The sequence below is a fragment of the Mesorhizobium sp. ES1-6 genome (genome assembly GCF_020164775.1).
Classification (GTDB): Bacteria; Pseudomonadota; Alphaproteobacteria; order Rhizobiales; family Rhizobiaceae; genus Mesorhizobium.
Map to the genome: position 1 here is coordinate 162,886 of NZ_JAIUGU010000011.1, position 43,884 is coordinate 206,769.

Below are 43,884 nucleotides of genomic sequence, written 5' to 3' on the forward strand. Positions count from 1 at the left end.
CCGTCGACAAGGTCCACCTCACGGCCCGCACCGAGCTTGCAGCCACTACAGAGACGATCGCCGCCGAGGCCCGCAAGGGCTACGGCCTGCTGCTGGTCGGGCTGGACAACGCGCTGACCGACAAGGGCACTTTCAGCGCCACGTTGAACGACATCACCGGCGGCTTCGACGGCCCGCTCTGCCTGGTGCTGAATGGCCCCAAGGCTGATGGCAAGATGCCGATGCTGCGCGCCGGCGCGACCATCCTGGTTCCCGTCAACGGCACCGAGGTGGCGCGGCGCGCGGCCGATTTCGCGCTCGCCCTGGCGCGGCCGCACCGGGCGCGCGTCAAAGTCCTTTATGTCTCGCAGGCGCGCAAGGGCGGCCGGCCAGGCTCGGTCTCGCACCGCCGCGAGGAGGCCGTGCTCAAGGATGTCGCCGATCTCGCCGACCGCTACGGCGTCGCCGTGGAAACGGCGATCAGGACACGCGCCACGCCCGACAAGGCGATCGCCAGGGAAGCGGCCAAGGGCGCCGCCATGGTGGTGATGGGCGTCACCCAGCGACCCGGCGAAGAGCTGTTCTTCGGCGACACGGCGACCGCCGTACTGGCCGCCATCGCCTGCCCGGTCGTGCTATTGGCCAGCGAGCGCGTCCGCCGAACCGAAGCCGCCGCCGAGGAAGCGGCAGCCGAGGTCGGCGCCTGACGCGTTTTCGATCTAAAGCCCGAAGAACTGCCGCCCGATCATGTAGCCCAGCGCCGCCGCGACGAGCGGGAACAGCGCCGGCGCGACCTTGCCGAAGAGGGAAATGCTTGCGTCCTTGGGCGGCACATAGCGTGCGTTGCCGAGATTCTTGGTCATTGCGTACCCCACGCGCGCCGATAATTAGCGAATGCTTATTGACGCATGGCCGCATTAACGGTTGGCAAAGAAATTCGATCGAATAGCCGACTATTGCGTGGCGAGCCGGTAGCCGCGCAACGAAAATTCTCTTATATCGGGAACCGATCGGCCCTCTCCCGGGTTTGCCCCGAGGGGACAGGCATGTGATCACGATCTCATCGACTGCGAGACAGCCCGGCAATGCGCCCGTGGCGCGAAGCCTCGGCTCCTTGGCGGCCCATCCTTGGCAATGTCGGGCGGCCGCCGACACGTTGGCGACCACCGGCCTCGCATGACGCCGATCGATCCACGAGACACCATGCCAGCCAGCACGGGCGCAATAACCGAGCTTCGTCATCCCTTTCTTTCCGGCGGCGGGCGGCTTGGCTGCCTGATCGCGGACTTCGACTGGGCCTCGACCTCGATCGGCCCGATAGAGGGCTGGCCGCAGAGCCTGAAGACGGCGGTGTCGCTCATCCTGCGTTCAAAGGTGCCGATCGTCATGCTGTGGGGCGAAGACGGCATCATGATCTACAATGACGGCTATTCGGAATTCGCCGGCGGGCGTCATCCCCAATTGCTCGGCTCCAAGGTGCGCGAAGGCTGGCCCGAAGTGGCCGACTTCAACGACAACATCATGAAGGTCTGCCTGGGCGGCGGCACGCTCGCCTATCGCGAGCAGGTTCTGACGCTCAACCGCACCGGCAAGCCCGAGCAGGTGTGGCTCGACCTCGACTATTCGCCGGTGCTCGACGAGAGCGGCGAGCCCGCCGGCGTCATCGCCATAGTGATCGAGACGACCGCGAAGGTGGCGGCGGAACGCTGGCAGGCGGGCGAGCGCGACCGGCAGCGCCAGATGTTCGAGCAGGCGCCTGGTTTCATGGCCATGCTGTCGGGTCCGCGGCACATCGTCGAACTGACCAACGCCGCCTATATGCAGCTTGTCGGCCATCGCGACATCATCGGCCTGCCGATCCGTCAAGCGCTGCCCGAGATAGAGGGCCAGGGCTTCTTCGAACTGCTCGACCGGGTGTACTCCTCCGGCGAAGCGTTCATCGGCTACGCCTTGAAGACCGAGTTGCAGCGCACACCCGGTGCCGCGATCGAGGACCGCTTCATCGACCTCGTCTACCAGCCGGTGCGCAACCCCGCGGGCGAGGTGTTCGGCATCTTCGTCCAGGGCGTCGACGTCACCGACCGCCTGCTCGCCGAACAGGCGCTGCGCCAGAGCGAGACCCAGTTCCGCACCTTCGCCGAAGCCATGCCGAACCACGTCTGGACGGCGACGCCACAAGGGCTGCTCGACTGGTTCAACCCGCGCGTCCACGATTATTCGGGCGCCGCCGCCGGTGCGCTGGATAGCCATGGCTGGGCCGCGATCGTCCACCCCGACGACATCGGGATGGCCGAGGGGAAATGGCGGCAGGCATTGGCCGCCGGCACATTCTACGAGACCGAATTCCGCCTGCGCCGGCATGACGGCCTCTATCGCTGGTTCATAGCCCGCGCCGTTCCCATCCGCGACACGGATGGCGCCATCGTGCGCTGGATCGGCACCAACACCGACATCGACGACCAGAAGCAGGTGGCGCAGGCCCTGCTGCAAAGCGAACGCCGCTTGCAACTGTCGCAAAATGCCGCCGGCATCGCGGCGCTCGAACTCGACATAGCCACGGGGACCGTGGTCGGCTCCGAAGGCTTCTGGGGGCTCTGGGGGCTGCCGCCGCGTGACAGCGTGCACATCTCGGTGCTGGAAAACATCGTCATTCCGGAGGACAAGGACGTCCGCTCCAACCCCCGGACGCGGGAACAAGGCACGGCGGCACCCGCCGTGGAGTACCGCATCCGGCGGCCCGACACCGGCGAGCTTCGCTGGCTGTCGCGCCATATCGACTTCGTCCATGACGAGACCGGCAAGCCGCTCAAGATGTTCGGCGTCATGCAGGATGTCACCGACCGGCGCGAGGCGCAGGCGAGACAGGAATTGCTGACCCACGAACTCGAGCACCGCATCAAGAACATCCTGGCGATGGTGGCGGCGATCGCCTCGCAGACCCTGCGCAACACCGATATCGCCACCGCGAGCGCCACCTTCAACGAACGCCTGCGCGCGCTGGCCAACGCGCACGACATCCTGAACAAGACCCGCTGGACCAGCGCCTCCATCCGCGAAGTGGTCGACAACACCATCGCCGCCTTCCCGGTGGCCCAGATCACCGTGTCCGGTCCGGCGCTGCCGATCAATCCGAAGATGGCGCTGACGCTGGCTCTGGCCGTCAACGAGCTTGCCACCAACGCGCTGAAATATGGCGCCCTGTCGACAGCCGAAGGCAAAGTGGCGATCGAATGGTCGCTGCGGCCGTCGCATGACCGGCCAGGCGACATCAGGCTGATCTGGCACTGGCGCGAAAGCGGCGGACCACCGGTGACGCCGCCCAGCCGGCGCGGCTTCGGACGGTTCCTCATCGAGCGTGTGCTGGGCACCGATTTCGGTGGCGCGGTCCGGATCGACTACCATCCCGACGGCGTCGAATGCGTGCTGGACGCGCCGGCACCCCAGTTGCCGACGGCCCCTTACTGACTAGATAGGCATGCCATGACCAGTCAGCCCCCCGTCACAGTCCTTGTCGTCGAAGACGAAGCCTTTTTGCTGTTCGCCATTGCCGATGAACTGCGCGAGGTGGGGTTCGACGTGCTGGAGGCGAGCAACGCCGACCAGGCGATCCGCATGCTGGAGAGCCGGCCCGACATCGCCATCCTGTTCACCGACATCGACATGCCGGGTTCGATGGACGGCCTGCGCCTGTCGGCTGCCGTGCGCGACCGCTGGCCGCCGGTCAAGATCATCATCACCTCGGGCAAGCAGCAGCCGTCCCGGGACGCGATGCCGAGCGGTGGCGTGTTCCTTCCCAAGCCCTACGCACCGGCAGCCGTGGCCGCCACCATTCACGGCCTGCTCGCCTAGGTTTTACAACTCACTTGTCGCTGTTCTCAAACGCGCCGATCCCTTGCGCGATCAGGTTGGTGGCCATCACCAGCGAGATGATGGCGGCGGAGTTGAACACTACCACCCACCATTTGCCGCCGGTGAGAAAACCGTAGCCGTCGGCGATCGCCAGCCCCCAGTCGGCCGATGGCGGCTGGATGCCGAGGCCGAGGAAGGAGAGCGTCGCGATCGAGAAGAAGGCATAGCCGAGCCGGGTGATCAGCTCGATCAGGATGGTTTCCCGGACATTGGGCAGGATTTCCAGGAACATAATCGCCAGCCTCCCTTCGCCGGCCAGCCGTGCGGCGCTGATATAGTCGCGCTCGCGCTGTTCGCGCGCGGCGGTGCGCACGGTGCGCGCCACCAGCGGCGCATAAGCAAGGCCGATCACCGCGATGACGGTGAAGTTGGACGGGCCGATCGCCACCAGCGCCATCGTCACCAGCACGATGAAGGGCAGCGACATGACTGCATCGAGCAGCCGCGCGCCGACAGCATCGACCAGCCCGCCGAAGGTGCCGAGCACCAGACCGATGACACTGCCTGAAGCAACGCCCGCCAGCGTCGCCAGCGGCGCCACCATGAGGATGTCGCGCGAGCCGACGATGATGCGCGAGAACACATCGCGGCCGAGCTGGTCGGTGCCGAACCAGTGCACCGCGTCGGGCGCCGTCATCATCGACAGGAAATCCTCGGCATAGGGATCGAACGGGACGAACAGCGCGCCGAACAGCGCGCAGGCGACCCAAAACAGAAGCACCGTCGAGCCAATCAAGGTCGAGGGCGCCACGCCAAGCAAAAAGCCGCGCATCCGGCCGACCCAGGAGAACCTGATGCCGCCGCGCATCGGTGATTGCGCCAGATCGGTCATGGCGTGGCCCGGCGGCGCTGGCGCGGATCGAGCAGCGCCTGCAGGAGATCGCCGATCGCGGCCGTCGACACGAAGATCGCCGCCATCACCAGCACGCCGGCCTCCAGCATTGGGAAGTCGCGCGCCTTGGCGGCGCTCAGCACCAGATTGCCGAGCCCCTGTATGCCGAACAGCGCCTCGATCACCACCAGCCCGCCGAGCAGGAAGCCGCTCTGCGTGGCGATGACCGCCACCGTCGGCACCAACGCATTGCGCAGCACATGCTTGAACAGCACTTGCGAGGGGCTCAGCCCCTTGAGGATCGCGGTGCGGGTGTAGTCGGCCGCACGCGCCTCGATCACCCCTGCCCTGGTCATGCGCGCGACATAGCCGATAAGGTTCAAGACCAGCGGCAGCGCCGGCAAGATGAGATAGTAGCTGGTCGTCCAGAAGCCGGCCCCATCCGGCGCCGCACCGGTGATCGGAAACCAGGCCAGCCACAGGCCGAAGACCATCAGCAACAAAAGGCCGGAGACGAAGTCCGGCACGATCGAGAGCGAGACGCCGGTCAGCACGATCGCCCTGTCGAGAAGGCTCCCCGAGCGCAGGCCGGCGGCGACACCGGCGCCGATGCCGATCGGCACCAGGAACAAAAGCACGATTCCGGCGAGTGCCGCGGAGTTGCGGATGCCTTGCAGGACGAACGGCGCCACCGGCGCGCGCATCGACAGCGAGTCGCCGAAATCCCCCGTGATCGCCTTGCTGAACCAGTGCCAGTATTGTTCGAGGATCGGCTGGTCGGTGCCGAGCTTGCGGTTCAACTCGGCGACCGCCTGCGCGTCCGCGAACGGACCAAGCATGACGCGGCCGACATCGCCGGGCAGCACCTGCCCGGCGAGGAAGACCAGCGCGCTGACCAACCACAGCGTGAGCAGCAGCGAGCCTGCCCGCGTCGCCACGGGCTGGACGATCGCGATCGAGGCGATGCCGCTCAAACGAACGACACTTTGTCGAGCAGCAGGTGCGAGATGGCGGTGAAGCGCACGCCTTCGACCCTGGCGCTGACGATGCGGCTGTATTGCGAGAAATAGCTGATGATCAGCGGGGTCTCGTCAAGCAGCAGGGTCTGGATCTTGCCGGCGGCGAGCCGTTGCGCCTGCAGGTCGCGCGCCTTGCCATAGTCGATGAGCAGCGCGTCATAGTCCGCATTGTTGAAATGCGCCGCGTTCCAGGCGCCCGAACTCTTCAGCGTCGCGTTGAGGAAGATGTCGGGCGTGCCGCGATGGCCGAAATCGGTGATGCCGAGATTGGAGTCCAGCCAGGGCGAGGAGCCGAACGTCGCCGAGCCGTAATAGGCATCCTGCGGCAGCACGTTGAGCTTGATGTCGATGCCGGCCTTCTTCGCGAAATTCTGGATGATCACCGCGTAGTCGGGAATGTCGTAGGCGCGCTCGGTGGTCAGCGTCACCTCGAACCCGTTGGGCACGCCGGCCTCGCCAAGCAGGCGCTTGGCCTCGCCGATGTCCTGCTTGCGCTGCGGCACCGACGGATCGGCGGAGGGGAAGATCGGCGCGAACGGCGTGTCGTTGCCGATGACGGCGCGGCCCTTGAGCAGGCCCTTGACCACGGCTTCGCGATCGATGGTGAGCGCCAGCGCGCGACGGATGCGCTTGTCGGTGAACGGCGCCTGGTCGGTTCTCAGATGCGCCGGATCATGCGAGCTTGCCTGCACGCTGAGCAGCTTGAAATTGGGATTGCCCTCGATCGCCAGCTCCAGCCGTGTGGTGCTCGGGATGACGTCGAGCTGGCCGGCCTGCAGCGCCAGCACCTGCGCCTGTTCGTCGTCGAAGAACTTGATCTCGACGCGGTCGGGGAGCGCCTTGTCGCCCCAATAGTCGGGATTGCGCACGAAGCTGGCGCCTTGCTTGGGGCGGAAGCTTTCCAGCTTGAACGGGCCGGTGCCGTTGAAAGTCTTCTCGAAATCGCCGGCATAATCGGCCGGCACGATGACGGCATTGTAGACATCGGAGGAGACGTAGAACGGGAAGTTGCTGTTCGACTGGTCGAGATCGAAGGCGACCGTCTCGTCGTCGACGACCTTGGCGCCGCCCTTGGACAAGATGCCCTTATAGGCCGACAAGGCCGAGGAGCCGCTGGCCGGATCGACAAGCCGTTCGAAGCTTGCCACCACATCCTTGGCGGTCACGGTGCGGCCGTCGTGGAATTTCACGCCTGGCCGCAGCTTGAAGGTCCAGCGCTTGGCGGTCTCGTCGGCTTCCCAGGACAGGGCAAGCTTCGGCTGCAGCCCGTCCTTGGGATCGTCGAGGATAAGATACTCGCCGACCTGGCTGATCACGCCGATGCTGGCCGGATCGGTGATGGTGACCGGATCGATCGCCTTGGTCGGCTGTCCAAGGCCGACGCGCACCGTGCCGCCGGCGGTCGCCGCGCGTGCGCTAGATGTGAACAGCCCCTGCGAGGCGGCAAAGCCGGTGAGGCCGAGCAGTGCTGCGTATTTCAAGAGGTCGCGGCGCTTGAGGAAGCCTTGCGCGTATTCGTCGACCGCGACATTCCAGATGTCACTGGACGCAGTGCGGCGGGATTGATTGCGCAAAAGATCGATGTCGGAACGTTTCGTCATTGTTTTCTCTCGTGAATGGGAAGCTGGAAAGAAGCCGCCGTCAGGCCGGCTGGCCGTCGAGATGGATGCGGTCGGCCGCTTGCGGATAGAAGGCGATCAGGCCCTTGATCTTGGAAACCTCGTCGATCGGCTCGCGATAACTCCAGGCGATGTCGGGGCGAACCGAACCATCCCCGAGCAGGCCCGACCAGTAGGAGGCGATGCCCTTGTAGGGACATCGCGTCGTCGAACTGGACGCCGTCAGCCGCTCCAGCCTGATATCCTCGGCCGGCAGGTAGAAACGCGTCGGCAGATGGGTCTCGAACAGCAGCACCGGGCGGTGGCTGTCGGCGATGATCTCGCCATCGAACCAGACCTCGACATGGCTGGAGCTGTGCAGCACGTCGATGCGCGCATAGGGGTCGCGGGCGTGGACGAAGACTTCCTCCTCCTCCTCGAACCACTGGTCGACCGCCTTCCAGGTGAAGGCGATGCGGCCGGCGAGCGGCGCCAGGTTCTCGTCCCGCGGCGCCGTGAACGACCAGGCCGCGTTGGCGGCGCGTCTGTCGCCGCTGTCGATGTCCCAATAGGCGGTCTCGCCGCCGACCGCATGCGGCTCGCGATGCAGCGACGGTTTCAGCACCGACGGATCGACCTGGGATAGCGGGAAGAAATAGATCGGCAGGAAATGGTTGGAGCGCAGCACCAGCACATTGCGGCTGTCGGCGATGGTGCGCCCACCGAATTTCACACGCACGCGCTTGGGGCTGGTGAGCACGTTGACGAGGCGCGGAGCGCTGGCTTCGCGAGGCTGGAGGTTCGGCGCGGCGGTCATGATTACCTCCTCAGGACACGGCGCGCGCGTTGGCGCGCTGCTCGGCGAAGCGGTTGGCGGGGCGGGCAAGGCCGAAGCGGTCGCGCAACGTGCCGGGCGCGTATTCGGTCGGCACCAGGCCACGCCGCTGCAGTTCCGGCACCACCTGTTCGGCGAAATTCACCCAGTCTTCCGGCAGCAGCGGGAACATCAGGTTGAAGCCGTCGCAGGCGCCGGCGACGTACCAGTCTTCCAGCTGGTCGGCGATCTGCCTGGGCGTGCCGGCCACCGTCGGCACCGAGCCGCTGTTGGCGAGCTTGCGGGCGATGTCGCGCAGGCTGAGATTCTCTCTCGACCATTGCTTGACCCGGTTGAGCGAGGTGCGCCCGCCATTGAAGGTGCTTTCATCAGGCAGCGGCGGCAGCGGGCCGTCGGGCGGGTAGACGGACAGGTCGATGCCGCTCCAGCTCGACAACAGGTCGATGCCGACCTGGTCGGGCAGCAGCGTCTGCAGGTATTCCTGCTTGTCGCGGCCCTCGGCCTCGGACGCCGCGACGATCGGCAGGATGCCGGGCAGGATCTTGAAGCTCTCCGGCCGCCTGCCATGGCGGGCCAGCCGCTCGTTGATGTCCTGCCGGTATTTGATGCCGTCTTCGCGCGTGGAGAAGATGGCGAAATGCACATCGGCCTGGGCGGTGGCGAAATTCTTGCCGTCCTCCGACGAGCCGGCCTGCACGATCAGCGGATGGCCCTGCGGCGGCCGCGACACGTTGAGCGGCCCGCGCACCTTGAAATGCTTGCCCTTGTGGTCGATCGGATGGACCTTGTCGGGATCGGCGAAATAGCCCGTCGCCTTGTCGATGAGGAGCGCCTCGTCCTCCCAGCTGTCCCACAGCGCCTTGACGATATCGAGGAATTCGCCGGCCCGCTCATAGCGGAAGGCGTGCTCGATATTGCCGTCGCGGCCGAAATTGCGCGCCTCCTCGTCCATCGCCGAGGTGACGACGTTCCACGACGCCCTGCCCTTCGAGATATGGTCGAGCGAGGCGAACAGCCGCGCCACATTATAGGGCTCGCTGTAGGAGCTCGACGCCGTGGTGATCAGGCCGATATGCTTGGTCACGCCGGCCAGCGCCGACAGCAGCGTCAGCGGCTCCAGCCGCGCATTGGCGTAATGCGCGACACCGCTCTTGACCGAATCCCAGATCGACACGTGGTCGGCGACGAAGATGGTGTCGATCGTCGCCCGCTCCGCCGCCTGCACCAGTTCGCGATAATAGTCGAAATCGAGCACTTCGCGCCCCGGCGCGCGCGGGTGGCGCCAGGCCATGCGGTGGTCGCCCTGCGGATTGAAGAAGAACGCGCTGAGGATCATGTGCGACATGCCGGTAGCCTTCCCTGTCCATGCGAAAATCTCAGGGGCGGCGGCGTGTGGCCGTGCCCTGAAAACCTTCAGTCGGTAAAAGTTAGATTGCGCCCGGGCTTAATTCGAGTAACTTTATAGAGATTGTTCCATGTGAAAGCGGAAGCGATTGCCCCCGATCGCCGCGCGGACAGAAAGTGGTTTCGGGCATGTCGTCTTCGGTTCTAAACGTCGAGCACCTCTCGGTTTCCTACCGGGGCGCCCGGCGCATCCATCGCGCGGTCGACGACATTTCGCTGGAGATCGGCCAGGGCGAAGCGCTCGGGCTGGTCGGCGAGTCCGGTTCGGGCAAGAGCTCGGTGGCGCTGGCCGTGCTGCGCTACCTGCCCAAACATGCCCGGGTCGAGGCCGCGCAGCTCGCCTTCGAGAACCGCGAGATCCGCGACCTCTCCGCCGTCGAGCTGCGCCGGCTGCGCGGCGACCGCATCGCCGCCGTCTACCAGCATCCGGGTTCGGCGCTGAACCCGAGCATGACCATTGGCGGCCAGATCACGGAGACGCTGCTGCGCCACCGCGCGATGCATCATGACGACGCGCTTGGCCGCGCGGCGCAACTGCTCGGCCGCGTCCGCGTCGCCAATCCCGAGCGCGTGCTAAAACTTTATCCGCACGAATTGTCGGGCGGCATGCAGCAGCGCGCCAACATCGCCATCGCGATCGCGCTCGACCCGGCGCTGCTGGTGATGGACGAGCCGACCACGGCGCTCGACGCCAGCGTCCAGTCGGAGATCATCGCCATCCTCGACGATCTGCGCCGCGAGCACCGCACCTCGATCCTGCTGATCAGCCACGACATCAACCTCATCCGCCGTTCCTGCGACCGCGTCTCGGTGATGCAAGCCGGCGCAATCGTCGAGACCGGTGTCGCCACGGAGGTGTTCGACGACCCGCGTCACGCCTATACACGGGCGCTGGTCGCGGCGATCCCGACGCTCACCCGCACCAAGCGCGACGGCAGGCTGGCCGAGGATGCCAGCCCCGTGGAACTCGCCCCGCCCGCGCCGACCACCGACAGCATCCCCGCCCGGCCGCGCGAGATCGCCGTCTCCTGCCGCGGCATAAGACAAGCCTTCGGCGGCCAGCCGGTGCTGCACGGCATCGACCTCGACATCGCCGCCGGCGAGACCTTCGGGCTGATCGGCGAATCCGGCTCCGGCAAGTCGACGCTGGCCCGCATCGTCACCGGCCTGCAGCCGCCGACGGCGGGCAGCGTCGAACTGCTCGGCAAGACCGTGGCGCCGCTGGTCGAACGTCGTCAGCCGGCCGAGCGGCGCGACGTCCAGATGGTGTTCCAGTCGCCCGACCGCACGCTCAACCCGCGCCAGCGCATCGGCCGCATCCTCGGCCGGCCGCTGCGGCGGCTGGCCGGCCTGCCGCGCCGCGCCGTACCGCAACGCGTCGGCGACCTGCTGGCTTCGGTACGCCTGGCCCGCACCACGGCGGAGCAGAAACCCGGCACGCTGTCTGGCGGCCAGCGCCAGCGCACGGCGATCGCGCGCGCCTTCGCCGGCCTGCCGAGGCTGGTGGTGCTCGACGAGCCGACCTCGGCGCTCGACGTCTCGGTGCAGGCGACAGTGCTCAACCTGCTCAACGACCTGCAGAGGAGCAAGCAAACCGCCTATCTCTTCATCAGCCATGATCTGCGCGTCGTGCGCTACATGGCCGACCGCATCGGCGTGCTCTATCGCGGCCGCCTGGTCGAGACCGGCACCTCCGACCAGATTTTTTCCGGCCCCAACCACCCCTACACGCAAATGCTGCTGGCGGCGTCTTCCAATGAGGGACAGGCCGCGACGATCGCCGAGGCGTCATCCGCCATCGAAGCCGGCCCCGACGCAAGCCTTGCCGGCTGCGCCTTCGCCGCCCGCTGCCCGCTGGCCGCCGAGGCCTGTCGCAACGCCGAACCCGTGCCACGCGAGGTCGAGCCGGGCCATGTCATCGCCTGCTGGAAGCGCGCCGGCTGAGGTTGCCCGCCGAGACAAGACCGGTGCGCTAAATCCGGCAGACCGCCATGACGAAGAACTCGCGGTAGCAGAAATCGGGATCGTCGAGCAGGCGATCCGGCCGCTGCTGCAGCTCCCGCCAATAGGCCTGGTCCGCGTCAGGCAGGGCGTAACCCGGCGCGACGCTGGCGAAATAGGCCAAGAGGTCGCGGACATAGTCACGCGTGAAGCGAGGCGCCGGCGCCCAGCGCTCGACCAGCCAGCCCTTGCGGCTGACCACCTCCAGGCCCGCCTGCCGCAGACGCGCCGGAAGCGTCGAACCGCAATCGGTGCCGAGCACGCCCCGGTCGCGAAACCCCTGCAGCCTGGCGGCCATGAAGCGCGCCAGCAGGACCCGGTCCATGGGCAGGATCTGCAGGATGGTCGAATCGAAATCCTTGACCGCGAAGGTGCCGCCCGGCTTCAGCACGCGCCTGGCCTCGCCGACGGCAAGCTCGAACTCGGCCGGCGTCAGATACTGCATGACATTGCCGGACCAGACGCAGTCGAACGATGCGTCGGCGAAGGGCAGCGACAGGATGCTGCCGACTTCAGTGGCAATTTCCGGCGGCTCGGGCAGCGCGCCGGCGAGCGCCTCGACCCGGCCGATGTTTTCAGGCGCGAGGTCGAGCGCGGCAATGAAGCCGGATGGGCCGACAGCCCTGGCGATGAGCGGCAGGAAGCCGCCGCTGCCGCATCCGGCGTCGAGCACGCGCCAGCCCGGGCGGATACCGGCGTCGAGCAAGGCCGCCTCATATTCGGGCCGCGACGATTCGAAATGAAGATCGAGCCAGCCGGCCTCGCTCGCTTCGTGGCCGGTGGACGTTTGATTCCCAGCAGACAAAAGATGCCCCCCCAAATGGCGCGGCAGGGATAGAAGCGCACCCGACGGCATCACGCAATGCCCTGCTCAGCGTGGAACCGACGCCGGTCCACGCCAGGAGCGACGGCCGCGTCCTTGGTCGCCCGCTGCCCGCTGGCCGACGAGGCCTGCCGCAAGGCCGAGCCCGTGGCGAACGAGGTCGAGCCGGGCCATGTCATCGCCTGCTGGAAACGCGCTGGCTGACTACAGACAAGCCGTCCATGCTTCGGCTAAAGTTCCCTCGGGGCGTCACCCCGGGGAGGATCGAGATGAGCAAAGCCAGTTCAACGCCGGCCGGGCAACCCCGGCCGCTCGCAGAGATCGCCAGCTACCACGCCCATGTCTACCATGACGGAGAGGCGCAGCGCCGGCATGCCGAATGGCTGCGTCAGCGCATCGCCGAGCGTTTTCGCGTGCGCCTGGGCAATTGGCGCGACGAGCCGGTCGGCCCGCACGAGCAGGCCATGTACCAGATCTCCTTCGCCACCGAGATTTTCGCCACGCTGGTGCCCTGGCTGATGCTGAACCATGGCGGCCTCAGCATCCTCATCCACCCCAACACCACCAACCCCAAGCGCGACCATCTGGTCGACCCGATCTGGATCGGCCGCGCGCTGGGCGTGCATGGCGAGGTGCTGGGCGAGGATGACGAGGCGGAAGAGGCGCTGGAGGTGAATACCGAACCCACGCTGGAGGCGTGAGCCGCCCCTGCCCGCGACGCGCCGCTTGGCCCTCTCGCGGGGTCTGATGATCCCATGACAGGATGAAACCCTTGGCCGCCGAAACCTTGCCTTATCTGTCAGCCGCGCTGCTCGACCGCCTGTCGATCTCGACAGTCGACATGGTCGACGAGATCGAACGCCAGATATCAGGCCAGCGGCGCGGCGAGGTCTGGTGCGCGCCGAAGGCGGTCGTGCAGCCGGGCGACGACCGCTACATCATGGCGACGCTCGGCGTTGCGTCCACGCCGCCCGTGCTGGCAACGAAATCGCTGGTCGTCAATCCGCGCAACGCCGGGCGCGGACTGCCGACGCTCAACTCGCTGATCACGCTGCTCGACGCCGAAACCGGCCTGCCGCTGGCCCTGGTCGACGGCAATTGGGTGACCGAGAAACGCACCGCCGCCTTGAGCGCCGTCGCCGCAAGGCGCATGGCGAGAAGCGATGCATCCTCCCTGGCCTTCATCGGCTGCGGGGTGCAAGCGCGTGGACATCTGGAGGCCTTCGCCGACCTCTTCCCCTTGCGCGAAATCCGCGCCTTCGGCCGCGGCGCCGCCAACCGCGACGCGCTCTGCCAAATGGCGCGCTCGCGCGGCCTGCAAGCCATCCCCTGCGACAGCGCACAGGCCGCGATCGAAGGCGCCGACATGGTGGTGACGACAGTGCCCCTGGTGCCCAGGCCCACGCCCTTCCTCGACGCGAACTGGCTGAAGCCGGGAAGCTTCACCGTGATGACCGACCAGGCCCTGCCCTGGCTACCCGAGACGATGCCCCGCTTCGACCGCGTCATCGTCGATGATCTGGAGCAGGAGAGAAACATGGCCAAGCCTATGGTTGATCCCGGACTGGTTGTGGGGGATCTGACGGGGTTGGTGTGCGGGGATTTTGAGGGGCGGCATGACGCGGGCGAGACGACGGCGTTTGTTTTTCGGGGGCTGGCGGTTGGGGATTTGGCGGTGGCGGCGCTGGCGTATGAGCGGGCAAAGGTGGCGGGGGCGTAGGGAGCGCGAAACGGTTTTCGGTTCGGCGGAGCAAACCGAGCGGCCCGAATGGCTGCGCCCGCAGAACCACCGGGGAAATTCTCGTCTATCCCACCAACCCCAAGCGCGACCACTTGGTCGACCCTATCTGGATCGAACTGCTGCTGGGGGTTTAGGGTGCGAAGCAACTGCCGGCCAAAATCGAAGTGCATCTGAGTCCGCCGTGAGACTTTTCTATCTGGCCGGTTTGGGGTCCGTTGTCCTTCGTTGAATAACAGCTGCATTGGTTAAATCTAGCTCGGTTGCATTGCCGGCAGCGATAGTATCTGGGCGTATTATATTTTTGATAACCACGCGATGCCAGTATAGCACGTGGGACACGGGCAAAATCTTAATAGAGAGTTATCCATCGCCGATTTCATCGGGCGATGGTCAAATCTTGATGGCGGTCAGGAGCGCGCCAATTACTCGCTTTTCCTGGCAGAGTTTTGTGACGTCATTGAGGTAAGAAGACCTGATCCGGCTCTGGCTACACACGACTTCAACGATTATGTATTCGAACGTCGCGTCGAGCGAAAGCGTCCCGACGGAACAACGGAAGCCGGACGCATCGACCTCTATAAACGTGGTTGCTTCATTCTGGAAGCAAAGCAGAGCCGTCTCCGTGGTGGTAAGAAAGCGGTGCCGGAAGGCCAGGCGGACTTATTCGCCGAGACAGAGAGCGGTCTTGACACTGCCACATCAGGTCTTGATCACGTGATGGTCCAGGCCCGTCGGCAGGCAGAACGGTATGCCGCGTCGTTGCCTGCTGATCACCCATACCCGCCATTCATCATCGCATGCGATGTCGGGCGCGCTATCGAACTCTATGCCGATTTTTCCGGCCACGGCCGCCACTATGCGCAGTTTCCCGACGCGCGGCAGTTCCGCATCGAACTCAGCCAGTTGGCAAATTCCGAGACGCGAGATCTACTCCGCACCGTCTGGCAAGAGCCTCAATCGTTAGATCCGGCAAAAAAGACGGCAAAAGTCACTCGTGAGATTGCCGGGCGACTCGCTGAAATCTCCAAGGCCCTTGAAGGGCGAGGCTTTGAAGCTCGCAGTGTCGCAGTTTTCCTCATGCGTTGCCTTTTCACAATGTTCGTTGAGGACGTCGGCCTCCTTCGCAAGAAGGGTTTCACGGAGCTTCTGACAAAGTGTCTCGACGATCCCACAAGGTTTACGTTCGAAATTGACGACCTTTGGCGTCACATGGATCGCGGAGACTATTCACCTGGCATTGGCGAAAGGCTGCTTCGGTTCAACGGCAAGCTGTTCAAGAACGCTGCATCCCTTCCGCTCATGGAAGAGGAAATACGTCTGCTTCGCGACGCGTCGGATGCAGATTGGCGTGATCTGGAGCCAGCTATATTCGGCACCCTGTTCGAGCAGGCGCTGGATCCCGATGAAAGAAAACGCTTGGGAGCGCACTACACGCCGCGTGCCTACGTCGAAAGGGTCGTTGATGCGACCATTATAGAACTCCTGACCAAAGACTGGATCAGTCATCAATCGGCTGCCGCGCGCGAACTCCGCGATGGTTCCAAGGCGGCGGCCATTCGCGAGATCGAAGACTTCCTTCGCCACCTAGCCTCGGTGCGGGTACTCGACCCGGCATGCGGCACAGGGAACTTCCTCTATGTCGCCCTCCGACGGATGAAGCAGTTGGAGGGCGAAGCGCTCAAACAATTGCAGGATATTGCAGGCGATGAGGCAGTCGCAAGGGTTGAGAATATCTCGGTAAAGCCGGAGCAGTTCTTCGGCATGGAGCTCAACAAACGAGCTGTGGAAATCGCCGAACTGGTTCTTTGGATCGGATACATCCAGTGGCACTTGCGCACACGCGCTACCGTACCCCCCGAGCCAGTCTTGGGGAGCAGTGACCATGTCCACGCGAAGGATGCCCTCCTCACTTGGTCAGGCTATCCGCATCCGCAGCTACAACGCGACGCGGTAGGAAAGCCCGTGAGCGACACTCAAGGCAACGAGACCTACGCCTATCCGAATGCGATCAGCGCGGACTGGCCGGAGGCAGACTTTATCGTTGGGAATCCCCCGTTCATCGGTGGAAAGGACATTCGCGGGCGCCTCGGAACCGGCTACGCCGAAGCCTTATGGGACGCCAATCCGCAAATGAATCCTGCAGCGGATTTCGTTATGTACTGGTGGGACCGTGCAGCTGAGCTGCTCGTGAGGAAGGGAACTCGACTACGTCGCTTCGGCTTCGTCACGACGAACTCCATAACACAGGTATTTCAGCGGCGAGTCCTTGAGAGACACCTGTCGGGCACTTCTCCGGTTTCGATTGTGCTCGCCGTTCCGGATCATCCATGGACCAGAGCGTCGAAGGACGCCGCTGCGGTGAGAATTGCGATGACCGTAGCCGAAGCTGGCGAGCGGGATGGTGTGATGCGCCTGTTGACGCGGGAGGAAGGTCTAGACACTGACGAACCAATGATCGAGTTCGTTGAACGCAAGGGTAGAATCAACGCGGACTTGTCGATTGGAGCAAACACGGACAAGGTCAAGGACCTCGTTAGCAACAGCGCTATAGGCTATCGAGGGGTTCAATTGATGGGCAGCGGTTTCATCGTCTCGAAAGAGGTGGCCGTTCGACTCGGTGTTGGAATGCGACAGGGTCTAGATAAACATGTCCGTGAATATCGGAATGGCAAGGATCTGACATCGCGGCCGCGCGGAGTGATGGTGATCGATCTGTTTGGGACTTCCTCGGACGAGGTTCGACGCGATTTTCCCGAGATATACCAGCACCTCTTGGACACTGTGAAGCTGGAGCGGGACAAAAATAACCGGGCGTCTTACCGAGACAAATGGTGGTGGTTCGGTGAGCCCCGAAGGGAACTGCGACCAGCAATCGAAGGATTGTCCCGGTACATCGCGACAGTCGAAACGATGAAGCATCGGATATTCCAGTTCATCGACCGCCAAGTGCTTCCAGATAACAAACTTGTCGTTATAGCACTCGATGACGCTTTCGCTCTCGGCGTACTTTCATCGTGCGTTCATGTGAACTGGTCACTGGCGGCGGGTGGCAGGTTGGGGGTTGGAAACGATCCAGTTTATGTGAAATCCAAGTGCTTCGATCCCTTCCCTTTTCCTGATGCCAACGCTTCCGCCCGCGCCGAGATTGGAGCGATTGCAGAGGAACTTGACGAAACACGCAAACGGGTGCTTGCGGAGCATCCCGACATAACGCTGACCGCGCTTTATAATGTTCTCGAATCCGTCGTGGCGGGTACGCACTATCTCTCTCGTAAGGAGCAGGATATCCGAAGCCGCGGCCGTGTCCTGATACTGCGGGAACTTCACAACCGACTCGATTCCGCCGTTCTGAAATCCTATGGCTGGCCGGCAGATATTGACGTCGAGCAAATGCTTGGTGGCCTTGTCCGGCTGAACGAGGTCCGCGCGGCCGAAGAGCGCCGCGGCTTCATCAAGTGGCTGCGCCCCGAGTATCAGATCGAAAAGATTGGCCCGCTGGCACACCGTAGCGACCGCATCCAAGCGATCCTTTCCACCAAAGTGAAGAGCAGAAAGACAGTCTTCCCATCCGCGCGTCTGGAGCAAGCTCAGGCCGTGCTAGAAATCATGGAGCGGGCGAAGGAGCCTCTATCGGCCGAAGAAATAGCTGCGACGTTTGCATCACCGGAAAGGACCCTTACCGAAGTACGAGACGTTCTGCAGTCATTGGTCCGTCTCGGCCAAGCGGAAAGCTACGACACCGGAAGAAGCTTCTTTCGAGCGGCATAGGCACTGCGCAGAAACGGCGACATTCGGATTCGCGTTATGTGGGCAAGTCACTCCGCTTTAAGCGAGACTAGCGGAATGCCATCTTTGGGGTACAGGGCGTCGAAGCGGCTGCAACTCGTGCACCACTCGGCCGCGACCGGCGACAGCCAAGTGATCAGCTGGATGATGTTACGATAATGTTTCGGCAGGTCCCAATGCAGGACCGTCTCATGGTGGGCCAAACGGTTGCGCAATGTCCGGATGGCACCGAGTGACTTGGTAAAGTCCTTACGGCGAAGCCCCTTGCCGTCCTCGCGTCTGGCGATGTCCTTCAGGGTGATCTGCCACAGATTCTCATATTCCTTTCCCAGCATGGCGGTCCAATAGCCGAAGGTAAGGGAGGCCACGATTCGGCCCGGGGTCTCGTCCTTGCCCTTCTCCTTGAGGTCGACGCGGGCCTTTTCAAGCATGTCGGGCTGCACACCATTGAGCTGGTGCTCTGGCATGTCGAACCATGCCTCGCCATAAACCTTGCTCATGACCTGATGGATGCGGTTGCGCAGGGCCACTTCGAGCATGTGCAGGGGGGTGTAGAGGCTCTCGGACAGAACCGCATTGAGGGTGTAGAGTTCTACCGCCCTATTGCGGTTGCCCCCAGCCCACCCTAGATAGGTACCGAATCTGTCCACCGAGAGGGTGTCCTCAATACCTGTGTATGTGTAGTCCTTGGTGTCCATGTCACTATGGGGTTGATTTCTCCCCCACCCTACCGTATATTGACCTAGTAAACCCCGGTACCGTCTCTGCCCTAGGCATGCGGCCGGGGTAACTCTTTTCTGGGGTAGGCCTGTTCCCTACCCCTTATCCTTCGGTCGCTTACCCTTGGGCGTCTCGACCCGCTTCCTCTCGGCCACTCGCTTCTTCTTCTCCTCCGCGAACTCCGGTTCAATAGCTTGGATCTTCGCGATGAGCCCGTCGAGATGATAGGTGTTGGCGCCCCAGTCCCCTGCCGAAGTCTTGTGCTGTTCCCTGTGGATGAGGCCCGCCTTCTCCAACGCCTTCATGTTGGGCTTGATGCTCGACATCTTTATGCCGATGCGGTCGGCTAACTGCTGCTTAGTAGGGAAGGGAGGCCGATCCCGCGACCAGTACAGGTCAAGGAGGTGCATCAACAGGCAGAACTGCGTGCTGTTGATGCCGAGCCTATGCTGTGACCTGATGAGGATGGTCGGGATGGCAGCATAGCCATGAGCTTTGACCTTCTTGCCCCAGATCTTCTCAAAATTGTTCGGCGCGTCATCGGCCGCCTTTGTAGGGAAAGGGACGATGGTGTTCTTTGCAGTGCTCATTATCGATCTCGCAAAACGTTGAACTGATGCGAGACATAAGGGCGTCGTGCGGCTTTGCGCAATGGGGGCGCCGCATAGAGGTAGGGCAATATTCTACCCGAGGTGCCTATACGTGTTTCGGCTATGCGGCAGTTCCGTTGAATGGATCACGCTGCTTGGTGGTTACGTTCTGTGCCCGACCTCGGTTAGAACCATAACCTACCGTGGGGGATTAGTCTAACCCACCTCTCAGCATTTTTCGTCATTTTTCTGCAGTTTCGGGTTTGCAGCACCCTATAGACCCCAATTTCAGCGTGTACGCCGACAGGCTGCTACTGTCAGTCGATCCGCCGTTCCTTATTCGCGCAGACTGTCATCAGGTTGTAAATGGCACCACTGGCATCGTCTTCGACCACGTTCCGATAAATCGTCCATCGATCGCCACCGCAGTCCCCTGTCGATCCATGGCTCGAATCCGGGATACTGTTCAGCTAGTTTCCCGAGCAGCTTCCCTATGTCCTTGGCCTCAGCCTTGCTCTTGCCTCCGGCGACCTGGCCAAGCGCCCCAGAGCGTCACTTCGACCATCGCGCGCCGGAGCATCGTCCTACCCTTCCAGTTCCGAAACGCCCGCCGAAAGGATGCAGTGCTCGTCGGCCAGACGGCCCTGCCGCGACCGATGCTTTAAGGCACCACCGCCGCCCTCCCCGCAAGCAAGCGCGCGCTAATCGAAACAGCCCCACGATCCAGCAAAAATCAGCAGGCGGGCGCGGCACGCAAATGCCCTCGCCCGCCCGCCGTCATCACACCAATTCGGCCAGGGCCGCTGCTTCGAAGCCGTTCAGCGCATCGTACTGGCCGCCCTCGACCTTTGCCACCCAGTGCGGGTCGCTGAGAATGGCGCGGCCGACGGCGATCAGGTCGAACTCGTCGCGCTCCATCCGCTCGATCAGGCGGTCGAGGCTTGCCGGGGTCGATCCCTCGCCGGCAAAGGCGGTGGCGAAGTCCTTTTCGAGGCCGACCGATCCAACGCTGATCGTCGCGGCGCCGGTCACCTTCTTGGCCCAGCCGGCGAAGTTGAGGCCGTTCTCGCCATCGATCTCGGGGAATTCCGGCTCCCAGAAGCGGCGCTGCGAGCAGTGCACGATGTCGACACCGGCTTCCACCATCGGCAGCAGCCAGTCCTCCATGACCGCCGGCGTTTCGGCGAGCTTCACGGCGAGGTCCTGCTGCTTCCACTGGCTGAACCGCATGATGATCGGGAAATCGGGGCCGACCGCGGCGCGGACGGCGGCGACGATCTCGCCGGCGAAGCGCGACCGCTCCTTGATCGTCGGGCCGTTGTAACGGTCGGTGCGCAGGTTGGTGCCCGCCCAGAAGAACTGGTCGACCAGGTAGCCATGCGCGCCGTGCAGCTCGACCGTATCGAAGCCGAGCCGCCTGGCGTCGGCGGCCGCCTTGGCGAAGGCCGCCACGGTATCGGCGATGTCCTCCTCGGTCATCGCGACGCCGCGCGGCTGATCCGGCCCGATCAGCCCGGACGGGCTCTCGACCGGCGCGTCCGGCTCCCAGCCATTGAGGTAGCGGGTGGAACCGGTATGCCAGAGCTGCGGCGCCATGCGCCCGCCGGCCTGGTGGACGGCGTCGATGATGTCCTTCCATCCCGCCAGCGCCGCCTCGCCGTGGAACAGCGGAATGCCGCCATCATTGCGCGAGGCGGGGCGATCGACGACCGTTCCTTCCGACAGGATCAGCCCGACCTGTCCTTCCGCCCGGCGCCGGTAATAGGCCACGTTCGCCGCGCCGGGCACGCCGTCGGGCGCGAACAGCCGCGTCATCGGCGCCATGACGATGCGGTTCTTCAGTTTGAGCGACCCGATGGCGAAGGGACGGAACAGGGTGCTGGTATCTGCGTGCGACATTAATCAAAACTCCGTTGTGATCGATGCCGCATAGGTATAAAACGTAGACCTGACGTCAATTAGGCACTTTAAATCGCCCAGGTCTATCGAAGGAAACCGCAATGCCCAGTCTGGATCCGAAATGCTTCTCGTCGGACTGCCCGAGCCGCGTGCTGTTCGACCAGATCGCCGACAAGTGGTCGATGATGGTGCTGACCGTGCTGGAGGACGGACCGCACCGGTTCAACGGCATCCGGCGCCGCCTGGAGGGCGTGACCCAAAAGGCGCTCACGCAGTGCCTGCGCCGCCTCGAGCGCAACGGCCTGATCTCCAGGCAGGTGCTGTCGCTGTCGCCGGTGGCGGTGCAGTACCAGATCACGCCCCTTGGCCACACATTGCATGAGCCGTTTCGGGCACTCTATCAGTGGACGCTCGCCAACATGGCCGAGGTCGATGCCGCCCGCCAGCTCTTCGACGCCTCCGCCGGCGCCATGACGCCGATTGACGTTTCGCGGCTCAAATCGGCCGCCTGACCCCCGCGACAATCCGGTCCTGTGTCTTGCCAGGTGCTGATGCGACCACGGGCTTGGCGATATCCCGAGCCCTACCAGCGCACCTCCAGGTGCCTGATTGACGCCAGGTTCATGACGGATAGTTGTGGACATGGTGGCGTTGCCGCCGCCCGTCCGCGATCGGCGTCCGACCCATCGTCGCCCGCGGCATCGAACGATTTGAAGGGAAGAAACATGAAGATCGGCATCATCGGCGCGGGCAATATCGGCGCAACGCTGGCGCGGAAATTTTCGGCGAACGGCCACACGGTCAAGCTCGCCGCGACCAGGAGCCCCGACAAGCTGCGCGACCTGGCCGGGACGGTTGGCGCGCAACCCGTCACCCCGACCGAAGCGGTGAAGGACGTCGACGTCGTCGTCGTGTCCATCCCGTTTGGCAAAAACCCTGAACTCGCCCCGCTGTTCGCCGGTGTGCCGGCGAACGTCGTCGTCATCGATACCTCGAACTACTATCCCCTGCGCGACGGCAACATCGCCGAAGTGGACAATGGCGTGCCCGAGAGCGTCTGGTCGAGCGCCCAATTCGGCCGCCCGGTGGTGAAGGCCTTCAACGCCATTCTGGCCGGCGTGCTGGCCGACGCCGCAAAACCGCGCGGCGCGGCCGACCGGATCGCCATTCCAATTGCCGGCGATGACGCGGCCGCCAAGGCCGTTGCGTCGCGGCTGGTGGACGAAACCGGCTTCGACCCGGTCGACGCCGGAGACCTTGCCGACTCATGGCGCCTGCAGCCGGGCACGCCGGCCTATTGCACGTCCCTGCCGGCGGGTGCTCTGCGCGACGCGCTGGCGGCGGCGGACAAGGCCAGCGCACCGCGCAACCTCAGGGATCTCATGGCCAGGCTCGGCGCCGCCTTCCCCAGCACCGAGGACATGACCGCGCTGAACCGCGAGCTCAACAGCAGGAGGTAGTGGGCTTACGACGGTTGGCCAGCAGGTGGCGCCGCGCCGGTTTGGGCGCGGTTTTCACTTTGCGCCGACGATGAGGCAGACGCCGGCTGCGACAATGACCAGCCCCGTCAGGCCATGCATGCCAAAGGCCAGCGCCCTGCTTCCGCGCGACCGAAGGACGGTCGCCATGTCGCCAAACGCGATGAGGCTGGCCAGGAGCAGGAATTCGCCGAGCAGGCGCGGCGTGCTGTTGGCCATCAGCAGGATGACAAAAGGGCCCGACGCGATATCGCGCGTGCCCTTCACTGATAGCCATGCGGTGAATCCGGCCGATGGCGGCGGTGAACCGGCGATGCCAAAGCCCGCCGCCGCGGTGCCCGGCGCCAACCAGAAGCGCGCGCCAAGGAAAATGATTGCGGCGGCTATCAGGCCGGAAAGTCCATATCCGATTTGTAGCATGAGAAACTCCTGTCAGTTGCAGATATGCTAGCGCTGCTAGGATTGTGCGTCAACAGAAATCTAGCATTGACAGAAAATTGAGCGCCGATAGGGTTGGCCCATGTCAATCGCGGAACGCAAAGAGCGCCAGCGCGCTGAGCGCTATGAACTGATCCTGGCGGCGGCGCGCGAGTTGGCGGAAGCCGACGGCTGGGACGCTGTCACCACGCGCCGTCTTGCGGAGCTGATCAATTATAGCCAGCCGGTTCTCTACAGCCACTTCAAGGGAAAGGCCGACATCATGGCCGCGGTGGCCAAGAGAGGGTTCGAGGAACTTGCAACGCGATTGAAAACGGCGAACGACACCGGCGCTCCGGACGTTTTGCGCAGCGTGTGTGCCGCCTATCTCGATTTTGCCCGCTCGCGGCCGGTCGTCTACGAGGCGATGTTCGTCTTGCCGACGATGATCAAGTTCGCCAGCGAGGAAACGCCGACAGCCCTTCGTGCCGCCTTCGACGCGTTGGTCGCCGCACTTGGGCCAAATCGGCAAGAGCCGGTATTTCTGGCCGAAGTGCTATGGAGCGCCTTGCATGGAATGGCCGTCCTCATGCAATCCGAACGCATCCCGACGGCGGGCGCCGAGCTTCGGTTGAATATCCTCGTCCAAAAATTCAGCAATGACGACTGAGAGGGCGTTGACGGGGCCTGATGCCTTGCGCGCCCCACTACCCCCCCGCCAATCTCGGCAGCAAAAATATCTCCGCCCCCGGCGGCAGCGTCTTCGACCACGTATCCCGATAGATCACCCCGTCGATCGCCACCGCTATGCCGCGGTCGATCCATGGTTCCAGGCCGGGATACTGTTCAGCGAGTTTCCTGAACAGCTCCCTTATGTCCTTGGCCTCGACCTCGACCTTGCTCTTGCCTCCGGCGACTTGGCTGAGCGCGCCCCAGAGGGTGACTTCGACCATCAGCGCTTCGGTGTGCCGATATTCAGGTGAGGCCGGCCTGCAAATGGCAGCTTCCCGCGCTTCCCCGTTCTACTGCGTCGCAGTAGAACTGAGCTCACGTACTTAAATACGCTCCGCTCCGGTTCTCGGAACCCGCCACTTTCGGCTCGGCCTGACCTGAATCTCAACACACCTTATCCCTAGCTTTCGCCCTCTACCCTTCCCGTTCCGCCTCGATCGCCGCGAGAATGCGCGGCGGCGACATCGGGATGTGAGTCATGCGCACGCCGGCCGCGTTCGACACCGCGTTGGCGATCGCCGCCAGCGGCGGCACGATCGAGGTTTCGCCGACGCCGCGCACGCCATAGGGGTGGTTGGGGTTGGGGATTTCCAGGATCTGCGTGTCGATCATCGGCAGGTCGGAGCAGACCGGGATGCGGTAGTCGAGGAAGCCGGCGTTCTGCAGCCGACCGTCCTTGCCGTATATATACTCCTCGTTGAGCGCCCAGCCGATGCCTTGCGCGGCACCGCCCTGATACTGGCCCTCGACATAGGTCGGGTGCACCGCCTTGCCGGCATCCTGCACCACCGTGTAGCGGATCACCCTGGTCGCGCCCGTCTCGGGGTCGACCTCGACGTCGCATATATGGGTGGCGAAGGACACGCCGGCGCCGTCGGCGACGAGCTCGCTATGGCCGGCGATCGGCCCGCCGGTGGTGCCGGATTTGGCCGCGATCTCCTTCAGCGACAGCTTGCCGAGATTGCCGTGCTTCTCGCCCTTGGCGACCGCATGGCCCTGTTCCCAGACGACGTCGTCGACGGAGATATCCCACATCTGCGCGGCGCGCTCGCGCAGGATCTTGATCGCGTTGCGGGCGGCCGAGATCGTCGCCATCGAGGACGAGAAGGTGCCCCGGCTGCCGTCGGTCATGTCGTTATAGCCGAGGCTCGACGTGTCGGCGACAACGGCCTTGAGCTGGGCATAGTCGATGCCGAGCTCCTCCGCCGCCACCAGCGACAGCGAGGCGCGGGAACCGCCGACATCGACGGTGCCCACGGCGAGCGACACCGAGCCGTCCATGCCGATGTTCAGGTCGACGCAGGTCTGGCCGCCGAAATTGAACCAGAAGCCGCAGGCCATGCCGCGTCCCTGGTTTGCCTTGAGCGGCGCCTTCATGTGCGCATGGTTCTTCACCGCTTCCAGCGTCGGGCCGATGCCGATCGGTCCATAGACCGGGCCGTAGGAGGAGCGTGTGCCTTCCTGGGCGGCGTTCCTGATGCGGAACTCGACCGGATCCATGCCGATCTCCTTGGCGAGTTCGTCGACCGCACTTTCCACCGCGAAGGCCGCCATCGGCGCCGACGGCGCGCGATAGGCGGCGGTCTTCGGCCGGTTGACCAGCACTTCGTAGCCGACGGTCTTGACGTTATCGAGCTTGTAGCAGGCGAACGCCGTCATGGCGCCGATCTCGGCCCAGGAGCCGGCATAGGGGCCGGCGGAATAGCGCAGCGTCGCTTCGGCCGCCGTGATGGTGCCATCCTTGCGCGCGCCGATCTTGACGTCGATCGAGGTGGCGCTGGTCGGTCCCGAGGCGCGAAAGACCTCGTCGCGGGTCATCACCAGCTTCACCGGCCGGCCGGCCTTGCGCGACAGGGCCAGCGCCACCGGCTCGGCCCAGACATGGGTCTTGCCGCCGAAACCGCCGCCGATCTCGGACGAGGTGACGCGCAGCTTCGAGGCTTCCATGCCAAGCAGTTGCGCGCAATGCTGGCGGTAGACGAAATGGCCCTGCGTGCAGACCCACAGCTCCGCCGTGCCGTCGGTGCTGACATTGGCCACGCAGGCATGCGGCTCGATATAGCCCTGGTGCGTCTGCTCGGTCTTGAACGAGCGCTCGACGATGAAATCGGCTGCCCCAAAACCCTGATGCACGTCGCCATGGCCGAACTGCGAGCGCTTGGTGACGTTGGACGGTTTTGCCGGCTTTTGCTCCAGCCCCTCGGTGAAGATCGTGTCGTTGATCAGCGGGGCGTGGTGCCCCATCGCCTCGTCGACATCGGTGACATGCGGCAGCACCTCGTAGTCGACCTCGATCAGCTTCAGCGCCTGCCTGGCCGTGCGGGCGTCGATCGCCGCGACCGCGGCCACCGCGTGGCCGTCATAGAGCGCTTTGGTGCGCGCCATGCAATTGTCGAGGATGTCGTACATGGCGGCATCGCCATCGGTGAGGTCAGGCAGGTCGGCGGCGGTGATCACCGCCTTGACGCCCGAAAGCGCTTCCGCCTTGGACGTGTCGATCTTGCGGATTTTCGCATGCGCGTGCGGGCTCCGCAGCACGCGGCCGACCAGCTGGCCGGCCATGTTGAAGTCGGCGCCATAGCGGGCGCGGCCGGTCACCTTGTCGACGCCGTCGGGACGGATCGGGCGCGTGCCGACGGAAGCGAATTTACGGCCGGAAAAACGTGGATCGAAATTCATGCTCACGCTCCCTTCATCACGATTGCCGCATCCTGGACTGCGCGCACGATCTTGTCATAGCCGGTGCAGCGGCAGAGATTCCCCGCCAGCCCGAAGCGGATTTCCTCTTCGGTCGGGTCGGGGTTTTTCGCCAGCAGGTCCTTGGCCGCGATCAGGAAGCCCGGCGTGCAGATGCCGCATTGCAGCGCGGCATGCTCGAGGAATTTCTGCTGCAGCGGGTGCAGCCTGTCGCCATGCGCCATGCCCTCGACGGTCTCGATGCGGCGGCCTTCGGCTTCCGCGCCCAGCACCAGGCACGAACAGACCAGCCGGTCGTCGAGGATGATCGAGCAGGCGCCGCAGTCGCCGGTGCCGCAGCCTTCCTTGGCGCCGGTCAGCCCGAGCCGGTCGCGCAGCACGTCGAGCAAGGGCTCGTCGGGCTGGCAGAGATATTCGACCGCGTCGCCGTTGATTGTGGTTGAAACCGCTACACCAGCCATCATTTGCCTCCTGCACGTGCATAGGCGGTCTGTGCGGCCCGCCTGGCCAGCACGCCCGCAACCTTGCGTCTGAATTCGATTGTGCCTCTTTTGTCGTCGATCGGGCGGCAGGCCCCGGAACAGACCTTGGCCAGCCGCTCCAGTGCTGCCTCGTCGAGCTTGCGGCCGATCAGGGCCTCGGCCGCTTCTTCGACCAAAAGCACGGTCGGCGCGGCGGCGCCGATCGCCACGCGGGCCGCCGTCACGACGCCCGCTTCGTCGAGCGTCAGGTTGACGCCGGCGCTGACCACGGCGATGTCCATTTCGGTGCGCGGAATGAACCTGAGATACGCATCGGCAGAGCGCGGCGCTTGGCTGCCGAGCAGGATCGCCTCGATGATCTCGCCCTTGGCAAGCGATGTCCGCCCCGGTGCGGTCGGCACGGTCTCGACGGCAATGGTGCGCTTGCCCGCCGGGCCGACGACCACCGCCCTGGCGCCCGCCGCCACCAGCGCCGGCACGCTGTCGGCCGCCGGCGAGGCGTTGCACAGATTGCCAACGATGGTGCAGCGTCCCTGCACCTGCTTCGAGCCGATCAGCTTGGCCGCCTCGACCACGCCTGGCCAGGCCTTCTTCAAGGCAGCGTTCTCGCCCAGCACGGCGCAAGGCACGGCGGCGCCGATGCTGAAACCGTCGGCGGTTGCCCGGATTTCGGACAGGCCCGTGATCCCCTTGATGTCGATGATCAGTTCGGGTTCGACAAAGCCGCCCTTCATCCTCACCAGCAGGTCACTGCCTCCGGCAAGGATTGCGGCCGGGCCGGCAGATCCGGCCAGTTGGCCGACGGCGTCTTCGATTGAAAGCGGACGTATGTAGCGCATCGTCTCCCCTTGGTATGGCGATTTCAGCGACCGTTATAAACAATCGTCTCATAATGACCATCCGGTTCGTGGGCCGAGGCGATTGGGCCAGGTGCGGCAAAATGCGATCCACCTGAAGGGCAACACGCCAAAGGGGAGCGTCAGCCAGACTTGCGCGTTTGGGGACTGGATGCCGCCCTGGCCCGCCGAAGCTCCGGAGTTGGACCGTGGCCGGCACGGCGGTTTGCCGATAGCAATTCGTGAGCGCAGCGGAGGCGAAAGACCATGACCCTGACCAATCGCGACATCGTCGAACTGACCGAGTGGCGGCGCGCCCTGCACCGGCGGCCGGAAATCTCCAACGAGGAGGAGAAGACGGCGCAAGCGGTGGTCGCCTTCCTCGCCGACACCGGGCCGGACAAGGTGCTGACCGGCCTCGGCGGACACGGCGTCGCGGCGGTCTATGACAGCGGCAAAAACGGACCAACCGTCCTGTTTCGCTCCGAACTCGATGCGCTGCCGATCGAGGAACTGTCCGGCGTGCCGCACGCCTCGCAAGTGCCGGGCAAATCGCATATGTGCGGCCATGACGGGCACACCGCGATCCTGGCGTCGCTTGGCCGCCAGTTCGGCCGCGCGCGGCCAGCCAGCGGCCGCGTCGTCTTGATGTTTCAGCCGGCCGAGGAAACCGGCAATGGCGCGGCCGGCGTGGTCGCCGATCCGCGCTTCGGCGAGATCGCGCCCGATTTCGCCTTCTCGCTGCACAATCTGCCCGGCGTGCCGTTCGGCGAGGTCAGGCTCAAGCCCGGCGTGGTCAACTGCGCCTCGCGCGGCATGCGTATCGTGCTGGAAGGCAAGACCGCGCACTCCTCCATGCCCGAGACCGGCATTTCGCCGATGAAGGCGATTTCCGAACTGATGCCGGCGCTGCCCGCGCTCGGCCGCGCGACCTTCGCCGACGATGATTTCGCCATGGTCACGGTTACCCACGCCGAGATGGGCGAAGCCGTGTTCGGCATCGCCCCCGCCCATGCCGAGGTCTGGGCGACGCTGCGCACCCGCCGCGACGAGCGCATGGCCGACCTCTGTGCCGCCGCCGAGGCGCTGGTCAGGGAGATTGCTGGCCGCCACGGCCTCGCGGCCAGTTGGGACTATCACGAGATCTTCGTCGCCAGCGTCAACGCGCCCGACGCGGTCGAACATCTGCGGCGCGCTCTCGATGAAGAAGCCGTCGCGCATGGCGAGGAAGCCTTGCCGATGCGCGCCTCGGAAGATTTCGGCCTGTTCGGCCACAGCGCCTCGTCGGCGATGTTCTTCCTCGGCGCCGGCGAACGCCACCCCGCCCTGCACAATCCCGACTACGACTTTCCCGACGACCTGATCCCGATCGGCTCGAAAATCTTCATGCGCACGGCGCGCAACCTTCTCGGCTGATTTCAGCGGGCAAGGGCCATCTCCAATCAACTGGCCGGTGGGACTCCTCCAACTGGATATTTCCGACGGGCCCGATTGTGTGGCATCTGTCAGGCCAATGCGAGGAGTTCGACCATGTACACGCCGCCCGCCTTCCGCGATGACGACAGGGACAGCCTCATCGCGTCGATCCGCGCCGCGCGGCTGGCGAACTTCGTCACCGCCACGGCGGACGGGCCGTTGGCCACCCCGCTGCCGCTTTTCCTCGACGAGACCGAGGGCGAGCATGGCGTCATCCACGGCCATCTGGCCCGGGCCAACCCGCAATGGCGTGTTCCCGCGATTGGCGACGGGCTCGCCATCTTCATGGGGCCGGACGCCTATGTGACGCCGGCCTGGTACGCCACCAAGCAGGAAACCGGCAAGGTCGTGCCGACCTGGAACTACGCAGCCGTTCATGCCTACGGGCCGGTCGAGTTCTTCGAGGATGCCGACAGGCTGCTGGAGGTCGTCACCCGGCTGACCAACCTGCATGAGGGCGCCCGGACGGCCCCCTGGGCGGTGTCGGACGCGCCGCCCGACTTCATCCAGTCGCAGCTTCGCGGCATTGTCGGCCTGCGCATGCCGGTCGTGAGGCTCGAAGGCAAGCGCAAGATGAGCCAGAACCGCAACGCCGCCGACCGCGCCGGCGTCGCCGCCGGGCTGGCCGCCAGCGAGCGGCCGTCCGACCGCGAGGTCGCCCCCCTCATCCCATCGTGAGGGTGTCGATCAGGCCCGCTGCCGTCAGGCGTTGATCCGGCCCGCGACCTCAAGTCGCCTATCGGCGTCCACCACTGGAAAATCCGGCCTCCCGTGCCAGCACCAGGTTGGCGTCGTCGAGGATATAGCGGACATAACGGTAGTCGCGAATGAAGCTGATCCGGCCTCCGCGCCATTCCAGCCACATGAAATGATGAGGCTTCGCGTCGGTCCGGTCCTGAAACACCGCGATCACCTCGCGGCCCTCGACCCATGCCGGCCTGAGCCACACGCCATCGCCCTTGGCGTAGATGGTGAAGAACATGCCGACATCGCTGGCGCCCGCGCGTGACGGGTGCATGGACTGCTGGAGCTTCACGTCGTCGGCAAGCAGCGCGCGCAAGCCGTCCCAGTCGCGCTGGTTGAACAGGCTGACGTAACGCACCACGGCGGCGGAAGCGATGCGCGCGTCGGGAAGCGGATTGGCCCCGGCATTGATCTGCCGAAGCCGGGCGCGGCCGCGCGCCAGATGCCCCTTCACGGCATCGACGGTGATGCCAAGCAAAGCGGCGATGTCGGCCAGCGGCTCGTCCAGCACGTCCCTCAGGATGACCACGCCGCGTTGCGGCACAGGAAGCTCCGCGAAGCGCGACACGGCGGTTTGCACGGCTTGCCTGCGCATCAGCACCTCCACCGGATCGGGCTTGGTGTCGTCGGCGATGTCGAGCGCCGCCTCGATCGGCTCCGCGGCGCGGATCGCGCGGTTGCGCAACAGGTCGAGCGCCCGGTTATGAGCGATGCGGAACAGCCAGGGCCTGAGTTGCGGCACCTCGCTCAACTCGTCGAGCGCCAGGACGGCGCGGGCGAACGTGTCCTGCACCACATCCTCGCCGTCGATGACCGAGCCCATCAGGCGCGAACAATAGCGATGCAGCTCAGGCCGCAGCGCGGCGGCAAGGGCAAGCAGCCCCTCCTGCCGGTCGCGCTCCACGGCTGTCTTTCCGTCGCTCAAGGACCCGCGCCCTCCATGATGGTCACGCCCGCATCGCCGCTGAGGCCGAACACGACGCCCTCGGCATAATGCGGGTCTTCGAGCAGGCAAACCACCCTGTCGCCAAACGCCCGGGGCGGCATCGGCGCGCCGAAGCGGGTGATGAACTGCTCCGGCGTGATGCCCATCGACCCGGCATAGGCGCTCGCCGCCGCATCGCCAATCCCGGTGCCGAGGATCATCTGCCGTGGCAGGATCGCCTGGAAGCGTATGTCGAGGCCTTTCTCCCGCGCCACGCCATTGGCGTATTTGGCCATGAACCAGAGCATGCGCTTGGCGCCGCCATAGCCGCCCGACATTTGCGACCCGGTGACGGCCGCACCGCTCGACCCGACCAGCACCCGGCTGCCCGGCCCGAGCGGCAGGTTCAGCGCCGCCTGCAGCCAGTAGAGCCCGGCCTTGACGTCGGTTTCCCAGGCAATGGAGAAATCCTCCCACTTCAACTGGTCCAGCCGCCCCATGCGCGGCGTGACGCCAGCGTTGAGCACCACTATATCGGGGCGGACCTCGCCCAGAATGCGATAGGCCGCGTCCTTGTCGGTGACATCGGCCGCGATGGTGGCGACCCCGAGCCGCGCGCCGACCGCCTCCAGCGCCTCCGCGCCCCGCGCGACGACAGTCACATCGGCACCCTGTTCGACCAGCGCTTCGACCAATCCGAGGCCAAGCCCACGGCTGCCGCCGGTGACCACGATCTTTTTATCCTTGAGGCTCATTGGATCCTGCTCCAGTGTTTCACTGTAGCTAAGACGTTCGAAGGTTGGGGAAAGAGTCAGCGGTGGGCGAGATTTGGTGATGGCGTCCGGATATGACCTGCCAAATGGGTCGGAGCGGACCGGCGGCTTTCGCTCCCTTGTCGAGGCGGAATATCCCGTCATTGCCACCTTGGGAATCCGCGGTTCGTCCCATGTGCCGAGATATTTCCCGCAAACGGCGCAGCTGATTGGCGTTGAAGGTTGGACGTCGGCGGGGATCCGAAGGCGGATCGTCCCGCAAAAGGTGCATTCCAAACGTGGTCCAGATAGTCGCCGACGAGTTGTCTTCATTCAGGAAATGTTGGCGTCGAATTCAATTGCAAAGCCCGCGTCGATGGCGGCACGTGCGACCTGATCGCCCAGTTGCCAGTCCGTGAACTCGCAAAGTGGAAACATCGCTCTCATGGCATGGACAGCCTCGGAGATCGAAATGCTGGGGTTGTCGACATTATCGAGCAGGTAGCGGACAATCGCCTGCCTGACGTCCGAAAAGGCTGTCTGCGCGACCGCGGGCATCTCGCGTACCTAGGAATGAAGCCGCATTTCCGCGCCCTCGGGCATCGCTGCGTCGAAGGTGACGGGAATGCCGTGGACTATGCAGGCCGCCGCCAGCATCCCCTCCAACTCGCGGTCGGTAGCCCCGCAGGCCGGCATAAATGTTCGGATGGCGCGGATTGCCCGGGCGATGGAAAGAAACCGGGCTCGGCCCCTGGAAAGGACATAGGCCTCGGTCGCCTTTTCCACTGTGACACGGTGAAAAGCGCAGGTCATTGCGAGCTCCTCCCTGAACTCGAACCAACGTGATTTACGCCCTATTATCCGCGCCCATCAAGCTTATGTACGATTGCGGACAGTCAGTCGGCTACAATGCCGAATGCCTCTGCTCCTCCTCTCCGTAGGCGCCGTGAGTGAGCTTTATCAGTCCGCTGCGATCGACGATCGTGATCTCGCCACGCCTGGCCTGGACAAGCCCCCGATATTCAAGCATTTGGAGGGCCGTGGTGACCCCAGGGCGCCGGGCGCCCAGCATGGTGGCCAGAAATTCATGTGTCAGGTAGATCCTGTCTCCTGACGAGCGATCGTGGACCATCAGCAGCCACCGAGCCAACCGCTCCTCGATCTTCGAGTGGCCGTTGACCAGCGCGGTCCGGGAAGCCTGGATGAGGAAGGCGTTGGCATAGCCCAGTAACGATTCGCGAAGAGTCGGGCTTTTCGCGAGGGCCGCGCGAAGATTTTCAACCGGCAGGCGCCAGCCCTGACTGGCGACTTGAATATAGGTTTCGTTGGGAGAGCTCTCCTGGCCGAGAATGACCGTAACGCCGGTCATTCCATCGTGGCCGATGATGCCGACTTCGCACTGTCGCCCTCCGGTCATGATGGCGACCACCGAAGCGATCCCGGATTCGGGAAAATACACATGCTCAATACGCTGATGGGGATACTCCAACCTGGCTTTGATCCCCAGTTCGACGTGATGCATCGACGGCTGCAGGAGCGTGAAATCCTCCGGAGACAAGGTTTTAAGCACGTGGTTGCGAAAAATGGATTGAGGCATGGCTCCTCTCCCGTTGCGGGCAAGAGCACTTTCCTCTCACTGTCGGCGGCATCCGTACGTGACTGGCGGCCGATACCGAAAGCATAGGCTTCGGACCGGGGCTTAGCAACGACCGGGTCGGTGCGGACGCCCCTTGTCGTCGTCGTCGATGATGTCAGCCTCCAGGAAGGAGCAAAGCCGATTTCGGTGAACGAAACGAAGGCGCATGGCAACCATGTGGCTTGAACCCGGCGACCGCCGGCTTTAAGGCCGTGCCCAGTGGACGCCCCGCCGCACATATGCTCCATGGGCAGGTGACGAAGCGGTGGGGAAGAAGTGAAGCGCGTTTTTCGGTTGTTTGTCGCGGCGATGATGGGGGCCGCAGTGGGCGGTTGCACCAGCGTTTCCTACTATGCGCAATCGCTGGAGGGCCATGTCCGGATCATGGCCGCGCGCCAGGACGTCGGAAAACTGATCGAGGCCCCTTCGACGCCGGAGGCGTTGCGCGCCAGGCTGACCTCGGCCAGCGCGATCAGGCGCTTCGCCACGGACGAACTGGCGCTGCCCGACAACAGCAGCTATCGCAGCTATGTCGACATCCACCGGGATGCCGTGACCTGGGCCGTTTTTGCCGCGCCGCAATTCTCGCTCACGCCGAAAACATGGTGCTTTCCGGTTTTCGGCTGCGTTCCCTACCGGGGTTATTTCGACCGGAAATCGGCGGCGCAAAGCGCCGTCGCACTGCATGGACAGGGGCTGGACGTCTATGTCAGCGGCGTCACGGCCTATTCGACGCTGGGCTGGTCCAGCGATCCGCTGCTCTCGACCATGCTGCGCCAGGACGACACCTATCTGGCAAGCCTCGTCTTTCATGAACTGGCGCATCAGCGCCTCTATGTGAATGGCGATTCCGCGTTCAACGAGGCTTTCGCCGTTGCCGTCGAAACCACCGGCACGAGAAAATGGCTGCGCGCCGCCGGCGATCGCGCCGGATTGCGCCGCTACGAAGCCGATCGCAAGCGCAGCGCCGATTTTCTCGCTTTGGTGGCGAAAACCCGCGACGAGTTGCGGCAGGTCTATGAAAGCCCCCGCACCCCGGAGCAGATGGCGGCAGCCAAGGCAGCCACGCTCGAGAGGCTGCGGGCCCGCTACCGGCGGATGCGCGACAGACGCTGGGCCGGATACAAGGGATATGACGCCTGGTTCGAGGCCCCGATCAACAACGCCAAGCTCGCCGCGACGTCCGTCTACGGCGAACAGGTTCCGGCGTTTCTTCGCTTATTCGACCTGTGCTCGGGCGATTATCCCAGGTTCTACGCGTCCGTTCGACGGATCGCCGATCTGCGCGGACCTGCCCGTGCCGAAGCGCTCCAGGCCGCGACCACCTGCGATTGACTCGGACAAGCACGGGGGGGCCTTTGGCGTGCCCCGATGGCTCTAGGCCTGGTTCGCCAGGACTGACGTTCCGACGTCCGCGTCGAGCACGAAACGCTCGCAGCGCTCGCCGTCGGCTTCGTCGATGAAGCTCTCGACATGTCTGAAGCCGAGCTTCGCCAGGATCCGCAGCGACGCGGCATTGCGCGCCGCCGCTTCGGCCGTGACCTGTTCGAGCGCCAGGGTCTCGAAGGCATGGCGAACCACTTCGCGCGCGGCCTCGCTGCCCAGCCCCTGCCCCCAATGCGCACGCCCCAGCACAAATCCCAACGCGGCTGACCTAGCGTCGGTAGCGCCGAAGGACAGGGTTATCGTCCCGATCGCGTCCGACACGCCAGCCTGGTCGATCGACCATTTGATCGCCTTGCCCTCGGCCAACCGCCGGCGCGCAAGGGCGAGCCATCGGGCGCCCGCGCTGATGTCGTCGGGAACGGGATCGCCCGCAAGGGAAGCGGATTCGACATCCGCGGCCCGCGCGAACCAAGCCGGGATATCTCGCTCGCCCGGCGCCCGAAGCACGAGCCTTGCCGTGGTGAGCCTGGGAACTGTTTTCATGGCGGCATTTTCGACCTGGGGGAGCGCCGATGCAACGGTGTCCTACACAAAGCTGTCACGAAGCCAGCTTATCCGATCCTCAGGACCATCCGCATGATACGCCTTGAAACCGCCTGGCCGGCGGGCGATCCGGATATGTGGACTGCTGTTTTCGGAGACGACCATGCTTGAACGGACGGACAGGGCCGCGCCCCACCGGGATCACCCGAAGAAACAGGACATGTGGCTGAGTGAATTCGAGATCGTCCTGCGCGACCGCGTCATCGCCAATGGCGCCGTCAGGATCGAGGACGGCCTGATCGCCGAGATCCGCGACCAGCCGGTCGAGAATGCCGATCTCACCGGCGGCGGCCGCCTGCTGCTGCCTGGTTTCATCGACATGCATGGCGACATGGTGGAGCGGGAAGTGGAACCGCGCACCGGCGTTCACGTACCGATGGCAATCGGCATCGCCGAACTCGACAAGCGGCTGGCCTCCTGCGGCGTGACGACGGCCTATGCCGCGCTCTCCTTCATCGGCAACAGCGCCACCGCGGCCTTGCTGCGCTCGGAAGAACACACGTCGTCCATCATCGAGACCATCACCGGGCTGAAGGACGACCTTCTGGTCGACCACCGTATCCATGCCCGTTTCGAAGTGACGTTCACCGCGGCCGTCGGCGTGCTGGAAAGGCTGATGGATGCCGGCAAGCTCGACCTGATCTCGCTGATGGATCACACGCCCGGCCAGGGGCAGTACCGTGACGTCGAACTGTATATCGCGCGCCTGGCCAAGGAGCGCGGCATGTCCATTGCCGACGTCTCCGAGGTCGTCGGCAAGCGCATGGCCGATCGCAACGGCCATGGCGGCGTGCTCGGCACGCTGCAGGGCCTGTCGGCGTTTGCCCGCGCGCGCGGCGTCGTGCTCGCCTCGCACGATGACGACACGTTGGAAAAAGTGGAGTTCGTCCACGGCCTGGGAACCGTGCTCAGCGAATTCCCGGTGACCCTGGAGGCGGCGCGGGAAGCCCGCCGGCTGGGCATGTATACGGCCATGGGCGCGCCCAACGCGCTGCGCGGAGAATCCTATTCGGGCAACCTTTCCGCCCGCCAGGCCTATCAGTCCGGGCTGCTCGACATGCTGGCCAGCGATTACCACCCGGCCTCGATCCTGCCGGCCGTGCTCGGCCTGGCGGAACTGCGCGAGGATGGACTGGCAGCGGCGGCGGCGCTGACCAGCGCCAATCCGGCCGCCGCACTCGGGCTTGCCGATCGCGGCGCCATCGAAGCCGGGCTCCTGGCCGATCTCGTCGTGGCCGACCGCCTGCCGGTGCCACGCGTGCGCGCCACCTTCCGCGCCGGCCGCATGATCTACGGCGACGGCACGCTCTGAGCCATGTGTCGTCGGCGAATAACGTTGAACCGCCGGCACCTCCGACCCTCGCGACGATACGATAGGCAATGACGCCGCCAAAATTGCGCAAAAACAGGGAGTCAGAGATCGAGCGCGACCATCATCCCGCGCACCTCCGCCATTTCCAGCAGCAGATCCTGCAGGCTGTCGAGGGTTAGCGCCGCGCCTGATATCGCCAACAATTCCGCGACACTCTCCTTCATCGAAATCACGGCAACTCCGGTCTTTTCGGAAAGCAGCCGAGCAATGGCTGTGCGCACAAGCGCGTTCTGATCAGGCACGATTCCCCTTTCATGCTATGGTAACGGCCCCATTTTCTTTCATGCTATACGGCCTTCCGCAACTTATGCGAGCGTTCATTTACGCTTGCAAGTCGTCCTGTTGCTGTTCCTGATGGGATCCGAGGCCACTCAGCGGCGATAGCGACGGCACCCCGCTGTCGTCGGGTTCCATGGCGGCAAGCAGGGCCAGCGGCACTTCGTGCCGATAGAGACCGATGAGAGTCCTGCCTTCGACCGTTACCGGCAATTCAGTTGACCTGTCGAAAATGGAATACGTGCCTGTCGGCTCGTGCAATATCTCGAAACGATCCAATGCAAACCTCACCTCCCCCCGGGGAACCTTGTAACGCACGCACCCATCTGCGGTTGCATAAAAATCGATTTTTTTAGGCCCGAGGCCGATCGACCGGAATGGCGCGCCGCAAAAATCGGTGCGCACCATTTTAAATGTTGACGCGTGTCAATTTTTTCTGAAACATGCGGCAATGCTGACGTGGCATGAAGTCAGCGCTCTGGGAGGAGCAATGCCTGACACGCAAGGGACTTGAGCCGGGGTCGCTATCCCAAGCGCCCCAGCCAGTCCCTACAATCCAAGCGCCGGGCCAACGCAAGTGCCGGTCTGCTTGCCTGCTGTCGGTATTCCTTCGCGGAAAACCGTGCCGGCAACCAAGGGATTCGGAGGAGGAAGATAATGCGCATGTTGAATAGCCTGGCGATTGGCGCCGGCCTGCTTGCAACGACAATGGTGGCGCCTGCCCATGCGCAGGACGCGGCGAAGGTCGCGGCCATCGTCAAGGGCCTCGACAATCCCTTCTTCCAGACCATGCAGAAGGGCATCGAGGAACAGGCCAAGGCCGACGGCGTCAATGTCACCGTCCAGGCCGCCGCCAATATGGGCGACGCCACCGGCCAGGCCGACCGCCTGACCGCCATGGCGATGCAGGATTTCGATTGCTACCTGGTCAACCCGATCAGCGTCTCCAATCTTGTCCAGGCGCTGGTGCCGGTGGCGCAGAAGAAGAAGCCGATCGTCAACATCGATAGCACCATCGACCCCGAACAGGCCAAGGCCGCCGGCTTCACCGTCTCGACCTATATCGGCACCGACAATGTCGCCGCCGGCGTGCTGGCCGGCGAGGAAATGCTGAAGCTGGTGCCGAAGGGCGCCAAGGTGGCCCTGGTCGCCGGCATCATCGGCGATGTCGGCTCCAACGCGCGTATCAAGGGCTTCAAGCAGGCTGTCGAAGGCAAGCTCGAAGTGGTGGTGATGGTCAGCGCCGACTGGGATCGCGAAAAGGCATTGACCGCCGCCACCGACATCCTGGCCGCGCACCCGGATCTCGCCGGTTTCTTCGCCGCCAACGACATCATGGCGCTCGGCGTCGAGCGCGCGGTGCGGACCTCGGGCAAGGACGTCAAGGTGATCGGCCTCGACGGCATCGTCGACGCGCTGAAATCGGTCGCGGCCGGCGAACTCTCCGCCACCGTCGCCCAATATCCCTATGTCGTCGGTGCCATGGGCGTCGAGGCCTGCAAGGTGGCGGTCAAGGGCAAGGAATTGCCCGCCTACGTGCCGGCCCCCGTGCTCCTGATCAACAAGGACAATGCCGAGGCCTCGCTGAAGAACTTCCCGCGCCCCGGCGGCGAGTATCCCGATCCGTTGCGCGAGATGCTGAAGTGAGCAACCCCATGGACAACGCGCCCGCCGCCCATTCGGCGGGCGTGCCGGAGGAGAGCCGCCCCTCCCTGTCGGCTCTCCTCCTCGATCCTTCCTTCTGGGCCGACTGGGCATCCGTCGTCGGCCTGGTCGGGCTGGTCATCATCTTCGGCATCGCCCAGCCGGTCTTCCTCAGCGTCGCCAATTTGCAGGCGCTGCTGCTGGCGTCGGCGATCCTGGTCGTGCTGTCGATCGGCCAGACCTTCGTGGTGGCGACGTCAGGCATCGACCTGTCGATGGCGGCGGCGGTCATGCTTGGCGCCGTGATCCTCGGACTCGTCAGCGCCGGCGGCTACGGCATCTTCATCGCCTGCGTGCTTTGCGTGCTGGCGACCAGCGCGCTCGGCTTCCTCAACGGCCTCATCATCACCGTCGGCAAGATTCCCGACTTCGTGGTGACCCTCGGCACGCTCTCGGCCATCACCGGGCTCGGCCTCATCCTGTCTGGCGGCGAGCCGACCATGGTCGGCTCGACCTTCCTGTTGAAGCTCGCCTCCGGCTCGTTCGGGCCTTTCGGCTATCCGGTCTGGGTGGCGATCGCGGCCGTCATCGTGGCCCATATCGCGCTTTACCACACACGCTTCGGCGTCCATCTCCTCGCCACCGGCGGCCAGGTCGAGAGTGCCGGCGCGCTCGGCATCCGCACCAACCGGGTCAAGATCGCCGCCTACACGATATCGGGCTTCTGCGCCGGCATCGCGGCTATCCTGCTGGTGGCGCGCATCGGTTCGGCCGAGCCGCAGATCAACACCAGCCTGCTCCTGAATTCGGTTGCCGCGGTGGTTCTGGGCGGCGTCAGCCTGTTCGGCGGCCGCGCCTCGATCCTTGGCCCGGCCATCGGCGCGCTGATGCTGACCGCGCTCGTCAACGGGCTGACGCTGCTCAGCGTCTCGGCCTTCTATCAACCGCTCGCCGTGGGCGCCATCGTGGTGCTGGCGGCGCTTATCATGCGGTACCAGAAATGAGCGCCACATCCTCCGACGCAATCATCGCCTGCAACGGCCTGAGCAAGCACTTTGGCGGCGTGCGCGCCTTCACGGATGTCGCCTTCCAGGCGCGCCGCGGCGAGGTCACCGCCGTCATCGGCGACAACGGCGCCGGCAAGTCGACGCTGATCCGCTGCCTGGTCGGCGTGCATGTTCCCGATGCCGGCTCCATCGTCTTCGACGGCCGCGAGCACCCGTTCTCCAACCCGGACGGGGCGCGCAAGGCCGGCATCGAGACCGTGCACCAGAACCTGGCGCTGATCGACGAACTGACGGTGGCGCAGAACCTGTTCCTCAACCGCGAGCTCGTGCGCCGCATCGGCCCCCTCGCTTTCCTCGACCGCAAGGCGATGAAGCGCGAGGCCCGCTCGATGCTGTCGCGCCTGTCGATCAACGTGCCCTCGATCAACCAGCGTGTGCGCCGGCTGTCCGGCGGCCAGCGGCAGGCGATCTCGATCTGCCGCGCCGTCGGCTCCGGCGCCAAGCTGGTGGTGATGGACGAACCGACGGCCGCACTCGGCGTGCAGGAGACCGCCAATGTCGAGGCGCTGATCCGGCGCCTGCGCGAACAGTCGGTCTCGGTCATCCTGGTCAGCCACAATTTCGATCAGGTGCGGCGCCTCTCCGACCAGATCTGGGTGATGCGGGCCGGCAGGATGGCAGCGACCGTGCGCGCCTCGGAAACCACGGGCAACGAACTCGTCGCGCTGGTCACCGGCGCGGCGTGATCGCGCTCTCATGACATCAACGGCTGGCCGCCGGCGCGGCCGGCATCGGGCTTAATCGGAAGGAGTTTTCCAGTGGCACCACTTCGTGTCGGACTTGTCGGTCTTGGGGAGGTCGCGCAGTCGATCCATCTGCCTGTTCTGGCCGACCAGCGCGACCGCTGGACGATCGCGGGCGTATACGATGTCTCGCCGAGCCTGGTGAGCCTCGTCACCTCCGGATACGCGCCCGCCAAAGCCTTCGAGACCGCCGAGGAGTTGATCACTTCGCCCGATATCGACGTGGTCTTCGTATTGTCGTCCGACGACACCCACAGCCGCTTCGTGCGTGCCGCCATGCAAGCCGACAAGCACATATTGCTGGAAAAGCCTGCTTGCCTGACGGTGCGCGAAATCGATGAATTGCTGGCCCTGATGCCGGCCTACAAGAAGACCCTGTTCGTCGGCTATATGCGCCGCTACGCACCGGCTTATCTTGCCGCCAGGGACGAATTGCCCGCGCATGCCGACATCACCCATGTCCGCATCTTCGACCTGATCTCTGAGGGCCGGCATTTCCTCAACAAGAGCCAGAACATCCTCTATCCCAGGGACATCGACCCTGCCCTTTTGGCACGCGGCGCCAGGGAGCGGGACGCGCTGATACGCGAAGTCGTCGGCGCCGACGCACCCGCCGACCTGATGCGCGCCTATCGCGGCCTGACCGCACTCTCCTCGCACCACATCTCGGCCATGCGCGGGTTGATCGGCGAGCCGCAAGGCGTGGTGTCAGCGCACCGCACCAATGGCGGCGCCAACACCTCGGTGACCTTCGACTACGGCCATTTCGCCTGTCTCTATGACGCGGTGGTCGACGATCTCGGGCTGTTCGACGCCATGATCGAGGTGCGCTCCAACACCAGGCGCGTGCGCATCATCTACGACACGCCCTACATCAGAAGCCTGCCGACACGGCTGGAAGTGACCGAAGCCGGTGCGCTCGGCCCGGTGACGAAAACCTTCGGGCCGCTCTATGGCGACGCCTTCTCCAACGAACTGGAAGCCTTCCACCGCCACATCGCGGAAGGCACCAAGCCGCTGACCGACCTCGCCGACTCCCGCCGGGACCTGTCGCTGATGGCCGAGATCATCGAACGGATGAAGGAGACGGCGGGAGGCGCCTGAGCTCCGCCAGGAGGGTGACAGCAGAAACAGCCGCTCCAACAAAGACTGGCGACAAACCGATTGCCCCCTTGCCGAAGCCGGCGGTCTCGCTCATCCATGGTGTCGAAACGACAGTTTGGAACCAATGATGACCGAAGCCACCCTTCATCTCGTCGACGCGACGATCGACCACCTGCGCCGCGCGCTTGAGGATGGCACGGTCACCAGCGTCGAGCTGGTCGCGGCGTATCTCAGGCGCATTGCTCATTTCGACCGCCACGGCATCTGCCTCAACGCCGTCCCGGTGCTCAATCCAGCGATGTTCGAGGAGGCCGCCGCTTCCGACCAGCGGCGGCGCGAGGGTGGGACGCTCGGACCCCTCGACGGCATCCCCTACACCGCCAAGGACAGCTACAAGGTCAAGGGCCTGACGGTGGCAGCCGGATCGCCCGCCTTCGAGCACCTTGTCGCCAATGAAGACGCCTTCACCATCGCGCGGCTGCGCGCCGGCGGCGCGGTGCTGATCGGCCTCACCAACATGCCGCCCATGGCCAATGGCGGCATGCAGCGCGGCGTCTACGGGCGCGCCGAAAGCCCGTACAATGCCGACTACCTGACCGCCGCTTTCGCCTCGGGCTCCTCCAATGGTTCGGGCACCGCGACTGCGGCAAGCTTCGCCGCTTTCGGCTTGGGCGAAGAAACCTGGTCGTCCGGCCGCGCGCCGGCCACCAACAACGCGCTGGTCGCCTATACGCCCTCGCGCGGCGTCATCTCGGTGCGCGGCAACTGGCCGCTGGTGCCGACCATGGATGTGGTCGTGCCGCACACGCGCGGCGTGCCCGACATGCTGGAACTGCTCGATGTCATCGTCGCCGATGATCCCGAAACGAGAGGCGATTTCTGGCGCGCCCAACCCTGGGTGGCGCTGCCCAGGAGTTCCGAGCAGCGCCTGCTGCGTTACACCGATATGGCGCTGGAGGGGTCGCTGAAAGGCAAACGGCTTGGCGTACCCAGAATGTATATCGGCCGCGACACCGAAAACGACCGCCCCATCGAAACCCGCGCCTCGGTGCTTGCCCTGTGGGAGCAGGCGGCGACGGATCTGCGTCGGCTCGGCGCCGACGTGGTCGAGGTCGATTTCCCCGTCGTCTCCAACTATGAGCGTAACCGCCCGGGCGCGCAAACCATGGTCGAGCGTGGACTGGTGCCGACGGATTTCGCCGACCGTGAACTCTGGGATCTCAGCATCTGGGGCTGGGACGATTTTTTGCGCGCCAATGCCGACCCCGCCTTGCCCGACCTTGCTTCGGTCGATGGCCCGAAAATCTTCCCACGGCCGCCGGGCACGCTGGCCGACCGCTATGAAGGCGGCTTCGATCTCAAGGAATATGTCGAGCGGGCGAAGACCGGCGTCACGCCGTTGGCCGACATCTCCACGATCGAAGACGGCATCAAGGGACTTGAAGCGACACGGCGCATCGATTTCGAGGACTGGCTGCACGCCAACCGCCTCGATGCGGTGGTGCTGCCGGCCGCCGCCGATGTCGGGCCGGCGGATGCCGACGTCAATGAAGACTCCGCCGATCTTGCCTGGCGCAATGGCACCTGGGTCGCCAACGGCAATCTGGTCTGGCGCCATTTCGGCATCCCGACCGTCACCGTGCCGATGGGCACCATGGCCGACATCGGCATGCCGGTCGGCCTCACCTTCGCCGGCAAGGCCTATGACGACGAAAACCTGCTGCGCATGGCCGGCGATTACGAGCGCTCAACGCAGCGCCGCACGAGCCCGCCGCGCACGCCGGAACTGGCCGACGATGTGTTTCCGCACCGCGCCGCCCAAGTTGGCAACAGCAAGGCGCCCGCGCTCACCATCAAACTTGCGGCCGAGACGCGGGCTTCGGGCGATCAAGAAGAGATCGCCATCACCGTGGACTTATCTGTCGATGAAACCGACGCGGGGAACGCCAGTGTCAAGGTGCATGTCAACGGAGAGCCCGTCGCGATGCAACGGAGCGGGGCGCGGTTCACTGGCCGGGCGCTCGTTCCGACCAGCGAGCATCAGCGCTTCCACAGCGTCTGGCGCGGCTCCTACGGCTCGATTGTGACGGCGGTGGTGCGGGTGGAGGATGGACGCAGCACAGGCGCCTATGTGGTCACGGGCGGGATTGGGTAGGTTGCAGCCTCCCCTTTCTTCGTCATCCTAGGGCGGAGCAAGGAGCGAAGCGACGCGGCGCAGACCCTAGGATCCATGCCGGGACTCTGGGGCGCCGTCACGGTACAGAATTCTGCTCCGCTGCACACTTCGATAGACGTCACGGAATGGCAACTGTGTTCATGCGAATGCTTTTTTATCACGGATGATGGCGTTGAGGACGACGAGGAGCTTCCTTGCAACG

General features: G+C 64.6%; 42 protein-coding genes (1 of these 42 only partly in view). 19 read left to right on the top strand and 23 right to left on the bottom strand.

Going from position 1 to position 43,884, the window contains the following annotated elements; all coding sequences use genetic code 11:
- On the top strand, positions 1–686 hold the final stretch of the coding sequence (locus LB564_RS24285; RefSeq protein ID WP_411910226.1) for a cation:proton antiporter. It extends 1,648 nt beyond the left edge of the window; the window shows 686 of its 2,334 coding nt (coding positions 1,649–2,334); its start codon lies off the left edge, out of view; it ends in the stop codon at positions 684–686.
- Positions 687–698: 12 nt separating this feature from the next.
- Here LB564_RS24285 and LB564_RS24290 read toward each other — a convergent pair whose 3' ends face one another.
- On the bottom strand, positions 699–842 hold the full coding sequence (locus LB564_RS24290) for a hypothetical protein (RefSeq protein WP_181173799.1): 144 nt from the start codon (positions 840–842) through the stop codon (positions 699–701).
- 340 nt (positions 843–1,182) lie between these two features.
- Between LB564_RS24290 and LB564_RS24295 the strand changes: the two genes are divergently transcribed.
- Complete coding sequence (locus LB564_RS24295) at positions 1,183–3,444, top strand: PAS domain S-box protein (RefSeq protein ID WP_224541599.1); 2,262 nt, start codon at positions 1,183–1,185, stop codon at positions 3,442–3,444.
- Between the two features lie 15 nt (positions 3,445–3,459).
- Positions 3,460–3,828 carry a response regulator gene (locus LB564_RS24300; RefSeq protein ID WP_224541601.1) on the top strand — a complete coding sequence of 123 codons (369 nt, stop codon included), beginning with the start codon at positions 3,460–3,462 and terminating at the stop codon, positions 3,826–3,828.
- 10 nt (positions 3,829–3,838) lie between these two features.
- Here the strand turns inward: LB564_RS24300 and LB564_RS24305 are convergent, their stop codons facing one another.
- The 5 genes from LB564_RS24305 to LB564_RS24325 are packed head-to-tail and all read right to left on the bottom strand — an operon-like array spanning position 3,839 to position 9,517.
- On the bottom strand, positions 3,839–4,720 hold the full coding sequence (locus tag LB564_RS24305) for an ABC transporter permease (protein WP_224541603.1): 882 nt from the start codon (positions 4,718–4,720) through the stop codon (positions 3,839–3,841).
- Positions 4,717–5,694, bottom strand: coding sequence for an ABC transporter permease (locus tag LB564_RS24310; protein WP_224541605.1), 978 nt, complete (start codon positions 5,692–5,694; stop codon positions 4,717–4,719). The genes LB564_RS24305 and LB564_RS24310 overlap by 4 nt, the downstream gene beginning before the upstream one ends.
- The gene (locus LB564_RS24315) at positions 5,691–7,340 is read right to left on the bottom strand and encodes an ABC transporter substrate-binding protein (protein WP_224541607.1); all 1,650 of its coding nucleotides are present in this window, start codon (positions 7,338–7,340) and stop codon (positions 5,691–5,693) included. Before LB564_RS24315 ends, LB564_RS24310 begins: the two co-directional genes overlap by 4 nt.
- A 40-nt stretch (positions 7,341–7,380) precedes the next feature.
- Positions 7,381–8,154 carry a DUF427 domain-containing protein gene (locus tag LB564_RS24320; protein WP_224541608.1) on the bottom strand — a complete coding sequence of 258 codons (774 nt, stop codon included), beginning with the start codon at positions 8,152–8,154 and terminating at the stop codon, positions 7,381–7,383.
- A 10-nt stretch (positions 8,155–8,164) separates the two neighbouring features.
- Positions 8,165–9,517, bottom strand: a complete 1,353-nt coding sequence (locus LB564_RS24325; protein ID WP_224541610.1) for an LLM class flavin-dependent oxidoreductase — start codon at positions 9,515–9,517, stop codon at positions 8,165–8,167.
- Between the two features lie 188 nt (positions 9,518–9,705).
- Here LB564_RS24325 and LB564_RS24330 point away from each other — a divergent pair, with 188 nt between their 5' ends.
- The gene (locus LB564_RS24330; RefSeq protein WP_224541612.1) at positions 9,706–11,520 is read left to right on the top strand and encodes an ABC transporter ATP-binding protein; all 1,815 of its coding nucleotides are present in this window, start codon (positions 9,706–9,708) and stop codon (positions 11,518–11,520) included.
- 28 nt (positions 11,521–11,548) lie between these two features.
- Here the strand turns inward: LB564_RS24330 and LB564_RS24335 are convergent, their stop codons facing one another.
- The gene (locus LB564_RS24335; protein WP_224541613.1) at positions 11,549–12,382 is read right to left on the bottom strand and encodes a methyltransferase domain-containing protein; all 834 of its coding nucleotides are present in this window, start codon (positions 12,380–12,382) and stop codon (positions 11,549–11,551) included.
- 287 nt (positions 12,383–12,669) lie between these two features.
- Here LB564_RS24335 and LB564_RS24340 point away from each other — a divergent pair, with 287 nt between their 5' ends.
- The 3 genes from LB564_RS24340 to LB564_RS24350 all read left to right on the top strand — a co-directional run bounded on the left by LB564_RS24340 (position 12,670) and on the right by LB564_RS24350 (position 17,909).
- Positions 12,670–13,101 (top strand): DOPA 4,5-dioxygenase family protein, encoded by a 432-nt coding sequence (locus LB564_RS24340; RefSeq protein ID WP_224541615.1) that lies wholly within the window; start codon positions 12,670–12,672, stop codon positions 13,099–13,101.
- Between the two features lie 71 nt (positions 13,102–13,172).
- A complete protein-coding gene (locus tag LB564_RS24345) occupies positions 13,173–14,120 on the top strand; it encodes an ornithine cyclodeaminase family protein (protein WP_224541617.1) in 948 nt (315 codons plus the stop codon).
- Positions 14,121–14,471: 351 nt separating this feature from the next.
- Positions 14,472–17,909 (top strand): class I SAM-dependent DNA methyltransferase, encoded by a 3,438-nt coding sequence (locus tag LB564_RS24350; RefSeq protein WP_224541619.1) that lies wholly within the window; start codon positions 14,472–14,474, stop codon positions 17,907–17,909.
- A gap of 47 nt (positions 17,910–17,956) precedes the next feature.
- On the opposite strand, the gene LB564_RS24355 is transcribed toward LB564_RS24350, so the two are convergent.
- From LB564_RS24355 to LB564_RS24365, 3 genes are all read right to left on the bottom strand, one after another.
- Complete coding sequence (locus tag LB564_RS24355; RefSeq protein ID WP_224541621.1) at positions 17,957–18,625, bottom strand: Abi family protein; 669 nt, start codon at positions 18,623–18,625, stop codon at positions 17,957–17,959.
- A 117-nt stretch (positions 18,626–18,742) separates the two neighbouring features.
- Positions 18,743–19,237: a helix-turn-helix domain-containing protein gene (locus tag LB564_RS24360; RefSeq protein WP_224541623.1), complete on the bottom strand. Its 495-nt coding sequence runs from the start codon at positions 19,235–19,237 to the stop codon at positions 18,743–18,745.
- Positions 19,238–20,017: 780 nt separating this feature from the next.
- On the bottom strand, positions 20,018–21,136 hold the full coding sequence (locus tag LB564_RS24365) for an NADH:flavin oxidoreductase (RefSeq protein ID WP_224541626.1): 1,119 nt from the start codon (positions 21,134–21,136) through the stop codon (positions 20,018–20,020).
- Positions 21,137–21,237: 101 nt separating this feature from the next.
- On the opposite strand from LB564_RS24365, the gene LB564_RS24370 reads away from it, so the two are divergent.
- Positions 21,238–21,648 (top strand): winged helix-turn-helix transcriptional regulator, encoded by a 411-nt coding sequence (locus tag LB564_RS24370; protein ID WP_224541628.1) that lies wholly within the window; start codon positions 21,238–21,240, stop codon positions 21,646–21,648.
- Between the two features lie 111 nt (positions 21,649–21,759).
- Complete coding sequence (locus tag LB564_RS24375; RefSeq protein WP_411961783.1) at positions 21,760–22,596, top strand: NADPH-dependent F420 reductase; 837 nt, start codon at positions 21,760–21,762, stop codon at positions 22,594–22,596.
- Positions 22,597–22,650: 54 nt separating this feature from the next.
- Here the strand turns inward: LB564_RS24375 and LB564_RS24380 are convergent, their stop codons facing one another.
- Positions 22,651–23,034, bottom strand: a complete 384-nt coding sequence (locus LB564_RS24380; RefSeq protein ID WP_224541633.1) for a DUF4267 domain-containing protein — start codon at positions 23,032–23,034, stop codon at positions 22,651–22,653.
- A gap of 100 nt (positions 23,035–23,134) precedes the next feature.
- On the opposite strand from LB564_RS24380, the gene LB564_RS24385 reads away from it, so the two are divergent.
- Complete coding sequence (locus LB564_RS24385; protein ID WP_224541634.1) at positions 23,135–23,701, top strand: TetR/AcrR family transcriptional regulator; 567 nt, start codon at positions 23,135–23,137, stop codon at positions 23,699–23,701.
- Between the two features lie 37 nt (positions 23,702–23,738).
- Here LB564_RS24385 and LB564_RS24390 read toward each other — a convergent pair whose 3' ends face one another.
- From LB564_RS24390 to LB564_RS24405, 4 genes are all read right to left on the bottom strand, one after another.
- Positions 23,739–23,984, bottom strand: coding sequence for a MoaD/ThiS family protein (locus LB564_RS24390; protein WP_224541636.1), 246 nt, complete (start codon positions 23,982–23,984; stop codon positions 23,739–23,741).
- Between the two features lie 193 nt (positions 23,985–24,177).
- On the bottom strand, positions 24,178–26,442 hold the full coding sequence (locus LB564_RS24395; RefSeq protein ID WP_224541638.1) for a xanthine dehydrogenase family protein molybdopterin-binding subunit: 2,265 nt from the start codon (positions 26,440–26,442) through the stop codon (positions 24,178–24,180).
- A gap of 2 nt (positions 26,443–26,444) precedes the next feature.
- On the bottom strand, positions 26,445–26,921 hold the full coding sequence (locus LB564_RS24400; RefSeq protein WP_140710556.1) for a (2Fe-2S)-binding protein: 477 nt from the start codon (positions 26,919–26,921) through the stop codon (positions 26,445–26,447).
- Complete coding sequence (locus LB564_RS24405; RefSeq protein WP_224541640.1) at positions 26,921–27,781, bottom strand: FAD binding domain-containing protein; 861 nt, start codon at positions 27,779–27,781, stop codon at positions 26,921–26,923. The genes LB564_RS24400 and LB564_RS24405 overlap by 1 nt, the downstream gene beginning before the upstream one ends.
- 264 nt (positions 27,782–28,045) lie before the next feature.
- Here LB564_RS24405 and LB564_RS24410 point away from each other — a divergent pair, with 264 nt between their 5' ends.
- A complete protein-coding gene (locus tag LB564_RS24410) occupies positions 28,046–29,194 on the top strand; it encodes an amidohydrolase (RefSeq protein WP_224541641.1) in 1,149 nt (382 codons plus the stop codon).
- Between the two features lie 114 nt (positions 29,195–29,308).
- Positions 29,309–29,932 carry an FMN-binding negative transcriptional regulator gene (locus tag LB564_RS24415; RefSeq protein ID WP_224541643.1) on the top strand — a complete coding sequence of 208 codons (624 nt, stop codon included), beginning with the start codon at positions 29,309–29,311 and terminating at the stop codon, positions 29,930–29,932.
- A 58-nt stretch (positions 29,933–29,990) separates the two neighbouring features.
- Here LB564_RS24415 and LB564_RS24420 read toward each other — a convergent pair whose 3' ends face one another.
- From LB564_RS24420 to LB564_RS24440, 5 genes are all read right to left on the bottom strand, one after another.
- Positions 29,991–30,923: a sigma-70 family RNA polymerase sigma factor gene (locus LB564_RS24420; protein WP_224541645.1), complete on the bottom strand. Its 933-nt coding sequence runs from the start codon at positions 30,921–30,923 to the stop codon at positions 29,991–29,993.
- Positions 30,920–31,678: an SDR family NAD(P)-dependent oxidoreductase gene (locus LB564_RS24425; protein ID WP_224541647.1), complete on the bottom strand. Its 759-nt coding sequence runs from the start codon at positions 31,676–31,678 to the stop codon at positions 30,920–30,922. Before LB564_RS24425 ends, LB564_RS24420 begins: the two co-directional genes overlap by 4 nt.
- A gap of 330 nt (positions 31,679–32,008) precedes the next feature.
- Positions 32,009–32,233, bottom strand: coding sequence for a hypothetical protein (locus LB564_RS24430; RefSeq protein WP_224541649.1), 225 nt, complete (start codon positions 32,231–32,233; stop codon positions 32,009–32,011).
- Positions 32,234–32,242: 9 nt separating this feature from the next.
- On the bottom strand, positions 32,243–32,488 hold the full coding sequence (locus LB564_RS24435; RefSeq protein WP_224541650.1) for a hypothetical protein: 246 nt from the start codon (positions 32,486–32,488) through the stop codon (positions 32,243–32,245).
- A 91-nt stretch (positions 32,489–32,579) separates the two neighbouring features.
- The gene (locus LB564_RS24440; RefSeq protein WP_224541652.1) at positions 32,580–33,272 is read right to left on the bottom strand and encodes a Crp/Fnr family transcriptional regulator; all 693 of its coding nucleotides are present in this window, start codon (positions 33,270–33,272) and stop codon (positions 32,580–32,582) included.
- 351 nt (positions 33,273–33,623) lie between these two features.
- Here LB564_RS24440 and LB564_RS24445 point away from each other — a divergent pair, with 351 nt between their 5' ends.
- The gene (locus tag LB564_RS24445; protein ID WP_411910227.1) at positions 33,624–34,646 is read left to right on the top strand and encodes an aminopeptidase; all 1,023 of its coding nucleotides are present in this window, start codon (positions 33,624–33,626) and stop codon (positions 34,644–34,646) included.
- Positions 34,647–34,688: 42 nt separating this feature from the next.
- Here the strand turns inward: LB564_RS24445 and LB564_RS24450 are convergent, their stop codons facing one another.
- On the bottom strand, positions 34,689–35,240 hold the full coding sequence (locus tag LB564_RS24450) for a GNAT family N-acetyltransferase (RefSeq protein ID WP_224541654.1): 552 nt from the start codon (positions 35,238–35,240) through the stop codon (positions 34,689–34,691).
- 220 nt (positions 35,241–35,460) lie between these two features.
- Here LB564_RS24450 and LB564_RS24455 point away from each other — a divergent pair, with 220 nt between their 5' ends.
- Positions 35,461–36,612 carry an alpha-D-ribose 1-methylphosphonate 5-triphosphate diphosphatase gene (locus LB564_RS24455; protein WP_224541681.1) on the top strand — a complete coding sequence of 384 codons (1,152 nt, stop codon included), beginning with the start codon at positions 35,461–35,463 and terminating at the stop codon, positions 36,610–36,612.
- A 101-nt stretch (positions 36,613–36,713) separates the two neighbouring features.
- On the opposite strand, the gene LB564_RS24460 is transcribed toward LB564_RS24455, so the two are convergent.
- Together LB564_RS24460 and LB564_RS24465 are read right to left on the bottom strand one after the other, a co-directional pair.
- Positions 36,714–36,914, bottom strand: coding sequence for a hypothetical protein (locus LB564_RS24460; RefSeq protein WP_140710578.1), 201 nt, complete (start codon positions 36,912–36,914; stop codon positions 36,714–36,716).
- A 79-nt stretch (positions 36,915–36,993) separates the two neighbouring features.
- Positions 36,994–37,356: a hypothetical protein gene (locus LB564_RS24465; protein WP_224541656.1), complete on the bottom strand. Its 363-nt coding sequence runs from the start codon at positions 37,354–37,356 to the stop codon at positions 36,994–36,996.
- A 249-nt stretch (positions 37,357–37,605) separates the two neighbouring features.
- On the opposite strand from LB564_RS24465, the gene LB564_RS24470 reads away from it, so the two are divergent.
- From LB564_RS24470 to LB564_RS24490, 5 genes are all read left to right on the top strand, one after another.
- Positions 37,606–38,595 (top strand): substrate-binding domain-containing protein, encoded by a 990-nt coding sequence (locus tag LB564_RS24470; protein WP_224541658.1) that lies wholly within the window; start codon positions 37,606–37,608, stop codon positions 38,593–38,595.
- Complete coding sequence (locus tag LB564_RS24475; protein ID WP_224541660.1) at positions 38,592–39,596, top strand: ABC transporter permease; 1,005 nt, start codon at positions 38,592–38,594, stop codon at positions 39,594–39,596. The genes LB564_RS24470 and LB564_RS24475 overlap by 4 nt, the downstream gene beginning before the upstream one ends.
- Positions 39,593–40,345, top strand: a complete 753-nt coding sequence (locus LB564_RS24480; RefSeq protein ID WP_224541662.1) for an ATP-binding cassette domain-containing protein — start codon at positions 39,593–39,595, stop codon at positions 40,343–40,345. Before LB564_RS24475 ends, LB564_RS24480 begins: the two co-directional genes overlap by 4 nt.
- 72 nt (positions 40,346–40,417) lie before the next feature.
- The gene (locus LB564_RS24485; protein ID WP_224541664.1) at positions 40,418–41,506 is read left to right on the top strand and encodes a Gfo/Idh/MocA family protein; all 1,089 of its coding nucleotides are present in this window, start codon (positions 40,418–40,420) and stop codon (positions 41,504–41,506) included.
- 127 nt (positions 41,507–41,633) lie between these two features.
- The gene (locus LB564_RS24490; protein WP_224541666.1) at positions 41,634–43,661 is read left to right on the top strand and encodes an amidase; all 2,028 of its coding nucleotides are present in this window, start codon (positions 41,634–41,636) and stop codon (positions 43,659–43,661) included.
- Positions 43,662–43,884: the final 223 nt, after the last annotated feature.

Coding starts and splice junctions, on each gene's coding strand:
- LB564_RS24290 (WP_181173799.1), bottom strand. CDS start 842: ATGACCAAGAATCTCGGCAACGCACGCTATGTGCCGCCCAAGGACGCA.
- LB564_RS24295 (WP_224541599.1), top strand. CDS start 1,183: ATGCCAGCCAGCACGGGCGCAATAACCGAGCTTCGTCATCCCTTTCTT.
- LB564_RS24300 (WP_224541601.1), top strand. CDS start 3,460: ATGACCAGTCAGCCCCCCGTCACAGTCCTTGTCGTCGAAGACGAAGCC.
- LB564_RS24305 (WP_224541603.1), bottom strand. CDS start 4,720: ATGACCGATCTGGCGCAATCACCGATGCGCGGCGGCATCAGGTTCTCC.
- LB564_RS24315 (WP_224541607.1), bottom strand. CDS start 7,340: ATGACGAAACGTTCCGACATCGATCTTTTGCGCAATCAATCCCGCCGC.
- LB564_RS24320 (WP_224541608.1), bottom strand. CDS start 8,154: ATGACCGCCGCGCCGAACCTCCAGCCTCGCGAAGCCAGCGCTCCGCGC.
- LB564_RS24325 (WP_224541610.1), bottom strand. CDS start 9,517: ATGTCGCACATGATCCTCAGCGCGTTCTTCTTCAATCCGCAGGGCGAC.
- LB564_RS24330 (WP_224541612.1), top strand. CDS start 9,706: ATGTCGTCTTCGGTTCTAAACGTCGAGCACCTCTCGGTTTCCTACCGG.
- LB564_RS24340 (WP_224541615.1), top strand. CDS start 12,670: ATGAGCAAAGCCAGTTCAACGCCGGCCGGGCAACCCCGGCCGCTCGCA.
- LB564_RS24355 (WP_224541621.1), bottom strand. CDS start 18,625: ATGGACACCAAGGACTACACATACACAGGTATTGAGGACACCCTCTCG.
- LB564_RS24360 (WP_224541623.1), bottom strand. CDS start 19,237: ATGAGCACTGCAAAGAACACCATCGTCCCTTTCCCTACAAAGGCGGCC.
- LB564_RS24365 (WP_224541626.1), bottom strand. CDS start 21,136: ATGTCGCACGCAGATACCAGCACCCTGTTCCGTCCCTTCGCCATCGGG.
- LB564_RS24370 (WP_224541628.1), top strand. CDS start 21,238: ATGCCCAGTCTGGATCCGAAATGCTTCTCGTCGGACTGCCCGAGCCGC.
- LB564_RS24375 (WP_411961783.1), top strand. CDS start 21,760: ATGACGGATAGTTGTGGACATGGTGGCGTTGCCGCCGCCCGTCCGCGA.
- LB564_RS24380 (WP_224541633.1), bottom strand. CDS start 23,034: ATGCTACAAATCGGATATGGACTTTCCGGCCTGATAGCCGCCGCAATC.
- LB564_RS24385 (WP_224541634.1), top strand. CDS start 23,135: ATGTCAATCGCGGAACGCAAAGAGCGCCAGCGCGCTGAGCGCTATGAA.
- LB564_RS24390 (WP_224541636.1), bottom strand. CDS start 23,984: ATGGTCGAAGTCACCCTCTGGGGCGCGCTCAGCCAAGTCGCCGGAGGC.
- LB564_RS24395 (WP_224541638.1), bottom strand. CDS start 26,442: ATGAATTTCGATCCACGTTTTTCCGGCCGTAAATTCGCTTCCGTCGGC.
- LB564_RS24400 (WP_140710556.1), bottom strand. CDS start 26,921: ATGGCTGGTGTAGCGGTTTCAACCACAATCAACGGCGACGCGGTCGAA.
- LB564_RS24405 (WP_224541640.1), bottom strand. CDS start 27,781: ATGCGCTACATACGTCCGCTTTCAATCGAAGACGCCGTCGGCCAACTG.
- LB564_RS24410 (WP_224541641.1), top strand. CDS start 28,046: ATGACCCTGACCAATCGCGACATCGTCGAACTGACCGAGTGGCGGCGC.
- LB564_RS24415 (WP_224541643.1), top strand. CDS start 29,309: ATGTACACGCCGCCCGCCTTCCGCGATGACGACAGGGACAGCCTCATC.
- LB564_RS24425 (WP_224541647.1), bottom strand. CDS start 31,678: ATGAGCCTCAAGGATAAAAAGATCGTGGTCACCGGCGGCAGCCGTGGG.
- LB564_RS24430 (WP_224541649.1), bottom strand. CDS start 32,233: ATGCCCGCGGTCGCGCAGACAGCCTTTTCGGACGTCAGGCAGGCGATT.
- LB564_RS24435 (WP_224541650.1), bottom strand. CDS start 32,488: ATGACCTGCGCTTTTCACCGTGTCACAGTGGAAAAGGCGACCGAGGCC.
- LB564_RS24440 (WP_224541652.1), bottom strand. CDS start 33,272: ATGCCTCAATCCATTTTTCGCAACCACGTGCTTAAAACCTTGTCTCCG.
- LB564_RS24445 (WP_411910227.1), top strand. CDS start 33,624: ATGGGGGCCGCAGTGGGCGGTTGCACCAGCGTTTCCTACTATGCGCAA.
- LB564_RS24450 (WP_224541654.1), bottom strand. CDS start 35,240: ATGAAAACAGTTCCCAGGCTCACCACGGCAAGGCTCGTGCTTCGGGCG.
- LB564_RS24455 (WP_224541681.1), top strand. CDS start 35,461: ATGTGGCTGAGTGAATTCGAGATCGTCCTGCGCGACCGCGTCATCGCC.
- LB564_RS24465 (WP_224541656.1), bottom strand. CDS start 37,356: ATGGTGCGCACCGATTTTTGCGGCGCGCCATTCCGGTCGATCGGCCTC.
- LB564_RS24470 (WP_224541658.1), top strand. CDS start 37,606: ATGCGCATGTTGAATAGCCTGGCGATTGGCGCCGGCCTGCTTGCAACG.
- LB564_RS24480 (WP_224541662.1), top strand. CDS start 39,593: ATGAGCGCCACATCCTCCGACGCAATCATCGCCTGCAACGGCCTGAGC.
- LB564_RS24490 (WP_224541666.1), top strand. CDS start 41,634: ATGACCGAAGCCACCCTTCATCTCGTCGACGCGACGATCGACCACCTG.